Below are 57,671 nucleotides of genomic sequence, written 5' to 3'. Positions count from 1 at the left end.
ACCTATGCCATTTGGTCGGGCGTGGGCATTATCTTGACTGCCTTGATTGGCGTGTTTATCCTAAAACAGTCCTTAGACACGCCTGCCATCATCGGCATGGCTTTTATCGTGGCAGGTGTGGTGATTATGAATATTTTCTCGTCTGCCACCACCCATTAGCTTTCAAGATTATTCTTTAAATCATTTTAACCCCAAGAGATTCTTATGAATGACTTATTTGCCACCAACACCGCCATGCCCACACCTGATGATAAAACCCCCAAACGTAAAAACAACCCCGAGCTGTTACGCCATACCATTTTGGTCTGTACCAAAAATCTCATGCTAGACGTTGGCATTGGCAATCTGTCCATGCAAAAAGTGGCAGACATGGCAGGCACGAGCAAAGGCGGACTGTTTCATCATTTCAAATCCAAAGATGAACTCATCACCAGCGTGGTAGAGCTGTTTATCGCCCAAATTAACACCGCCATATTAGCCGACATGGACGCCCATTCTGATAAGATGGGGGCATTTACCAAAGCCTATGTTCGGGTGATGTTTGACAATCAAGAGATTGGACTAAAAAGCGACTGGGCAGGTCTTATTAGAGCCATGGTCACCAATGTGCAGATGTATGGGCTATGGAGAAATTGGCTTGCCCAAAAAATCAAAACTCATGCAGGCACCGACAGCAACCCACGTTTATCCGCCATACGCTGTGCCGTAGATGGTGCATGGCTCAATGGCATCCCCCATGATGAATTGCCTGCCATGCGGGCGTATTTGCTAAAATTGGCAGACGATGTGCATTAACATAACCATTTATTGTATAACATCCATCTACCAAAAAACCATTCACCGTTGGTAAATGATTTTTATTTTTACAGTATTGAAATTTAAATGGCATAGCCTAACGCATAGAATGCCACCAAAGAGATGGCAATGACAACCGTGCCGGTGTTCAGTTTTTTAAACTCACCAGAGATGATGCGACCTAGCACCAATGAACCAAAACCGAGCATGATGCCTGTAACGATATTTGCCGTCAAGACGATAAACACAGCACAGATAAGCCCACTCATCGCTCCCACAAAGTCATCAAAATCAAGTTTTGAGACATTGCTTAGCATGAGCAAACCCACATACATGAGTGCAGGAGCAGTGGCATAGTTTGGCACCAAAAATGCCAATGGCTCAAAAAACAGCATGAGCAAGAACAGACCACCCACGACCACCGCCGTAAGTCCCGTTTTGCCCCCCACCGCTGTACCTGTCGCCGACTCAATATAGACCGCCGCAGGGGCAGTACCGAATACCCCCGACATGATTGATGATACCGAGTCTGCTGTGAGTGCCTTGCCACCGCCTAAGATTTGTCCATTTTTGTCAATGAGACCTGCCTGTCCTGCCACCGCACGAATCGTTCCTGTGGCATCAAACACCGCCGTCATGACAAGGGCGAATACCGCAGGCAGTACGGCGGCATTTAATGCTCCCATGATGTCCATCGCCCCAAACAGCGATTCATTGCCAAAGGTGGGCAGTTTAAAAACAGAACCACCAAATTTGACATTTGGGTCAAAAATTAGCCCAATGATGGTGATGGCGATAATGACCCATAGAATACTGCCTTTGACTTGACGTTTTTCAAGACCAACAATCGCCGCCAAACCCAAGAGCGACATGATGACCCCAAAAGATGTAAACTCACCCATTTTGACAGGCAGTCCTGCATCATTTTTGATGACCAGTCCCACACCATTGGCAGCGATGAGCAGTAAAAACAGACCAATACCAATACCTGCCCCATGAGCGATGGCACTGGGCAGATTTTTTAAAATCCATGCCCGAATGCCTGTTACCGATATGAGCGTAAACAGTATGCCCATCAAAAAAATCGCCCCTAAGGCGACATTAATGCTGATTTGCTGTCCCAGTACCAAGCTAAATGCGGTAAATGCTGTCAAGCTGATGGCACAACCGATTGCCATTGGTACATTGGCAAACACGCCAATCAAAATAGAACCCAGTCCTGCCACCAAGCATGTGGCGATAAAAACTGACCCAGCAGGAAAACCTGCATTAGCGAGCATCCCTGGCACAACAATCACCGAGTACACCATCGCCAAAAATGTGGTCAAACCTGCAATGACTTCTTGGCGTACCGTTGAGCCACGCTCATTGATGTTAAAAAAAGAAAGCAAAGACATAAATCGCCTTATCTTAGATTGCCCAAAAATTAGCGGCTAATTTTACCGTATAATGACAATTTTTACAAATATTAACGAAAATTTTTTCATGATGTATGTCTTGTTTTAACGTTGGTAATTTATGTATTTTTTGGGTAAAATAGACACACTGTTTTTATCATATCAAATCATCATGAACAATTCCCAAGAAAGCATCGCTCTGCCTGATTTTGCCGTTCGTTTGGTTCATCGCTCTGATGAGGGCTTTATCAATGAAGAGATTGAGTTAAAAAAATACATCAGTAGCTGTGGTTTGGGCTTGATTTTATATTTTTATCCCAAAGACAACACCCAAGGATGTAGCGTGCAGGCGAGCGACTTTACCGCCTTGTCTGATGAGTTTGCCACGCTTGGCTATGTGGTACTTGGCGTGTCTTGTGATGGCGTACGTTCTCATCAAAATTTCATCACCAAAAAAGAACTTCTCATTGGGCTTGTCAGTGATGCCGATGAAAAACTGTGCCAGCATTTTGAGGTCATCAAAGAAAAAATGATGTATGGTAAAACTCATCTTGGTGTGGTACGCTCTACATTTGTGTTTGACAAAACAGGTAATATGCTCGCCAGTTTTCGTAACGTCAAAGCCAAAGAACACGCCAGAACGCTACTAAACTTTCTAAAAACGCTATGAAAGTCATGCACTTATTATCATCGTTAAAGCACGATGAATCTGAACGGGGCATTTTTGCCATCACGCACGCCCTATCTAAGGCAGGGCATGAATCTGTGGTGGTTGGCTCTGCTACGGCTGATGATGAGCTTGTGCTTCGTCTGCTTCGTGATGACACGAAGTATTATCGCATTCCCATGCTAAAAAAATCATGGTTGTCATTGGTGTATGTCCTAAAACTCAGACGGCTCATCAGTGAGTACGAACCTGATATTGTCCATGTCCATTCTCGCACGCCTGCATGGGTGCTACATTGGGCAATCCGCCCATTGCCTGATGACAAACAACCCAAAATCGTGGCGACCGTTTATGGTTTTTATCCATTAAACAATTACAGTAAAGCCTTGTTTTTCTCCGATGTCATCATCAGTGCATCTTATAGTATTGATAAATATTTCAAAGAAAAACTTGCCATCAAAAAAGAAGAATACAACATTCAAGAATTTCCCTTTAAAATCGTCTGCATTCGTCGTGGCGTAGATACTCGCAAATACCCCTATCGCCATCATGCATCCGTGCATTGGCTTCATGGCGTATTTGCCCAATATCCTGAACTTGAACACAAAAAATGGCTCGTGTTTCCCACACCTGTTGGACATGAATATGGTCAAGATTGGCTTGTGGACATTTTGGGCAACTTAAAAGACAAATTCCCAAACATCCACGCCATCGTCATGGATGATGATTTGGCAACTGCAACCGACCAAGACGTCGCTTACGAGGAATTTGTTCAACGCTTGCACGCTTTGGGGCTAAACAATCGTGTGACATTCATCGGACGGCGACCACCTGACATGAAAGAGTGGTTATCATCTGCCAATGTGGTACTTGCTCTTGCCGAACGACCTGAGAGCATTGGTATTACTGCCATTCAAGCGATACACCTTGGCACGCCCATCATTGGCTGGGCAAGGGGGGCATTTGCTGATATTTTACAAGCCACTTATCCCCAAGGGCTAATCAAAGAGGAGACCGCCCTTGCTCTGTGTAAAAACATCAAATTTCACCTACAAAATAAAACTCGCCCCCCAATGACTCACGAATACACCATTGAGCAGATGACCGCTGAAACCTTAGCCGTATATCAGTCGCTTGCCCCAGAGTGTCATTTGGTTCATAAAGACAGACATGATAATTTGGTCTGTGTCAAAGCCCAAAGTACCTAAAAATCATGGTCTTACAAGTTATTTTTGCACGGAGCGTTTACAGGCGTTTTAAAATTATTTATAATTGGTTTTGTAGATTATTTGGTTTTATAAAAATAATCTACCTTTTTATTGTTATTGGTTATATAAGGCTGTTTTATGAAAAAACTAAGCAAGCTTGGCAAAATCGCCCTAACATCTGTCCTATCAGCAACCTTGCTGTCAGGCTGTGCAACCAGTGCATTGTTAGAAAAGGACTCAGGCGGTACTTACACCACCACCCAAAAGAGGGTGCTAACCAATGACGTCGTTGTGGCATTTGGTAAGCCATCATTAAAGCTACCCAACATCCCATCGGATGCGGTCGTGATTGTCGGTCAGCGTAACAGCTATGTGTTGGTTGAAGGCGGGACTCGCTTTAACAATCTCATCACTCGCCTTGATCCACGCCATATCAGCCTTACCAAAGGCTTGGACTTTTATTCTGCCAATAATGACGGCAGTTTTACCGGTGAACTTGCCTTTAAATACACCAAGTTAAAAGCCGAAGTGACCAACGAAGAGCTAAACTTCTTTTTGCAAAATGGCGTCAAAGAATGCACCAATCACAGCGAATCGAATCTTGGGGCTCAAAGCTACTGCTTTGATATTCCCCTAAAAGGTCATACCTATCCTGCCGTGAGCAATCAGTCCAGCCTAAAAGCACTGAGTAAAGCCTACCCTGTCACCATCTACATCAACGAGCAAACCACGGCTTACCGTGAAGGGCAAAGCAGTTCTGTTGAAAAACTGGTGCTGTTTCCTTTTGCCGCCGCTTTTGATGTAGTCACCTTGCCACTGCAAATCATCGGGCAAATTTTTGACTGATATTAAAGTTTATGGTTGATAAATAGGACGTATTTGGGTGCGTCCTATTTTTGTGGATAATTGCTCTATGATGATTGCAATAGGAAAAACATAGAAGTCATGTTAAAATACGTCTTTTGTCATGACAATGAAACGACATCAAGGATAACTTGTGGATACCGAACTCATCAAAATCATTCTCGCTTTTGTGGTGCTGATAAACCCATTTAGCTCTTTGGGGCTTTTTTTGAACCTAACCAAAGGTCATACTGCCAAAGACCGTCAAAAAGTTGCCCAAATCACCTGTTTGACGGTGTTTATAGGCATTGCCTTTTTTACCATTTTAGGTGAGAGCTTGTTAAAAGTATTGGGCATCTCGGTGGGGTCGTTTCAGGTGGCAGGTGGGATATTGGTATTTTTGATTGCCATTAACATGATGAACGGTGGTGGCAATCCTGTCAAGCCTAACGAGGAGGATGTGGAGGTCGGTTCATCTTTGACGGCATCGGCGGTAGTACCTCTTGCCATTCCCATGATGATAGGCCCAGGAGGCATCTCAACGGTCATCATCTATTCTAGTCAGGTCAAGGGTGTGTTTCAGGTGGGAATGATTTTGGCGGCAGGGCTGTGTATCAGTGTGTTTTGTTATGTATCACTTATGGCAGCAGGAAAAATCAGTCGCTTTTTGGGTGATACAGGGCTAAACATCCTAAGTCGCATCATGGGCATGCTACTTGCAGCGGTAGCAATTGAGATTTTGATTAATGGACTGCGAGCATTATTTCCACAGCTGGCAAGCTGACTAATCTATAAGACCAATCTACCAAATAAGATTTGGGTGATATTTTCATCTTCTTATCTTTTGTTTTTTAACCTTACTATGCCAATATTTGACATGAAATCACCCAAAAAAGGCACGTTGTTTTATAAAATCTATGGCTTTTTGCAGGATAACATGAATCTTGTTATTTCGCTCATCGTCGCCATTTGTGTGTATTTTTCTTTGTCTGATGTGCGTTTTTTAAAGCGGTTTGTGCCAAGCATTAATATAGAAACGGTGTATTTGTTGGCGTGGGACAGCTTTTTGGTGGCGTATTTATTGTTGGCATTTAACATGTTTATCACAACCAACACCGAGGACATCAAAAAACGGGCTCATGAGCAGTATGAACGTAAACATACCATGCTTATTTTGATACTCATCACATCTTTTGTCAGTATGATTGCCATCATCAATGAGATGCGTATCAGTGCTTTGTATGAGGGCTGGCTTTCTACTTTGCATGTTTGTATCACCTTTGGTACATTGATTGTCTCATGGCTGTTCATCCATACCTTATTTGCATTATACTATGCCCATGGTTATTACGATGCCATGCCCGATGACAAGTATCCGCTTGATTTTCCTTATGAAAATAACCCTGATTATTGGGATTTTTTGTATTTTGCCTTGGGTATTGGTGCAACAGGAGGCGTGCCTGATGTCTCTTTTACCAGTAAAAAACTTCGTCGCATTGGGACGTTTCATAGTGTGTTATCCTTTTTCTTTAATACGGCGGTATTGTCGCTGGTGATGGAGATGATGGGGTCGCTGGTCTCACCATAAAATGATACGGCTCGGCAGGCGTGAAAAGTGGTAGAGAATTTTGGCAAAATGTTGTATCATAAAGAGTTTTTTGTGATTTTAATTTGTGATTTTAATAAGTGATGTATTATGGAGCAGATGCGTAATTTTATGCAAAGTTGGGCGGGTAAGGCAGTGCTTATCATCACGCTCATTCCTATGGCATTTTTGGGTGTGCAGTCATTTAGCGGTGGCGGACAGATTGCCCCCAATCAAATCGTCAAAGTGGGCGATACTGCCATTGACACCGCAACCTTTCAGTCGGAGGTGAATAACTATCGGACTCGCCTGCTTGAACAAGTGGACGGCAGTTTGATTGATGATAAAGCCTTAAATGATGAGGTGTTGGAGAGTTTGATTGACAGAGCATTGTTAGAAAATCAAACCCAGTTTTTGGGCATGAGTGTCTCTGATAACACCATTGCCCGTCTGCTTCGGGCTGACCCAACTTTTCATGACGCCAACGGCAAATTTTCAAACGACATTTTTGCTCAGTATTTACAAAATCGTGGCATGACCAAGGACATGCTCTTTGATGTATTTGGCACGCAGTTATCACTAAGACAGCTGACGGGCGGTATTTTGGGTACAGCAATCTACCCTGACAGACAAATCAGTCGCTTGATAGACCTACAAACACAAAGCCGTGAAGCGTGGGTGGTGCGTTACAACTGGCAGGATTTTGCCAATCAAGTAACCGTCAGCACTGATGAGATTGAGACCTATTATCATGCTAATAAACAAGACATGATTGCACCGCCAAGTGTGGATTTGGCTTATATAATCCTAAGTGATACTGACATCAAGGCAGATACTCCAAGCGAAGATGAAATTCGTGCACAATACCAAGCGACTTTACAAGCTCGAGGCGATGGCAGACAGTTGTCGCACATCTTATTAACAGGAGATGATGCCAAAAATCGTGCCAAAGATATTAAAGCAAAACTGGATGCAGGAGCGTCTTTTGAATCACTTGCCAAGACACATTCAGATGACCCCACAGGTCAAAGTGGTGGTGATATTGGAAGCTATAACCCCGCTTTTTTTGGTGACAGTAGCAGCGCTGTTGAGAATGCCATCAGTGGTCTGAAAGTTGGGGGTGTGAGTGAGCCTGTGCAGACAGGATTTGGTTATCATATTTTTAAAATTACTAAGATGGGAGATGCCCCAAGCCTTGATGGCATGCGTGATGTGCTGACCAAGCAAGTAGCTGAACATAAACGTATCAATGCCATGAATGAGATGATTGCCAAGATTAACACCATGGCAACTGACAGCATGGGTATTAGTGATATTGCCCAAGAGACAGGACTGACTGCCCATCATATCAAAGGCTACACCAAAGACAATAACACCAGTGAACTGTCTGCCCCTGTGGTGTTATCGGCAGCTTTTGATGATTTTGCCATCAGCGATCAATCGGTCAGCCCCAACATTACGCTCGCTGACAAAACGGTGTGGGTACAACCAACCAACTACCAAGATGCCAGAGAGCTGACATTGGCAGAGGCAAGCGAACAAATCAAGGCAACTTTAACCAAGCAAAAAGCCATTAAACTTGCCCTAGATACCGCCAATGCCCATGCCAAAAAAGACCCAGCGACTCTTATTAAGTCCGCCAAGCATTTGGGTGTGGTTACTCGTCAAAGTCCAGAACTGTCACCTGCTGAGCGTGCCAGTCTATTTATACACAACACAGATGGCATGAGTGTGTGGGTGGTACAGACAGATACAGGAGCGAGTGTCATGGCAGCTAATGTCTCTCAAAGCACACCAACCGCCCAAATTCACGATGCAGAACGTCAGTTAACATCACAAATTATCCGTGATAATGTCGGTCAAGACCAACTTCAAGACTATTTACATTATTTGCGTGATACCAAGAAAGTACAAATCAACGAACAAGCCATATCGCATTAAGACAGGCATACCACCAAAAGCCCATATTTTAGATATGGGTTTTTGCCAAATGAGTCATATGAATGATAAATATCAACACTCCCATCATCAAGCCCAATTTTCATACCCATTTTACTACCCAAAAGGATGCCAGTTTTGCCCTGTGGCTGTCTGTTCTTAGCACCCAAAATAAAGAGCATCTCACCTTAGTCATCTGCCCATCCCAAAGCAGTTTACAACGATTAAGTGATGAACTTGATTTTTTTGGCACATCTGCTCATGTGTTTGCTGATTATGAGACATTGGTTTATGACAGCCTGTCGGTACATCAAGACATCATCTCAGAGCGGATTGACCTATTGACACACATGCCAACAAGCGGTGTATTGTTGGTGAGTGTGCAGACACTCATGCAAAAAATAACGCCCCCAAGTCATCTTTTGGGACGGTTTTTTGATTTAAATGTAGGCGATACCTTTGATGTAGAGCGTGAACGTGAACGCCTTGCCAAAGCGGGCTACAAGGTGGTGGATAATGTCTATATGGCAGGTGAATTTGCTGTGCGTGGGAGCATTGTGGATATTTTTGCGGTGGGGCAGCCCTTACCGTTTCGTTTGGAATTATTTGATGATGAGATAGAGACGATTAAATTTTTCAATCCTGATAGCCAAAGAACCATCAGCGATGAAGAGCTTAACACGCTTAAAAAAGATGGCGTATTTGATGATAAAAATGCCCCAAAATCACCTAAGGTGTCAAGTTTTCGCCTGTTGCCTGCTTGTGAATTTGACTTAGATGACAAAGAGAGATTTCGCCAAAATTTTGCCAGTCTATTTCCAAATGTATCCGCTCGCAAGGTGGCATTTTACCATGACATCATGAATGGCATACAACCGCCCGGTGTGGAATATTATGCACCACTGTTTTGTGATTTACATGAATGGCAGACACATGGCACGCTGTTTGATTATTTGCCCAAAAAAACCCTCATCGTCTGTGATGACAACTTATCCGCTTATCATCATGATTTTTGGGAACAGATAAAAGCACGTCATCATTCTTTGGCATTTGATAAGGATGTGCCGATACTGCCACCTGATTATTTGTATTTGCCAAGCAATGAATTTTTCCAAGCATTAAAGGCATATCCAAGAGCGGTATTTGGTGATGACAGAGAAGATGCACTGACTTTATTTGACCATATTAGCACTCATGCCGTTCCTAATTTGCCAATCAATCATCAAAAAGATGAGCCATTGGATGAGTTTTTGGATTTTGTTAGGGTCTGTGATGAGCCGATTTTATTGGTGTGTGAGAGTGCAGGTCGCCGTGAGATTATTTTAGAGTTATTAAAGGGCAAACTTGATGGTAACACGGTGGCGGATTTTGATGAGTTTTTGGCGAATTTGGATGAATATAAAGTTACCCCAAACAATGCCACTTTACCCAAACCTTCCAAAGAAGCTGATTTGGATAAAATTGCCCTAACCATTGCCCCAATGGAACGTGGTCTTTGGCTAAAAAGTGAGAAGAATCAGGGCATTTGTATCATCAGTGAGACCCAAATTTTTGGGCGAGCCGTCGCTACCAATAGACACAAACGCCAAAACGCCCTATCTCAGGCTCTTTTGATAAAATCAGTCAGTGAGATGACCGAAGGGTCGCTTGTGGTGCATTTGTCCTATGGTATTGGACGCTATTTGGGGCTTGTTGTGCTTGATGTGGGCGATGGCGAGCAGGAATTTATCCACATTAAATATGCCGATGATGCCAATGTCTATGTACCAATCACCAACCTTGCTCTAATTGGGCGTTACAGTGGCAGTGACAGTGAGGCAGTACCGTTATCAAAAATTGGTTCGGGTAAGTGGGATAAGGCACGCCAAAAGAGCCTGACCGACATTTATGATGTGGCAGCAGAGCTGTTAAATGTGCAGGCTCGTCGTAATGCCAAACAAGGCATCAGTTTTGATATTGATATGGCAAGCTATGAGCTGTTTGCCAGTGGTTTTGCCTATGATGAAACCCCCGACCAACAAAGTGCCATAGAGGCGGTGATGTTTGACATGAAGCAGACCAAGCCCATGGATAGGCTAATTTGTGGTGATGTGGGTTTTGGCAAGACAGAGGTCGCCATGCGTGCAGCATTTATTGCGGTGCAGGCAGGTTATCAGGTGGCACTGCTTGTGCCAACCACACTACTGGCAGGGCAACACGAGGACAGTTTTAAGGACAGATTTGCCGATTGGGCGATTAAGATTGAAAGTTTGTCTCGTTTTTCGTCTAAAAAAGCCCAAGATAAGGTGCTTGCCAGCTTAGCCGATGGCAAGGTGGATATCATCATTGGCACGCACCGACTGTTACAAGATGATGTAACATTTAAGAACTTAGGGCTGATGATTATTGATGAAGAACACCGTTTTGGCGTGCGTCATAAAGAAAAAATCAAAGCCATGCAAGCAGAGGTGGACACGCTTACCATGACCGCAACCCCGATTCCTCGCACACTAAATATGGCATTATCTGGCATGCAGGACATTTCTATTATTGCCACACCACCAGCAAGACGGCTTGCCATTAAGACCTTTGTGGCCCAAAAAAGTGAACAGACAACCAAAGATGCCATTTTGCGTGAGATATTGCGTGGGGGGCAGGTGTATTATTTGCATAATGACCTGACAAGCATTGATACAGTGGCACAAAACTTATCCGACCTCATCTCTGAGGTGCGTGTGGGTGTGGCTCATGGACAAATGGCACACAAAGAACTACATGATGTCATGAGTGATTTTTATCACAAAAAAACCAATGTGCTTGTCGCCAGTACCATCATTGAGACGGGCATTGATGTGCCAAATGCCAATACGATCATCATCAACCGAGCGGATAAGTTTGGACTTGCCCAGCTTCATCAGCTGCGTGGACGTGTGGGGCGATCGCATCATCAAGCATATTGTTATTTATTTGTGCCATCTATCAAAGGTCTAAGCACTGATGCCAAAAAACGCCTTGATGCCATTAGCCGAGCCAATACTTTGGGAGCAGGTTTTATGCTGGCAAGTGAGGATTTGGAGATTCGTGGGGCAGGCGAGATTTTGGGTAAGCAGCAGTCTGGCAACATGCAGACCATTGGTTTTGGACTGTATATGGACATGTTAGAACGTGCCACAAAGGCGATAAAGTCGGGCAATACACCAAGCCTTGCCACACCACTTGATTTGGTCAGCGACATAAACATTCATGCGTCCGCCTTGATACCGAGCGATTATTTGGCAGATGTGCATGAGAGGCTTTTGTGTTACAAGCGTATTGCCAATGCCGAGACGGTGGATGAGCTTAATGAGTTGCGTGCTGAGATGATTGACCGCTTTGGAGCAATGCCAACCGCCCTTAGTAATTTATTTTTGGTACACAAAATGCGTGTGCAGAGCATGCCACTTGGTATTAGCAAAATTGATGTTACAGCTTTTGGGCTGAGTATGGAATTTAAAGCAGATACACCTGTGGATGGTTTGGCAATTGTTAAGCTCATTCAGTCTAATGATGGCTATCGCATGAATGGGGCAACAGGGTTAAAATATGCTTTTAAAGATGAAAAAGACGTAACAGGGCGAGTTAATGCGGTGTTTGAATTATTAAGATATTTGCATGGGCATGTGGCAAAAGAATCGGAGTAAGTGATGATTGGTATTGGCGTGTTTATTTTGGCAATACATTTGACCGAACATGGTTAGATGATGGCACTTCTATCAAATACCTCCCTTAATTCAAAACTGGTATGAAGCTGACTGACCCCATCAATTTTGCTTAGTCTATGAAGCAAAAACTCTTCATAATGACTCATGTCACGCACCACGACCTTTAATAGATAATCCTCTGAGCGTCCTGTGACAAGGCTACACGACACCACTTCATCAAAGGTCTTGATGTGATTTTCAAATTCACCAAAGCGTTCGGCGGTGTGCTTATCCATATTCACCGCCACAAAGACCGATAACGTATTACCCAGTGCATGAGTGGAGGTGTGGGCGTGATAGCCTGTGATAACACCCATCTCTTCAAGCCGTTTAATCCTGCGAATGATGGGTGTGGCGGACAGATTGACCTGCTCTGACATATCAGCAACGGTAAGGCGAGCGTTGTTTGTGAGCAATTTTAGGATTTTATGGTCAATGGAATCTAGGCTGATGGCATTCATGGTGAATAATGATTAAAATTTAGCAGATTTTACCATAAAATTATCATTTTTGTGGTAAAAACAACTAAAATTTGCCAAATATTTTTGTAAAATTGGTAAAAATTATTGCAAAATTTTGGTATGATGATATCATCTCAGTTTCTACCATCCAAATTTTATCATTAAGTGAGCCTATCATGCTAGCCCCCAAAATTACCCCAAAAAATCCAGCTTTTGACTTTACCAAATACCGCCCCTTTGAATTTGCCCCACGCTTACCTGACCGCACGTGGTGCGATAAACGCATTGAAAAAGCGCCGATTTGGGCGAGCGTGGATTTGCGAGATGGTAACCAGGCCTTGATTGACCCCATGACCATTGAGCAAAAATTACGCTTTTTTAAATTGCTTGTGGCAGTTGGTTTTAAAGAGATTGAGATTGGCTTTCCCTCTGCCGCTCAGGTGGAATTTGACTTTACACGCCTATTGATTGAAGGTGGCCATGTGCCTGATGATGTTACTTTGCAGGTATTAGTGCAGGCTCGTGAGCATTTGATTGAACGCACCTTTGAGAGCTTAAAGGGAGCAAAACGTGCCATCGTTCACGTTTATAACAGCACATCAAAAGTACAACGTGACAAAGTGTATCAGTTAGATAAAGATGGCATTAAAGCGATTGCGGTTAATGGGGCGAGGTTGCTTAGAGATATTGCCAAGCGTTATCCAAAGACACAGTGGATTTTTCAGTACAGTCCAGAGAGTTTTAGTCAGACAGAGACTGATTTTGCCATAGAAGTATGCCAAGCGGTGTGCGATGTGTGGCGACCCCAAGATGGGCAAAAAGTGATTTTAAACCTGCCTGCTACCGTAGAAGCATCCACACCAAATCTATATGCTGACCAGATTGAGTATTTTTGTCGCCATCTGCCAAGCCGTAAAGACGTGATAATCAGTCTGCATACTCATAACGACCGTGGCTGTGGCGTGGCAGCAAGCGAGTTTGGGGTTATGGCAGGGGCTGACCGTGTGGAGGGTACACTGCTTGGTAATGGCGAACGTACAGGCAACATGGACATACTGACCATGGCGATGAATCTGTATACACAAGGGGTAGACCCCGAGCTTGATTTGTCGCAGGTGAGTGAGATTGTGCAAGTGGCAACCGATTGCACCAATTTGCCAGTGCATCCACGCCATGCTTATGTTGGTGAACTTGTGTTTACTGCATTTTCAGGTTCGCACCAAGATGCCATTAAAAAATCACTGGATTATAATGAAAAACATCCCGAAACGGAGCAGTATTGGGATGTGGCATATCTGCCAATTGACCCTGTGCATATCGGTCGCAGTTATCAAGATGTGGTGCGTATCAATAGCCAGTCAGGTAAGGGTGGTGCGGCGTATATTTTACAGCGTCATTATGGTTTTAATTTGCCACGCTGGATGCAGATTGATTTTGCCAAAGTGGTACAAAACCACGCTGAGAGTTTGGCTCGTGAGCTAAAAATAGATGAACTGCTTGACATCTTTACCAAGACATATTTGACCCAAGAGACCTTTGAGCTTAATGATTATCAAATCCAAAATAAGGGTTTGGAGGTATCTTTTGATGGACAAATTAGCATGGGGGCGGATGTGCTAACAATCATCGGACAGGGTAATGGAGCGTTATCAGCATTTATTGATGGACTCATCAAGGCAACAGGTCGGGAGATTCACATAACCAATTATTCAGAACACGCCATTCATGTCAAGACAACCAAAGCAACGAAAAGCCTACCAAATGATGAGCCTAACAATAACCAAACCAATTCAGAGGCAGCAGCATATGTTCAGCTCAATATCAGTGGTCAAATGTACTCTGGCATCGGCGTGTGTAACAGCACCGTATCTGCCATGTTAAAAGGCGTGTTGTCGGCATTGTCGCAGGCGTGGTAATTGGGTGTGATAAAAGGGCGAAAAATATTCGCTCTTTTATTCTTACAAAATATTTAACATAATCTTAATTTTGAACATTAAACAGTAAAATGAGAATTTATCATTGATGAGCGTGTGGGAATAATATGAAGATGTGGAGATGTGGAGATGTGGAGATGTGGAGATGTAAGGATAAATTGCAGTTTACTCCATAGCAACGCATCCAAAGGCGTAGTTAATCAATAATGCCAAAATTATTATCAATGGTAGATATGCCCTAGTATTTATCCAGTTTTAGTGCTTGACTGATTAACTCATGGGCAATTGTTCCTTGCTTGGGGATGAGTGGTAGGTCATCTTTACCAAAGAACTGAGCATGAGAAAGTTCATTCTTATCAATGACGATTTCCCCTGATTTGTAAGTGGCACAAAAACCAAGCATGAGATTGGTTGGATATGGCCAAGCTTGACTTGTGATGTAGTGAATGTCGTCTACATAAATGCCTGTCTCTTCTAGCACTTCACGATGGATGCTCATCTTAACATTTTCGCCCGCTTCCATAAATCCTGCAATCAGTCCATACATGCCTGTTGTCTGATGACGATGATGTTGTGCCAATAGGATTTGGGGCTGACCTGTGATGGGGCAGGGGCGAGTGATGGCGATGATGACACAAGGCTGTATTTTAGGATAGAAATATTGATGACAGTTGGGGCATGCCATGGCATTTTCTTTGTGATGGCGTATCGTTTTGCTGCCACAATAGCCACAGAATTGATTGCTTTTTTGCCATAATAACAGCTGAATGCCTGCTGAGATTTCGTGGGAGGTATGACTGTCAGTTACTGCCACAGCATGACGATAAGCGATAAACTCACCATCAAAGTGGTGTGTCTCGTCCATTTTTTGAGCATCAATGGCAAATACTCGCCTGTCAGCACGCCCAAAATGAAGCAGTTCAATCACACCCAATATATCATCAACACCATGATTAACCAAGCCATCAATGTCTATTTGAGTGCGTTCAAAGGCGTGAGGCTTTTTATCACGACAAAAGACACTTTCACCATCAATTACCCATATCACATGGGCAACTGATGACTGCGTGTCTGTGCAAGAGATGTTCTGATGACTCATGCCACCAACAGATTTAGGCTGTTTTGGCTGATGAGAAGGATTTGTTCATTGGTTGGGCGATTCTCTTCAAAGTTTTCAAATTCAAAGTCTGCTGCCACCAAGACGTCCGCCCAAGCATTGCTGATGCGTGTCAGTTCACCATCAGGGGCGGTTTTGATTTTATCAAGCAATCCATTTTCTAAGCGACGAGCGAGCAGATACAGCTGAGCTGATGTGGCGGATAAGCGTAAAAAGGCTGCCGCTCCTGCTACTTGACGAATCATCTCGGGGGTGTTTTGTAGGTTCATGATGTTACGACTGTCATCATTTAGGTAATCGGTCAGTGCCAAAGTCGTAAGCGTCAGATTGCTACGTGCTTCTTTAACCAAAGTTTCATAAGAAGTATCTAGCTGGTATAGTGATATTTCACGGTTGTGTAGTGGCAATTTGACCGCCCCTGGGGTATGACTCTTAGCCAAAAAAATAACAGCATTTTCGGCGACCAATAATTTGTCTAAGAAAGTGTCTAAATCTTCTAGGGTGGGGTTTTGCCAGCTGGCAATTTGTGCTGACGCTGCATTTAGTGCTTGACTGGCATCGGTGAGTTCTAGTAATATCATAATTCTAGATAAGGTATCAAGTTCATCTTTGATATCATCAACGCTGACCATCTCACCAATCTCACCCAAGCCGTTAGATGCACGCACGAATTTATCCACTTTTTGTTTGATGGCTTCTAATTGTTCTTGAGTTAAGTCATTGAGTGTGTCGGTGATTTCACGGTTAGGGCCAAATAAGAAACGTTGCATTTCACCAAATTTGGCATCACTTACTCGGTTTAGGGCATATTTTTGGTTGGCAAATGTGGCAAAGTCTTTATTTTTGTTGCAAGCAAGGCTGACCATCTCAGCAAAACGACGGTCTTCGATTGGCAGATAGTCAGAAAACTGTTGTTCTAGATAGACTAAGATGCGTTTTTTGGCATGGCTTAGGGGCAAATCATTGGCGATGTTTTGGGTGATGGTCTTTGCTGACTGCCAAAATAGCGTATCAGAATGCTGGGCAATTAAAGCACAGGCTTTGACCATGCCATCTAATTTTTGATGCTCATCATCGCTAATTATGCCATCCTTATTTTCAAGGATGACGGAAAGACCCGCACGATAGGCCTGAGTTAAGGCTTTGGTATTGAGTTTAAGCGTGCTAAGAGAGGCATAGTTGGCTTGTGGGTCAGCGATGATGATGCTATTGATGTTTTGGTTTAGGGTGTCCGATTCAATGGCAGTATGCCCCAAATGTTCACCCAATTTATTGATGATGGGTAAAAGTAGGGCAGGTTGGGGTGTTTCTTTTAGTAGGACAAATTCAACATAGCGGTCTAGCAACATGATGGCCTCTGAGATGTCAGTCATCAAAATCTCGTTCTCATCTTCGTCGCCATCGGCGTTATTATGTAACAAAGTGTAACTGGCGGATAAATGGTCAGCAAGTAACCCTGCACCATTAAACACAATCAATTTAAAAATGGCGGACAGTTGAGATAGGTTGCTTGCTGAGTCTAACAATAAAGGGGCTTGGTCGGGGTCATCATAAAACTCACGCAAATGCATCTCAGCATCCTTTAATACGGCGTTGATTTCATTGCGTAAAATATGAAGTGATGATGGGTCAAAATTGGTGGCGGTTTTGGCTGATTGAGTCATAATAATCCTGTTTAATCCTGTTTTGACAGCATACAATAACTGCTACATTTAACCATGTTTCATAAAACTTGGCAAGTAAAATTATATAAACGGTGGGTAAATATCGGATGAATTTTTTATTTAAGTACGTTCTGACGCCATGCTTTATCAGCACAAAAATCATCTTTTGAGCGAATCAGTTGAGCAGATAGGGCACTTAAATCACTAAAACTGATCTCGCCTTTGGTATCATCTTGACCAACCCTTTCATCTTCGATACTCATGGCAATCTGTCCGCTGGTCATGGCAAGATAAACTTCCAGTAAAATCTGTGAGTCCTTTAATGCTCCATGATAAGAACGGTCAATGTCTTGACCAACATCCAAGCGTTTGGCAAGAGCATCTAAGTTGTTTTTTTGTCCTGCATACATTTTGCGAGCAAGTGCAAGTGAGTCGATGACTTCCACGACATCAGTAAAATCGGTCATGCCCACTTTGTCAAACTCATGCGACAAAAATTTCATATCAAACTGGGCGTTATGAGCGATGATTTGTGCCCCTTTCATGAACTCGTAGACATGGGGGGCGACATCGGCAAATCGGGGTTTATCTGCCAAAAATTCATTATGAATGCCATGCACGCCAATGACTTCATCATCCATCTGTTTGTCAGGATTTAGGTAGACATGCAACCAAACCCCAGTTGGCTTGCGTTTGACCATCTCAATGATGCCAATCTCAACGATACGGTCGCCTGTGGCAGGGTCTATGCCTGTCGTCTCTGTATCCATAATCAGTTGACGTTCTTGTGCCCCGCGATGAATGGGGTCGGGCAGTACTGCCCAAAAAGGTTCACGTATCTCATCGGTGCGTCCGTCGTAGTCAGGATTCTGGTGATTGTGGCGAACCACTTGCATGGGGGCAGGCTGGGTGTTTTTCTTGGGTTTTTTGGTGGGGCGGTTATGGTTGGTTTTGTTATTCGGTTCGTTGTTATTAACACTCTGTACGTCTGCTTCTATATTTAGTATTGGCGTGGTGGGGTCAAAGTTGTCATCCATAATCATATTTGCCATGTTGGCATAGTAATCCATCTCATCATCTAAGTTATTGCCTAAATTGCCTAAGCTGTCGTCATGTAAATGGTTGGTATTGGTGTTTTTATCTGTCAGGGCAGGCGTGGCGGTATGGCTGATAAATAACTCACCACTGCCTGTAACGCCATCATTGGCAAGTTTGTCCGCCATCTCATTGCCGACATGTCCTGCATGTCCCTTTATCCACTGCCAATCAATATTGCGACGTTGGCAAGCATTGTCTAGACGCATCCACAGATCCAGATTAAGTACCTCTTTTCCGTTTGCTTTTTTCCAGCCTTTGGCTCTCCATCCATCAATCCATCGGGTGATGCCGTTTTTGACATAACTTGAATCCGTCCAAATCTGTATGGGTGTGTCGGTAGGGGTACGTTCTAGGGCGGTGATTGCCCCCATGAGTTCCATGCGGTTGTTGGTGGTATCGCTCTCACCACCCCAAATGTTTAGTATGTCGCCTGTGGGGTAGATGATGTGTGTGCCAAATCCGCCAGCAGATGCCTCCCCTGTTTTGCCGTTGCCTTTACATGCTCCGTCAGTATAAGCGATGATGGTCATGATTGTACTCCATTGATTTTGTATATATTTTTTAAAAACCATGCCAATGCCATGTCATAGCCCATCTCGCCAAGACCACAAATCACCCCAACAGCCTTGTCCGAAAAATATGAATGATTGCGAAAGGGTTCACGAGCATGGATATTGGATAAATGCACCTCAATATAGGGTTTGGCACTGGCAAGTAAGGCATCACGAATGGCAACCGATGTATGGGTAAAAGCGGCTGGATTGATGATAATCCCATCAAATTTGTCGTGGTTGTCTGCCAATACGCCCAAATTGGCGATGATGTCCACGATGTCGCCTTCGTGGTTAGATTGAAAATGGTGAAGTTGGATGCCGTGCTGATGAGCAGTAGCAGATAAGCGGTGAATGATATCTTCTAAGGTCGTTGTGCCATAAATATGCACCTCACGCTTGCCTAACAAATGTAAATTGGCACCATTTAGCACTAATAATTTGTGGTTTAGAGATTTGTGGTTTGGGGGGGTGATTTGATTCATGAGTATCAATATCTAAGTTGTATGTTAAGTTATATGCCTATTATTTTAACAAATTTTTAAGGATGATGGGGTGTAAATTTTTTGTTAATGTTTGGTTGCATGCGTTTACAGCCATTTAAAAGTGTGCTATATTTAGGCATAGGTTTACAATTTGGTATTTTTTAAGGATGTGTTATGTCTGTTCGTGAACAAGGTCAAGTTAAATGGTTTAATAATGCCAAAGGTTTTGGCTTTATCCAGCGCGCTACTGGTGAAGATGTCTTTGTGCATTTTCGTTCTATCGTCGGTGATGGTTATCGCTCACTAAGAGATGGCGAGACGGTGGAATTTGTCGTTACCGAAGGCAACAAGGGATTGCAGGCTGAGGAAGTGACCAAATTGTGATGTTTAAGCGATGTAAAACCTGCCTTTGGGGTGGGTTTTGTACGTTTTGCTTGTGATGATAAGTTGTGGTAAAATACGGATGATTATCATAAAAACACATTAAAGGCATGATTATGCAACAGCCAAACAAATTTATCTGTACGCTTGGTGCTATGGTTTTATTGGGTGTTGGCGGTATAGCACATTCAGCAGTAACGTTGTCAGCCGATGAGTCGGTCAGACTTGAAGAGATAGCGGGTATTTGCATGATTATCAGTCATGGCATCCGTGATGTCGCCACTGACCATCAAAATGAGGTCAGCAAAGATAAGGCAAAGAAAAATCTTGGTAAAGCCATCAAAAAGGTTGAAAAAAACTTTTCTAAAAAAGACATGGTGTCATTCATTGGTGAGGCATGGCATCATGGCTTGAATGTCATTTATAAAATGCCTGTTTATGAGGATAAGTCTGATAAACAACTGTTTATTGAACAAGCCATGATGGGTTCATTAAACGCCTGTTTTGATGATTTGGACCGATGATTAACAAATGATATAAAATTGATATATGATATAAATAAGAATATAAGAATAACTGTTGCCAATTTTTGCCTTTTTGGTGTTAACAATGACATTGATTTAACAATCAAGTATCATCACCAAATAACACCCATTTCTCCATTTGTCTTAAAAGGATATGCCTTGACCGACCAATTTAGTAAATTTTGTGATCTGCCCTTAGCAGAGCCCATTCAAAAGGCGGTATCCGCTTTGGGGTTTGAAAAGCTTACACCCATTCAAGCCCAAATCTTGCCTCATACCCTAGCAGGTCAAGATGCCATTGGGCAGGCACAGACAGGCACAGGTAAGACCGCCACCTTTTTAATCACCATCATTCAAAACCTACTGTCTCGCCCGTTTGCCAGTGATGAGACACGCTATTTGGGTGAGCCACGGGCATTGATTTTGGCACCAACCCGAGAGTTGGCACAGCAGATTTATAGCGACTGCCAAGCGTTGGTCAAATACAGTGGACTGCATGCTCTGTGCATGACAGGTGGGGCAGATTATGATAAGCAGGCAAATGAGATGAACCGTCGCCTGATGGATATTTTGATTGGTACGCCTGGGCGGATTATTGATTGGGTGCAAAAAGGGGTGTTGTTTCTTGACCGTGTGGAGGTATTGGTACTAGATGAAGCTGACCGCATGTTGGACATGGGTTTTATTCCTGATGTGAAGCGTCTCATTAACAAAATGCCCGCCAATACGCACCGCCAAACACTACTGTTTTCAGCAACCTTTAACACCGACGTGATGAATTTGGCATATCGCTGGTTATATCAGCCGACTTTTGTGGAAATCGCCCCCCAAAGTCGCACTAATGAAAACATTGAACAGTATTTTTATCTGCTCACCAACCATCAAAAACTAACAGCGTTAAAGCATTTGCTTGGCGGTGATGATGTCAAAAAAACCATTATTTTTGCCAATCGCAAAGACCAGGTCAGACGCTTATATGATAACTTACGCAAATACATGAACATAACCATGCTCTCAGGTGATGTCGCCCAAAGTAAGCGAGAACGTTACCTAAAACGTTTTAAAGATGGCGAGGTTAATGTGTTGGTGGCAACTGATGTGGCAGGGCGTGGCATTCATGTGGATGATGTAAGCCATGTCATCAATTACACACTGCCTGATTTTCCAGATGATTATGTTCATCGTATCGGACGTACAGGACGAGCAGGGCAGTCGGGAGTGTCCGTCAGTTTGGTAGGTGAAGGTGATGCCTTTAATTTGCCTGCTTTGGAGAAACATTTGGGCATGAAGTTTAACTTGTTGCGATTTGATGATTTGGTGCAAGCATAAGAATAGATAAACATGAAGATGATAATAACAGACATGACAACAGACATGGCACGATTGAATGTACCACGTTAGACAAAACTGATGAACGAACACAACCTAATCCTTGACCCTACTAATATCCCATTGTCTTTGTATATTCACATTCCGTGGTGTGTTAAAAAATGCCCTTATTGTGATTTTAATTCGCATGCTTTGCCCAGCACCGCCCCATTTATTGACTATGTTAATGCACTCTTGACTGATGCTCGTTCACAGATTTCTCTGATGGGGGGGCGTAAGATACAAAGCATCTTTATCGGTGGGGGAACGCCATCGTTGTTGCCAATAGAACATTATCGTACGCTGTTTTTGAGGTTGCGTGAGATTGTTCCATTTGCCGATGACATTGAGATTACCTTAGAGGTCAATCCAGGTACGCTAGAACATGCTCCATTTGCCGATTATCTGACACTGGGCATCAATCGCTTATCGGTGGGCGTGCAGTCTTTTGATGATGAATCTTTGATGACATTGGGACGCATACATCGCCATGATGAAGCACTTAACGCCATAAAAAATGCCAAACAAGCAGGCTTTATCCGCATCAATGTTGACCTAATGTATGGCTTGCCCAATCAGACCGCCACGCTTGCTGTGCGTGATATTGACATGGCATTATCAGCAGGGGCAACTCACCTTTCATGGTATCAACTGACCATTGAACCAAATACCGCCTTTTATCGTGCCCCACCTGATTTACCTAATGATGATGAGCTAGAACGCATAGAAAATGCAGGGCGAGAGCGATTGATACAAGCAGGTTTTAGTAATTATGAAGTGTCAGCATGGGTCGGGCGTGATGATGAACCGTGTCGCCATAATATAAATTATTGGCAGTTTGGTGACTATCTTGCCATTGGTGCAGGTGGACATGGTAAAGTAACACTTCGTGGGCATGCAAGCCACCCAGATGGCATTTATCGTTATGCCAAATCTCGCCTGCCCAAAGATTACCTAAGTTATGATAATGCCCCAAAGATGATAGGATTTAAGCGGGTAGCAGATGAGCATTTGCCCTTTGAATTTATGATGAATGCCCTACGTTTGGCGGATGGAACAAGCACTCACACCTTTGAAGAGCGGACAGGGCTACTCATTAGCACCATTGATAATGAGCTTTTGCCCCTACAACATCAAGGTCTGATGGTATTTCATCCAGACATCATCGCTCCGACTAAGATGGGGTTTAAATATGTTAATCATCTGGTGCGTGCTTTTTTGTAGCAAATAACAATTTTCTAAGAAATAATTACCATGCAACAAATTCATATCGTTCTCTACACTCCCAAAATTCCCAATAATACCGGTAATGCCATTCGTTTGTGTGCCAATACAGGGGCAAAACTACACCTAATAAAACCCTTAGCTTTTGAACTTGATGATAAAAAACTAAGACGGGCAGGGCTTGATTATCATGAATATGCCAACATACAGGTACATGATGACTGGCAGGCGTGTCTTTACCATCTAAATCATGTGGGTGTGGATACGGTGGTGGCGATGACGACCAAATTTAGCCGACCTTTTTATGAGTATGATTTTAAGGCAAATAACAGCTCGGTGGCACTTGTGTTTGGTTCAGAAACCGACGGTCTGCCCTCCGATGTACGTGATGATATTGGCTTAGATAATTGGCTAAGGTTGCCCATGTTGCCTGATTCTCGCAGCCTAAATTTATCTAACAGCGTGGCGATTTGCCTGTATGAGGTGTGGCGACAGCTTGGCTTTGTCGGTGATGTTGGTCAAAGTGTGGGCTATTATCGTTTATCTAGTCGTCCTAATTGATGGTTTTTTGTGGTCTTGTTTTAAAGTTGGGTATAAAATTTAACCAAAAACCAACAGCTGATATAAGCAGTTGGTCTATTTAGCTTTTATTAAATCATATGTCTATCAAATCTAACCCTTTATTTGCCCCACTTCTTTTTATCCTTGCCTTAACTGCCTGCAACCAGTCAGCCCCAATTGATGATGTAGCACCTGATAAAGCAAATAGACAGGCAAAGACATTTGTTGGCTGTTATGGCGTTGAGAAAAACGGTCTGGCTCAGATAAAAATAAGTGAGCAGGCAGGTAATTTTGTCATGCAAATGAAAGAGCCTGATGGAGCAAAAACGCCATGGGACAGCCCTGAACCCTTAGATGAGATAAGCATAGATAAGGCGTGGGATTATTTTGGTATCAATGCCTTATCGCTTGAAAAATCTGACATTGAACGTGTATTGGCACGTCCTGACCAGATGATGATATTAGCAAAGCTCAAAGATGCCAGCCAAAACATCAATCCACTGCTAGATGCTCCATATGTGGTCTATATTTTTAAAGGGGCAAATACCATTTATCAAGTGTCATGCGACGATGAACCTGTGAATATCATCAAAGATGGCAAAAAACAAGCACAAGCGTTTTATCAATAATCTGTTCTGTTTGACCATGCTTTTGGTGATAAAAATGCCGTATTTGACTGATGGGTATAAGATGGGATTTTGGCAACTTATTCCAACATTGATTTTTACCATTTATTTAAAAAATATTTCAATGATAAACATTTACTAAAAAACATAACACATTTTAGGCAAAGTCTTTTATAATATGTGGTTAAAATGAGCTTTTATTAAAAGCAGGTCATGCCGTCTGCTTTTTAAAAAAGTGATACGGTTTTCTGTCAAGCCATTTGTGTTTGACATTCATCGCTAAGCTGGTCTTAGCATTCACAACAGTAGGAAAATTTTATGACGACCTATTACAATGATTCCGACCATGTAGAAACCCAAGAGTGGCTTGATGCATTTGAGTCGGTCATTAAAAATGCCAATAAAGAACGAGCCCAATTCTTATTAAAAGCCTTATATAACAAGGCAGTACAAGAAGGCTTGCCATTTAACCGCCTAGAAACCGCTTATATTAACACAATCTCCGCTGAGGATGAACCTACCTACCCTGGGGATTTGCATTTGGAGCGTAAAATCCGCTCTATCATGCGTTATAATGCTCTTGCCATGGTCATGCGTGCCAATCTCAATGATGATGATTTGGGTGGGCATTTGGCGACATTTGCATCATCAGCGACGCTTTATGAGACTGGTTTTAATCATTTTTGGCGGGCTCCTAGTGAGAACCACGGTGGCGACATGATTTATTATCAAGGTCATGGTGCCCCAGGAATGTATGCTCGCTCCTTTATGGAGGGTCGTCTGAGTGAAGAACAGCTCAAAAACTTCCGCCGTGAAGTGGATGGTAAGGGTTTGTCAAGCTATCCACACCCCTATCTCATGCCCGACTACTGGCAATTCCCCACCGTATCTATGGGTCTTGGACCTTTGATGAGCATTTATCAAGCTCGTGCCCAAAAGTACCTAACCAACCGTAGCCTTATCAAAGACGAAGACCGTAAAGTATGGGCGTTCTTGGGCGACGGTGAGACGGACGAGCCTGAGAGCTTGGGTGCCATTTCAATGGCAGGTCGTGAAAAACTTGATAACCTAATCTGGGTCATCAACTGTAATTTACAGCGTCTTGATGGCCCTGTCCGTGGTAATGGCAAAATCATTCAAGAGCTAGAATCGGTATTTCGTGGGGCAGGCTGGCGTGTCATTAAGGTAATTTGGGGCGACCATTGGGACAGCCTACTTGCCAAAGACACATCAGGTGCTTTAAAGCAACGCATGGAAGAGGTGGTAGATGGTGAATATCAACTCTATACCGCTCGTGATGGTGCTTTTGTCCGCAAAGAGTTCTTTGGTAAATATCCAGAGCTTGCGGATATGGCGTCTGCCCTGTCTGATGATGAGATCATGCGTCTAAACCGTGGTGGACATGACCCCAAAAAGGTCTACGCTGCTTATGCCGAGGCCATGAAAACCAAAGGACAGCCAACCGTTATCCTTGTCAAAACTGTCAAAGGCTATGGTTTATCCAAGCAAATCCAAGCGGTAAATAAAGCCCATCAGCTTAAAAAATTAGATGAAAATGGTCTAAAATACTTCCGTGATAGATTTGATTTGCCCATCAGCGATGAAGCCTTGCAAAACTTACCATTCTACCGCCCAAGCGAGGACAGCCCTGAATATAAATATTTGATGGGTCGCCGTGAATCCTTAGGTGGGCATTTGCCTGCTCGTCGCAGTGGTCATATTCCACTTACCATTCCAGAGTTGTCTGTATTTGATGGGGTACTCCAAGGCAGTAAGGGCAAAGAGCAGTCCACAACCATGGTATTTGTGCGTCTGTTGTCTGCCCTATTAAAAGATAAAGGGCTTAATAAATACGTAGTTCCGATAGTCCCTGATGAAGCTCGTACCTTTGGATTGGAGGGCATGTTCCGTCAGCTTGGCATCTATTCATCGGTCGGTCAAAACTATGTTGCCGAAGATGCTGAGGCCTTGATGGGTTACAAAGAAGCCAAAGATGGGCATATGCTAGAAGAAGGCATTAACGAAGCAGGTGCGATGAGTTCGTGGATTAGTCTTGCCACAAGCTATTCAACCAACGCATTGCCGATGATTCCAATGTACATTTATTACTCTATGTTTGGCTTTCAGCGTATTGGTGATTTGGCATGGGCAGCAGGCGACATGCAAGCCCAAGGTTTTTTATTTGGGGCAACCGCAGGACGTACCACACTAAACGGCGAAGGTTTACAACACCAAGATGGACATAGCCACATTCTCTTTGGTACTGTGCCAAATTGTGTCAGCTATGACCCATGCTTTGGTTATGAGCTTGCTGTTATCATGCACGACGGTCTACAACGCATGTATGGCAATGGCGAACGTGTGTACTATTACATCACGCTCATGAATGAAAACTATGAACATCCTGCCATCGGCGATGACAGACAAGCCATTGAAGAGGGCATTAAGCGTGGTATGTACCTATTAGAAGACAACGGTTCAACCCAAGTTCAACTGTTAGGTTCTGGCGTGATTCTAAGAGAAGTTCAAAAAGCGGCTCGTATTTTGGCAGAAGAATTTAACATCAAAGCTAACGTATGGAGTGTAACGAGCTTTAATGAGCTTACCCGTGATGGTATGGCGTGCGATGACTACAACCGCTTGCACCCAACGGACGAGCCAAAACTGCCTTGGGTTACCAAACAACTTGCCCCGCACAAAGGCATCGTGGTTGCCGCCACCGACTATATGCGTAACTTCCCAGAGCAGGTGCGTGGTTGGCTACCTGACAGCCGTCCTTATACCACGCTGGGTACAGACGGTTTTGGACGTTCGGACACTCGTGCCAACTTGCGTAGTTTCTTTAATGTGGATGCAGCCCACATCGTGGTTGCCACATTGAAAAAATTGGCGGACGAGGGCGAGATTGACGTGCGTTTGGTCAAAGATGCCATTTCAAGCTTTGATATTGACGTTGACCAAGCCCCTGCATGGCAACCACAGCCACACCACGACTACTACCCAGATGCCCCAGCTCCTGCACGCCCAACACCAAAAGAAGTGCCTGAGCTAAAAGATGAGCCAGACAGTGCCATCAGCACCGAAGGGCGTAGCGAGGACAAAGCAGATGCCAAACTGCTTAACGACAGCAACATTACCGAACCCAAATAAGGAGATGAATTATGCAAATTAAAGCCCCCGATTTGGGTGTAGACAGTGCCGAAGTGGCAGAAGTGCTTGTTAAAGTTGGAGATGTTATCTCTGAAAATGACAGCCTGATTTTAGCAGAGTCCGATAAAGCATCAGTAGAAGTGCCGTCTCCTGTGAGCGGTACTGTAACCGCTGTTTTGGTAAAGGTTGGCGATAGCATCTCTGAGGGTACAGCCCTTTTTGAGGTAGAAGCAGGTCAATCTGCTCCTAGCGAAGCCCCAAAAGATGAACATCAACAAACCAAACAAGAGCCAAAAGAAGAGCCAAGAGAAGAGCCACAAGCTCCAAAAGATGAAGAGTTAGAATCTAAGACAGCCCCCAGTGCGGTAGGTGGTGCAAGCCAAACCCACAACCTGCCTGATTTGGGTGTAGACAGTGCCGAAGTGGCAGAAGTGCTTGTTAAAGTTGGCGACAGTATTACCGAAGGTCAATCTTTGTTACTTGTCGAGTCTGACAAAGCATCTGTGGAAGTGCCAGCCCCACTTGATGGTGTGGTAGAGGCTATCTTGGTTCATGCTGGCGATACTGTAACTAACGGTCAAGCCTTTATTACCATCAAAGGTGGTTCTGCTCCTACCTCCGAGGTTGCAAGCGAAGCTGTAAAAGCAGAAGTTAAAACCGAAGCACCCAAGACACAATCACCAAAAACCCCTGCCCAAACATCTGCCCCTGTAAGCGATACTAAGCTGCCAGAGGCGGAGGTGAACGCTCGTGCCAAAGATGTTCACGCAGGGCCTGCTGTACGTAAACTGGCTCGTGAATTGGGTGTGGATATCAGCCTTGTCAAGGGTACTGCCTCACACGGTCGCATCCTAAAAGAGGACTTGTTTGAGTATGTCAAATCGGTCATCAGTACTGCCAGCACTAAGCCTACTGCCAGCACGGCAAGTGGTTTGGCGGTTGGCTTGCCACCATTGCCTGACATGACAAATAAAGAGATTTGGGGCGAGATTGAAATCCAAGAGCTGTCACGCCTACAAAAAGTCTCCATCCCACAGCTGAACCTAAATACGCTATTACCGCAGGTTACGCAATTTGATTTGGCGGACATTACCGACACCGAGGTCATGCGTAACGAGCTAAAAGCTGAATTTAAAGCACAAGGCGTGGGATTGACCATTTTGGCGTTTATCGTAAAGGCGGTGGCTTATGCGCTAACTCAGCATCCTAAGTTTAACAGCCACGTCTCAGACGACAACACTCAGATGATTATCCGTAAATCGGTGAATATGGGTATTGCTGTTGCCACCGATGACGGCTTGATTGTGCCTGTGATTCGTAACGCCCAAGACAAAGGCATAAGACAGCTTGCCATTGAGATTGGTGAGCTTGCCAAAAAAGCCCGTGACAAGAAACTGTCCGCCAAAGATTTGCAAGGTGCGTCATTTACCATTTCAAGTCAAGGCAATATGGGCGGTACTTACTTCACACCGCTTGTCAATCACCCACAAGTGGCGATTTTGGGCATCTCTGAATCTACTCATCAGCCACGTTGGAATGGTAAAGAGTTTGAGCCACGTCTTATGTTGCCATTGTCATTGTCGTATGACCATCGTACCATTAATGGAGCGGATGCGGCGGTGTTTACTCGTTACATTGCTAAGCTACTTGCCGACCCACGCAAAATTTTACTGTAATTTTAGTAAAATAAAAATCACAAAAAAGGCGGAATCATTCCGTCTTTTTTGTTATAATTTACAAAAATTTTACTAAAAATTATGCCAAATCGCCGTACATTTTTAAAATCATTCATCATCTTACCCATCGCCTTTGCCGTTGGTTGTCATGATGCACCGAAATTTAGCCCCCTACCAAATGGGGCGAAAGTTGTGGCATTAGGCGACAGTCTAACTTTTGGCTATGGCGTGGATAAATCTAAAAGCTACCCTGCTGTGCTTGCCAAAAAAACAGGTTGGAACATCATCAATATGGGGGTCAATGGCGACACAACCGCCGACGTATTGGCTCGCATGAATGAGGTATTTGCCCAAAATCCCAAATTAGTACTGTTGGGCATTGGTGGTAATGACGTACTAAGGCGAGTGAACGCAGGTCAAACCCGTACCAATTTAATCAATATCATCAAAGCACTACAAGATAAAAATATCCCCGTAGTTCTTATCGCCGAGCCACATTTGTCCACCAGTGCACTATTTGGCAAGGCAACTGATAATCCTGTATATAAAGACGTAGCAGATGAGTTGGATGTGCCTTTGTTTAAAAAGAGCTGGTCAAATATCTTATCAGATGATAAATTAAAATCTGACCAAATCCACGCCAATGAAGCAGGGTATGCCAAATTTGCCGATGAATTATATGAATTTTTAAAACAAATTGGTCATGTCTAGTCAATTTGTATACTGATGCTGTGAACAAAATTTGTTTAATTATATTCTTTATTCTGTGAATTTTTTTATTTAACCGCCAGCGACATACATTAATTTGGAGAGACCATGAGTTATATGCCCCCCAAAGTTTGGACACCTAATGACATGGGTACAAAATTTGACAGTATTAACCGACCGACCGCAGGAGCAAGGTATGAGAAAACCTTACCAAAAGGCGATAAACCTTATCAACTATATAGCCTAAATACCCCTAATGGCAAAAAGGTAAATATCATTTTAGAAGAGTTAAAGGCATTGGGACTGCTGGACTATGATGCTTTTAAAATCAATATCTTAGATGGTGAGCAGTTTGGTTCGGGCTTTGTGGCGATTAACCCCAACGCCAAAATCCCTGCATTGGTGGATAATACTGCCGACACACCCATATCGGTGTTTGAAAGCGGAGCGATACTGCTCTATCTTGCCCAAAAATATGGCAAATTTTTACCAAAAAATCCAACCGACCACGCCCAAATGCTCTCTTGGCTTATGTGGCAAATGGGGTCAGCCCCTTTTGTTGGTGGTGGTTTTGGGCATTTTTATGCCTATGCTCCTACACCCATTGAGTACGCCATTAACCGTTATGCCATGGAAACCAAACGCCAACTTGATGTGTTGGATAAGCATTTATCAGAACGTGAATATATGGTAGGTGAGTACAGTATTGCTGACATGGCAATTTATCCATGGTATGGGGCTTTGGTGTTGGGTGATTTGTATATTGGTGAAAATGATTATGCCAAATATGACGCATCAAAATTTTTGGGGGTACATGAGTATCAACATGTCATACGTTGGGCAACAACCATCAAAAATCGTAAGGCAGTGGCGTGGGGCGAAAAAGTGGCGTTATCTCCAATAGATTAAACCATAAAAAACAAATAACTCATTGTGAATGTTTGAATGAATGAGCAGATAAATGATATGGGTGGATTATGGGTTTTCTTGGTTATTTGATACTAGGCGGTGTGGTATATGTCATTGGATTTATGATTCATTTAAAAATTCTCACCCCCAAACGCAAAGCAGGCACACAATATACATTCATGCACCCAACCATGATACAGCTGTTATTGATGTGTTTTGTGATGATGTTGGTGATATCAGCACTGCTTGGGCGGTTCGTGCTGGGACATGAGAATTTGGATGTGGCATTTATCTTGGTAAATAGCATGGTGGCAACTTTTGTGTTTTATTTTGGGCTAAATCCTGACCAGTTGCAGATGAATCCACCAGACTGATTTGGGTCATTTCAGACCAAACCATTTTTTGTGACAAATCCCCATTGATTGTAAAATACCATTTGCATAAACTGCCTAACGATGGTAAATTATGACAATTTAAACGATTAACTAAATTTAATTTAGTTGCTTAACAAGCCATTTATTTAGGTTGCTTGGTTAAGTGATAAATTTGGAGCGAGTATGGCGAATAAATTACTTGATTTGATTGAATCATCAGAGGCCAAATGGGTGGATTTTCGTTTTACCGATACCCATGGTAAAGAGATGCATCTGACTTTTCCAGCTTATAGTGTAGATGAAGATACCTTAGAAGACGGTAAGATGTTTGATGCATCAAGCGTGGCAGGGTGGAAAGGTGTGGAAAGCTCGGACATGATATTATTGCCCGATGCCAATACCGCTTATCTTGACCCATTTTTTGAGGTGCCAACGGTAGTTGTAACCTGTGATATCATTGAGCCTGATACCATGCAAGGCTATGCCAAAGATCCACGCTCTATCGCCAAACGTGCCGAAGTGTACCTAAAATCCACAGGTTTGGGCGATAAAGTTTTGGTAGGGCCTGAACCTGAGTTTTTTGTCTTCGATGAGGTCAAGTGGGACATTGATATGTCAGGAGCAAGACACACCGTCATCAGTGAGGCGGCAGCATGGAGTACCAATAAAGACTATGCGTGGGGCAATAGCGGTCAACGCCCTGCTGTCAAAGGGGCGTATGCAGTTGTACCGCCCATTGACCATTATCATGACATGCGTGCCTTGATGTGTGAGCGTATTGATGAGGTTATGGGTGAGGGACGTATTGAGGTGCATCATCATGAGGTGGCAAGCGGTCAGCTTGAAATTGGCATCTCTTTTAATACGCTTGTTACAAAAGCGGATGAAGTACAGCAGTTTAAATACATTGTGCAAAATGTCGCTGGTCAATTTGGCAAAACCGCCACCTTTATGCCCAAACCCTTAGTGGGTGATAATGGTTCTGGCATGCATGTGAACATGTCCATTTCAAAGGACGGCGTGAACACTTTCTCTGGCGATGAGTACGCAGGATTGTCTAAGAATGCTTTATATTTTATCGGTGGCATCATCAAGCATGCACGTGCCTTGAACGCCATCACCAACCCCAGTACCAACAGTTACAAACGCTTAGTACCACATTATGAAGCACCGATTAAACTGGCATATTCAGCCTCTAACCGTTCAGCATCCATTCGCATTCCCCATGTCAATAGCCCAAAAGCGGTGCGTGTGGAGGTGCGTTTTCCTGACCCCTCTGCCAACCCTTATTTGTGTTTTTCGGCACTGCTCATGGCAGGACTTGATGGTATTGAGAACAAAATAGACCCCGGTGAGGCATCTGATAAAAACTTGTATGATTTGCCCCCAGAAGAAGAGATGCTTATCCCAACGGTTGCCCAAAATCTAGAAGTGGCATTAAACGCCCTACGTGATGATCATGACTTTTTACTAAAAGGCGGTGTCTTTACCAAAGAGATGATTGATGATTATATCGCCCTAAAAACAAAAGAAGTACAACGCATCAACGAAGCGGTGCATCCTTTGGAATTTGATATGTATTATCGTTGCTAAGCATTTAAAAAGATAAACGGCATAAATTTAGGTTTGTGTCGTTTATTTTTACGTGCATTTTTGGTAATTTTTGGGTAAAATAAGATCACTTTGTACAATTGGAAAAAAGATGAATCACCTTTTAAAATCAGCAATGTGTGTGGTATTGGTTGCTCTGCCAACATTCTGTTTTGCTTATGAAGTCCAAATCAGTGAGCCTGCCAAAGATCGTGCTTATCATCGTCCTGCCCAAAGTATTGATGTGCAGGCGACTGTTTTTCCAGCATTAGAGATGGGGCATACTACGGTCATTTTGTTAAATGGTCAGGTAATGGCTGATGGACTGACTGCCAGTGTGCCAACCATTGATTTGGCAGCAGGTGAATACACCTTAGAGGTTATCGTCATGGACAAAAACGCCCAAGCGATTGCCAGTGATGCCCGTAAGGTCTATGTCATTCAAAGTAACCAAATCCAACGCAAAAAGAAAGCTGCCATCGCCGAGCGAGAGAAGTATGATAATTCATCCATTTGGCATAAGATTGCTGTTGGTCTAAACCCCAAAGTCCAAGCTCCGCCAAAGGTATATGAATCCACACCGACATGGGAGCTTAGAGATTTGCCAAATAAATAAGTCGTTCATCCAATCCAAAAGCCTTGTTCATACAAGGTTTTGATTTTTGGTAAATATCGCATTTATCCATCTGCCAATATCCCCAATCTGCTCCATACATACCTGATGACCCATGCCATAGCGTTTAAATTCAGGTGATAGTCCCAAAGTGGTGAGTTTTTCATTTGCCCTAACTGCCAGCACCGATGGCACAATGTCATCATAGTCGCCATGGTCAATTTTGACAGGTAAAGACTGATTGATGTCAATCTTATTAATCTCATCTTCGGTGGCAAGATAAGTGGATAGGGCGAGCAGTCCTGCCAGTGGTCGGCTGTTGGTTAGGGCGTTGTGATAAGCAACAGCACCGCCTTGGGAAAAACCTGCGATGATGATGTTTTCACTGGGTATACCCAAGCGTATTTGTTCATCAATCAAGTCATTAATACGTTCGCTGGATGCCTTTATTTGGGTGATGTCCACCTTTCTGTCTAGACTCATCTCCAAGATGTCATACCATGCAGGCATGACATAACCTCCATTGACGGTTACAGCGATGGATGGGGCATGTGGAAAAATGAATCGTATGCCAATCTCATCAGACAGTCCAAGCTTAGGCACAATAGGCACAAAATCATGACCATTTGCCCCCAATCCATGAAGCCATATCACGGCGTATTTGATGGGTTTATCTTTGGGGTTGTGAATGACTGTTTCAAAAGGAAGTAACGACACCTTATTGGCTCCTAAAATTCTAATGTTTCATGCGTTCTAATTATACATAATTTTTAAAAATTCTTACAGATTTTTTGCAATGTTACCTCATAATTGCCTTATAATAAGTCAATATTTTATGATGACAGGTGAGTTATGCAGTGGCGTGGTCGCAGACAGAGTAATAACATTGAAGACCGACGTGGTAGCGGTATGAAAACAGGTGGGTTAAGTATTGGCAGTATCATCCTTGCTTTGGTTTTGTGGAGAGTATTTGGGATAAGTCCTGAGACCACGCTTGGAGTAGCTCAGCAAGTAGGGCAGGTGAACGAACAGTCCGCTCCCATCAACGAGACCGCCAATCAGGTTGAGAATCGTGAATTTGTGGCGACTGTACTTGCCGACACCGAAGATGTATGGACACCCATTTTTGCAAGTTTTGGTGACATATATCAACCCCCAACACTGGTCATGTTCAAAGGTTCGGTCAAATCAGCGTGTGGGATGGCAATGTCAGCCAGTGGCCCTTTTTATTGCCCCTCTGACCAAAAAGTATATTTGGATACACAGTTTTTTGTGGATATGAGACGACACATGAATGTCAGTGGTGAGCGTAATGGCAGTACTGAACTGTCTTTTAATGACCAGGTTGGTGACTTTGCCCAAGCCTATGTCATCGCCCATGAAGTGGGGCATCATGTCCAGACATTGCTGGGCATCTCCCAAGAGGTACGAAGAGCCCAAATGCAGGCAACTAAGCGACAAGCCAATGAATTATCAGTGCGTCAAGAGTTACAAGCCGACTGTTTTGCAGGCATGTGGGCAAAGAAGAATCACGAACGTACTGGATTTTTGCAACAGGGTGATATAGAAGAAGCCTTAGACGCTGCCAAGAAAATCGGTGATGACTATCTACAACACAAATCACACGGACATGTCATCCCTGACAGCTTCACACATGGCACAAGCGTCCAACGTCAGTATTGGTTTTATCGGGGTTTTAAAACAGGCGATATCCAAGCCTGCGACACCTTTGGTGTCAATCAACTCTAAATGGTTGATGAATAAAATGTATGAAAGGTGATTGGTGCTGTCCTTTTTATGGATGGACTTTATGGATGTTTTGAGTTTATGCAGGTGTGTGATTTGAATAAATGCTAATCAAAATCTTGTCTATTTATAAAAAAATGCTATAATCTTACGATTTTCACATTTCACATTTAAAGAGCCACTGACTCCCCATCTGCCATGCAAGGTATCATCACCCTCCTACTTGTCTTAACTCCGATGTTTGTTGGTTTTGCTCTGCCAAACAATAAAAAAAGCACGCATCTGGCACAGCGTGGGCTAGACTATTTGGTATTTATGATTTTGATGGTCATTGGTATGGAATTGGGGTTGATTGATGATTTACAGCACAAACTTGCCAATATCGCCTTATATCTGTCAGTGCTTATCATGCTTACTGTTGGTTCAGGATTGATTGCTTTGATGTGTTTTGATTATTTATCGCCTTGTCAGTATCGCTTACAACAAAGTCGGATTACCAAGCCCAATGTCAACATTCATGGCAGTCTTATCCAAATTTTATGTTTGGCGATGGGATTTTTTGTTGTTAAGTTTCTGCCTGCCAACTGGCGACCGCCAGAGAACATTACAACGGTGCTACTCATGCTACTGTTATTTTTGGTGGGCATTTCACTCAAAGGTTTGGGCGTGAGTCTCAAACAAGCACTGTTAAACAAACGAGGCATGCAAATCAGCTTAATTTTTGTGGGGGCAACCCTGTTATCAGGGGCAATTTTTGCTTTGCTTTTTGATGAGGTTTCTGTATCCCAAGCTCTGGCATTGTCATCAGGTTTTGGGTGGTATACGCTATCAGGTACGATAATGACAGATGCTTATGGGGCGATGTGGGGCAGTGTGGCATTGCTTAATGACTTAGGGCGAGAGGTGTTGGCACTGCTCTTTATTCCGTGGGTTATGCGTTATTCTTCATCGGCAGCGATAGGGTTTGGCGGTGTAACCAGTCTTGATTTTACCCTGCCAACACTGACACAGGCAGGAGGCACCCCCATCATTTCGTTGGCTGTCAGCTTTGGATTTATCACCAATCTCATCTCTCCTGTGCTAATGGTGTTTTTTGCCAGTCTTTAATCCAATGAACTTAATGCCATCAAAAATATCATAAAAATATGAAAGTTATTTTATGGAAGATATTGATTTATAAAAAGTTTCTTGTTATAATGCTTGCCAGCTTGCCAGCTTATTATTTTGCTTTTGAAAAGTTAAATATAAAAAGGTGCTTGCAAAGGTTGCTAATGGGTCTGATGAAACATTAGGCTTTGCCCTTGTTTTACAGGTTTGTCAGACGAATAATAATGTGAATATAATCTGAGCAAATCGGTGAATGGGGGCCAGATATGATACTAGATAATTTGCGAGCGATGGCGGTTTTTGTAGCAGTGGTCAGACACGGTTCATTTAGCGGTGCTGCCAAAGAACTTGGCATCACCACAAGTGCGGTCAGCCAGCAGATTCGCTCATTGGAAAATGAACTCGGAGCGGTACTATTACAACGCTCAACACGTAAAGTCAGTCTGACCGAGGTGGGTGAGTTGTTTCATCAATCAGCCATGCAAATGGTGGCAGCAGCCCAGATGGGTTGGCATCAGGTGAGCTGTTTTCGTGATGAAATCATGGGTAACCTAAACATAAAAACCACACCACAGCTGGCTTATTCTCATCTCGTGCCTGCCTTGTCAGATTGGTTGGCACAACATCAATCGCTGTCGCTTAACTTTATATTGGGTGGTGAACAGCTTGATTTGACTTATGACCGTGTGGATATCTGTGTGGATTTTGTTGATGTTGGGCAGGTGGGGGAACATGGTAAGAGTGATATTTTGTTGGCTCATGTGCCACAGCTGTTATTGGCATCGGATGGTTACTTAGACAGACATACGCCCATTCAAAACATTGCTGATTTGTCCAAGCACGATTTTATTTTGTTAGATGACAATCATGCGATAACCTTTACCACAGGTGAGACGATTGCCATACGTAGCCGTCTTTCTACCAACAGTGCTAAAATCGCCTTAGACCTTGCCATGTCGCACCATGGCATCATTCGGATTAATGCCTTGGATGCTAAGCCATTTATCCAAAGTGGTAAACTTTCTTGTGTACTGATGGGGCATGAATTACCGCCTTTGGCACTGATGGCAAGGCTGCCGAACAAAGAATTTTATCCCATCAAAGTGCAACGTTGTTTGGATGTTTTGGTGAAGTATTTTGCCAGTGTTGTATGACCTGTATTACATAAAAGGATAAACACAAAAACGCTCATCATTGGGTGTTTTTTATTGGGCGGTTTTTGCGATATAAGGTTTGACCAGCTCATTAGAATCTGTGCGACTGTCCAGTGCCGAGAGCAGGGCATATGCCCCAATAAATTTGCGACTGATGAACATCAGCTCTTTGGGCGGTAGGCTAAATTCTAGCGACTGCATGCCTGATTTGGCAGTGTTCATGACACGTTGATATAAGTTACTTTTTGCCCATATGTATTTATCATCATCCAAATACTTGCCATCTACTTTATCGCTTTTGGCAAATGGTTCGCACGCCATGAGCAGTACATCTGCCACGTCATCTTGGGGTTTGCCTGTTAATTTATCAAAAAAATCATAGCCTGTCATGGCGTGTTTCATCATCATTTTGTCTTGATGATGACCTGCGATGAGCAGATTTTTGGCAATGGTGAGTAACTTATCATCAAATTGTTTGATTGCTCCAAAATCTAATAAGACCAATTTGTCCTTTTGGGTCTTGTCATCAATTCTGACCAAATAATTACCAAAATTGGGATCGGTTTGCATCTCGCCCCATTCAAAAATTTCTCGTATGACAATATCAATGGCAGCTTGTCCCAAATGATTGCGGCGTGTTTGGTTTAATGAGTCTAAGGCAGGGTTGTTTAAATGAACACCTGATTCATAACTCATACAAATAAGGCTCGGTGTGGAATAGTTGTCATAAATGGTTGGCACGACATAACGGTCATCGTCATTTAGATAACTGGCAAATCGTTTGGTGGTGTTGGCTTCCATGACATAATCTACCTCCCGATATAACAATTCACGAATCTCGCCAAACCAATCATCCAGGGCTTTGGTTTGTGGGACGGCATTGGTGACTTTTAATAAATGCTTAAATAATGACAAATCCGAATCAATGGCTTGGGCGACATTGGGGTATTGAACTTTTAGGACAACCTCTTGTCCTGAATGTTTGTGTGTGGCTTTATGAACCTGTGCAAGGCTTGCTGTGCCAATGGGTGTCCGTTCAATGTTAAAGTCATCAATACGCTCGCCAAGCTCTGCTCGTATCGTCTGATGGATGATGTGCCATGCCAGTGGAGAGGTTTGGGCATCTAGGGTGTGCAAGGCATTGACAACTTCACGAGGGAGCATATGTTCGCCGTACAGAGCCAGCATTTGCCCAACTTTGACAACCGACCCCTTTAATTTACCAAGCTCTGCAACCAAATAATCCGCCTGTTCTTGCATGAGCGTGTGCTTTTGGATTTCTCGTTGTTCTTTGGATAAAAAAAGCCCCACAACGCCACTTTTTGCCCAGTTTTTACCGATATTTAGGGAAGTTTTGGCAATGCTTAGTTGGCGAGAGAGTGTGGAGGTTTTTACGGTATCTAGGGGTTTTTTGTCGGTCATTGCGATGCTTTGGGATGTTGGGTGATTAAAGTGATGGCGATTATAGCAGAAAATGCCAATTTTTGCCATGTTCTTTATGATTTGCTAAATACATGTTGGTCAGTTATCAAATCAAAATCAGCCAATTATCATTTAGCCAATTTGCACCACTTACCAATAATTCATCATCTAATTCATCAAATCCGATGACCTCGTTATTGGTAAAACGATGAATGAGTGCCAACTCTTTGTTATTAAAGCAAATACACTCGCCATTGATATACCAGTTGCCATTTTGTTGGACAAATCGGCAGGCGGGGTTTATCATCAAGCATTCACCATGTTGCAAGCGTTTACTTAACTCATTGGGGCTAAGCTCATCATCAAAGGCAATCAGGTCATATTGGCGTTTACTGACCAACTCACTGACCGCTTGGGTTAATATGGCATTGCCTTTATCAGAGTTAATCAGGCTGATAAGTTCATTTTTTATGGCATGGATGCTGTCATCTGTCAGCTGATAAGCATTATTTTGCAAGGTTTGGGGTAGAACAAGCGGAGAGAATAGAGTGTGTTCACCTGTGGCAACGTCTGCCATCTCATCTAAAATTTGCACCATATTAGGGCGGCGAAAACCAAATGAAAATGTCAAGCAATCATCTTGGGCAACCCCATGATGGCTAAGGCGTGGCGGTACATACAGCACATCCCCAGCTTCTAGGATTTCATCAAAAATAATCTGCCCCATATCATCAAGCAAGCGGATGGGCTGAGCTTTGATAAATGGCGTGTCATCATGACACATTTTACCAAGCGACCAGCGACGTGTGCCATAGCCCTGTGCTAAAAACACATCATATTCATCATAATGTGCTCCAACCGAACCGCCCGCCGAAGCGACCGATACCATGATATCATCTTGTTGCCATTTTGGAATAAAATCAAAGGCCTGCCACATCTCACCCAGTTCAGGCGACCATTGTTCTAGGTTTTGTACCAATATCGTCCACAGTTGTGGGGTATTTTGTAAATCATCTTCGCTCAGAGGTGAATTTTTGAGTGTCCATTGGTTAGGGTTGTCATCTTTTTGGGTAATCAGACGAGCCAAAACACCATCTTCTGTTGCCAAATCAAGCACATCTGTTGGTTCAAACATGCCCACCAAAGCAGGCAAGCCATTTTTGATGAGCAGAGGTTTTTTCTGCCAATATTCTGCCAAAAAAATCTCAGGGGTCATATTGGCAGGCAGGCAAAAGGGTAATTTGTTGGTCATGGTTGGCTCTTTTGTATGAATCATCAAGATAAATTTTAACTATTTTATCAATTTTTCCCCAAAAAAACCATTTTTTAACACAAAATTTGATGAGTGTTTTTAAAAAATGGTTTAAAAATTGACGATTTTTCTTTATAATGGCGTTTTTATTAATTAAGAATTAAGAGAGTGTCATGCCAAATACCCAGTTTAGTGATGAGCAAGAATTTGACAATTTGGATGATTTAGAAGATGGTAAATTAAGCCCTACCCAAATTCATGAATTACAAATTAAGCTTGATGAAGCAGAGCGTAATTTACGTACCATTCGTGATTTTATCCGTTTTTGTGTGAGCAAACTGCGTGAATATGATGTGGTTGTGGCACAGGGGACGACTGATGAATTTGCCGAAAGTGCTGCCATTGTTCTGCACACGCTAAACCTAGACTGGGGGGCAAATCCTGAGATTTTGGATTGTCGTTTGACTGACAGTGAAAAACAGGCGGTACTTGACCTGCTGTCTGAACGTATTGTTCAGCGTAAACCCTTGTCATACCTTATTAACTTAGCATATTTTTGTAATTTGCCATTTTATGTGGATGAGCGTGTACTAATTCCACGTTCGTCCATTGCCGAGCTCATCAACCAAAAATTTTATCCATATTTTGACGTCGATGATGCCAATAAAGCCGACTTTTTTGCCCATGGTTTACAAGAGTTGCAACTTGCCCCGCCTGAGAGAATTTTAGACCTTTGTACAGGGTCAGGCTGTATCGCCATTGCTTTGGCAGTGGCATTTACTGATGCCAATGTGGACGGAGCGGACATTGATAAAGATGCCCTAGAAGTGGCGTGGACAAATCTGGAACATCATGGATTAACCCATCAGGTTAATTTGATTGAAAGCGACCTATTTGCTAAAATCCCTGCCCAAAATCAGTATGAGCTTATCGTAACCAATCCGCCTTATGTGGATGCAGCAGTCATGGCAGAGCTGTCGCCAGAGTTCTTGTATGAGCCAGAGCATGCCTTGGCGGCAGGGCAAGATGGTTTGGATTTGGTGCACCAAATTTTGTATCACGCCCCTGATTATCTGACAAAAGATGGGCTTTTGGTGTGTGAAGTGGGGGGCAGTGAATGGGCATTGCGTCAATCCTATCCTGAAATTCAGTTTGATTGGCTCACCTTTGAAAAAGGCGACAGCGGTATTTTTGCCATCACCTCTGATGAGCTTTTAGAATATCGTGATGAGTTTAAAAAATACGTGGATAAGGTAAAGACTTAAAAAGCCATGACCACCACTCAATGGGTTTAGTCAATGGGTTTAAATGGCTGTACCACATCAGCATTTTGCCCACGATGACGCAGATAATGGTCAAGCAGAACAATGGCAAGCATGGCCTCAGCAATTGGGGTTGCTCGCACGCCCACACAAGGGTCATGGCGACCTTTGGTCATCACGTCCGTGGCTTGCCTGTCCAAATTGATGCTTTTGCCTGAGGTGGTGATGCTGGCAGTTGGTTTTAGAGCGATGGCAACACGAATGGTCTGCCCACTGCTAATCCCACCCAAAATACCTCCTGCATGATTGGCACAAAAGCCGTTGGGGGTCAGTTCATCTTGACTGTCGTGTCCAAATTGTTCAGCAACAGCAAAGCCATCGCCAATTTCCACACCTTTGACTGCATTGATGGACATCATCGCATGGGCAATATCAGCATCCAGACGGTCAAAAATGGGCTCACCCAAGCCCACAGGGACATTCTCGGCAAAAATCTCTAATCTTGCCCCACAGCTGGTTCCTTGTTCACGCAAGGAGTTGACCAAGGCTTCAAAGCGTGGCACAGCGTCAATGTCTCCACAAAAAAACGGATTTTTATTCACAATGTCCCAATCCAACTTTTCTGCTTTTTCAGTGCCAATTTGGGTAACATGTCCACGAATGATAATGCCTAAGCGTTCTTTGAGATATTTTTTGGCAATCGCTCCTGCCGCCACACGCATGGCGGTTTCACGAGCGGAGGAACGCCCACCACCACGATAATCCCGAAAGCCGTATTTCATCGTGTAGGTGTAGTCAGCATGATTGGGGCGAAAGGTTGTGGCGATATTGCCATAGTCTTTGGATTTTTGGTCAGTGTTGTAAATGAGTAACCCAATGGGCGTGCCTGTGGTACGCCCCTCAAACACCCCAGAGATAATCTCCACCACATCATCTTCTTTACGCTGAGTGGTAAATTTGGACGTCCCAGGTTTACGGCGGTCAAGCTCGGCTTGCAAATCCGCCTTGCAAAGTGGTAAATTGGGCGGTACACCATCTACAATCGCCATGAGTCCAACACCATGCGACTCGCCACAGGTAGTTACGCTAAAAAGTTGTCCTATTGTATTGCCTGACATGGGTTGCTCCACTAAAATTATGATGTAGTCATGATATCACAAATCCTATCACAACATGGCATTTGCTATCCTATCTATATAGGGATTTGAGGTGTTGATATATCTAAGTTTATGTATGTTGCTTTTGCCTAAAATATCTTGATAAACCATTTCATCAAAAGGCTGGTTGATATTTGCAATCAATAAATGTGGCAAGGTGTCATCGATAATTTGGCAATTTAATGATGAATATTCATGCTTGATTAATGTATCAAATAATATCTGAAAAAAGAAGTAATGGGTAATATGACTTTGGTTTTTCCAAAAATTTAATAATAAATCCAAGCATATGCCGATCAGTTCATGGTTTTTTTTGGCAACGATAAAACTATTTAGTACATTAACAAGATGTCCATCATCCCAACCAAAATAATCAATGTTAAAGTTTTGCCAAAATTGTTTATTTAAAGCGTTTGGGCATCTTTGGAACATAAAGAAATCTTGATGTTTGATATTGTCATTAATTTCATTAGTTAATAAAATTGTGGCATCAATCCAAATGCCACCATAAGCATATAATAATGCCAAACGGATTAAATCAGCAAAAAAGGCGTGTTTAAATTCTGGATTTTGGCGTTTTTGCCAAATAAAATCTGGTAAATCTAAATATTCATGGATATTATCATCATCAAGGCGAATGACAGTACTATCGCCTTTATATTTATCAATAGAAGCAAAGCATAACTTGACAATATTGGGTAAATTATCATCAATCCCTTGCCCCCAATATTGCCAAATAATTTTTTGGTGAGGTAGGTGCTTTTTTGGTTTGATTTTAAGATGCCCCAATTCACCTGATTGATAGTATTCAATGAGTCTAGTAAAACAATGAGCCAAATGTGCTTGATGCTCTAAACTGGCGTTTTTTTTATGTTGTATTCTTGTGGATTTTGGTACAAAAGTACGATAAAAAGCCTTATAGGGTTTTTGTTCCCATTTTTTTATATTCATCATTTTTGGTGTGGGTGTATCAATTTGATGAATGAGTTTTTGTAATGTCATGTCCATGTATCATCTCATTAATAAGTCAGTAAATGCTAATCAAGTGTTAAATAAATGGTTTCTCTTTTTTTATCTATACTGATGATTTTTTTCATCCACCGATAAAATTGTAAGAATGGTCTTTTTATTTCTCTCCAAATTTTTTTATAAGGGTTGATTTTATAAGTATCAACTCTGAGTGGTTTATCAAGCCTTTTTCGGCGATCTTGTTCTAGTTGGCTTAAAATAACAGTTTGACTGGTCTGCCTGTCACTTTGTATGCACAGACAGGGATTTAATTGATAGGAATGATATTCGCCACACTGTACGTAATGTTCAAACATAAGGTGATCCACGGCAATCATACCGTTATGCTTAGCATAATGCTGATGAAATTTTAGAAGACTGATGGCACCATCTTTGGATAATATATATCCTGCCGTTCCAAGATGAATGTCAGCAAGAGGAACCAAGCGTCTATCTTTGATAGGAATTTGAGGGCCTTTTGATAAAATGCTTTTTTCAAACAGCTCTACTTTAATGATATGGCAATCTTTGGGAATCCAGTCGGTATTATTTAGAAATGACTGGCTTGAATTGGCTAAGTATACATCATCCTCAAAGATTCCAATATACTCCAAATCATCATCAATGGCTTTTTGCCATAGGCTAATGTGGCTAAATAAGCATGCCAATTCTCCTTTTGTTAGATTAGCACTGGTAATATCTAACCCAAATTTAATCGCCAAATCATCAATTTTCTCTGGCGTGATGGCATCAAAAAACTCAAAAGTAATATTTTTTTGTCTAAATTCTTGCGTGATATGCATACGTCTTTGGTGTGCATTGGTAAGGCTGATGACATAATTTTTAAGCATGGCATTGGCAAATGGTTAAATTTGCGGTATATTGCCTAATTTTAATCATTTTGTCAAGCTGTGGATATTAAATACCTAAAAATATGGCAATAAATATTCTTGATACCTAATATTCTTGATACCTAAGACATTCATCATCTAAACTCCACCAAAGTACGACTAAATTTCCCAAATGTTTTTTTCCAAACATTGCCCAATTCGCCTTTAATCTTTTGTGGTAAGGGACGTTTAGGTTTATTTTTAATTCGCTCATCACGAGACGATTTGATGTCGCTTGGCATGGTATTTTGAGTGGGGTGTAAAATAAACTCTTGGGCGACCACAGCAGGCAATAACTGATAAATGGGCAGAGCATCATGATGATTCATATAGTTATCAAACATCAGTTGGTCTATGGGTAGATAATCATTGATGGTTAAGCTCTTAATATACGTTAATAATGATAACGCACCTTTTTGGCTTAACATGTAACCTGCTGTACCCAGATGATATTCATCTAATGCTTGGGCGGTTCTATCATCTGGTAGATTGATAACGGTTTGGGATAATTTACGCTCTTGTAAAAAAGTTTCGGTTTTTAAATAGTCAATGCCAGTATTTTTTAACCAACTTCTGTCACTAAAAAATACATGAGCATTATTACCCAAATAAACATCGTCTTCAAAAACAAAGATATGATCCAAACCATCATCTATCATTTTTTGCCATAAAAAAACATGACTTAAAAAACACGCTTTTTCTGCATCAGAGAGTTTATTGGTTTTATTAATTGTCAAATCAAACTTTATGCAATACTCATCAATCTGATTGGGTGTTATTGCATCAAAAAATTCAAAATCGATGTTTTGCTTGTCAAATTCGTTTTGAATGTGTTCTCGTCTATCACTGGCAGTGGTTAGGCTAATGACGTAATTTTTTGATTTCATGGGCATTCCTTGTTATCAAATTTCGTTGGTCAACATTTTTGATAAAATACACTTATCAGCAATGGCATCTAAATCTATGCCTCTTAATGTTTCGTTGTATAAATGCACGCACATACTTTTTTGACTAATAATATCAGAAATTTTTAATTTTTCATCCAACAGTTTTTGTTTTACTTCATGATGTTGTATGGGATATAATACATCAATTTCTTGTACAAGATGAGTTAATTGTAGTTGTTTGGTGTAATAGGTAACCGCACTAGGGCCTGTAACTCCCCATCCCATTTTCCCTAAGGTATTTGCACGACCAAACAAGCGTTTTATTTTTAAGCGAATTTTATCATAGGTAGAATACCATTCGGGTGTAAAATAAGGCTGATTGGTCAGATGAATTAATATGTCTAGGAGTTCACTTTCTTGGGGTAGGGCTAGAATGGCATTGCTTATGATGCTGGGATTTTCATAGCCTAATAAATGCCCATGTTCGGGAATGTTCATGGGTTTTAAACAATATACATCACAATCAACATAAATGCCATTATCAATGACTTTTAACATATTGTAGCGAAACACATCTGAAAATGGAGCATAACTGCCACGTTTATGATGACGAAATATTTTTGATTCATCAATTATATCATTTGCATCAAGAATGTTTATGCCTTTTGGAATGTCCGTGATATTTTGATAAGTATATAAATTAACAACATGACCATGTTTTATAAAAGATTTTAGGCAAGCACTTGCCATTAATCCCAATTTAGAACCTATCCATAAAGTATTAATGGTTGGTAAGTTGTTATTTGTCATTTTTAGCTTCCTTTGGTATAAATTTATCTCTATTGACCATAATTTGTCTTTTTTGACCTTTTGATAGTGCAATTAAAGTTTTAATACCAAGTTTTAATTGTGTCAAAATTCTATTTTTCTTAAATAAAATTTTATGGTATAAATTTGGTTGGAATTGAACCGTATTATTAACAGTACCAATAATAGATTGTGGAGGTGGCCCAAAAGGTATATTATATGCTGGACAAATCACATCCTGCAAGAGTATGGCAGGTTCTATTTGGGTTTTTTTTAGATTTGGGCAACCATAAATAAAAGCATCTGCTAACCCTAATTTGTTTTGAGCATAATTTAGTAACTTTTTAGCACCATTTGGATAAATAATATAACCGCCAGTGCCATTTTTTTCAAGAAATAATTCATAGAGATGATATTCTTGATTTAAAAATGAATAAATAGGAGAATGACTCACCACTTTATTTCTGGGTTGAACTTCTAAATTAATAAAATCAACTTGATTATCAATGTTTTTACTTTCTATGTCTTTTAATAAATCTGTAAAATCATGAGTTAATAAAGCATCATCTTCCAAAATAACACAAGGTTCGTTTTTTTTTAATACCAATGACCATGCTTTTTTATGACTTAAAAAACATGCCATCTCGCTTTGCTTCATTAATCGTTGGCCATATTTAATATGGGATAAATAAAACTTTTCTGAAATATCATTGATACAAACAGCAGGTAATCTCTCAAAATTTAAACCCAATCTTTCAAATTGTTTGATTTGGTATTCTAATCTGTCAGTTGATTGTTCTAAATTAATAATATATATTTTCATTATTTTTTATCCTTTGGTTATATTGCCATAAAAATAAATATTTATTAAAGGTATACTGTGTAAAAATCAATGAATAAATCAAACCATATCTTCCTTGTAAAAAACGCCCATCAATCCAATATTGACGAATAAATTGCCATAATGGATTGCTGATTATTTTTAGCAGGCTGGATTTTTTGCCTTTTTTGTGTCTATCTTCTGCCCATATCTTAGCATATTCTAGGCGTTTATTTAACAAAAACTCTAAATTAGGGGCGGTATGATGATTTAAAAATCCTGATAAACTTTGTGTGTTGGCATTTTGTGTGCCTAAGGATTCATGCACTAGTAAATTATTAAAATTAAATCTTTTTGGATAGAGTCGCCAATAAGATTTTACTCCCCAATACGGATTATCAATCTGATGACCTAAGATAAAATCCAAGCGTTTTAGACCATAAACGGTATTATTAGGTTTGGTTTTGGTAACTGCCAAAATGCTATTTTTTAGCTCTTCACTAATTTCTTCATCGGCGTCTAGGGCAAGTATCCACTCGCCTGTGGCATAGGATTGGGCGAGCTGTCTTTGTCTGCCAAAACCTTGCCAGTCGGTATTGACGTGCCATTTTGCCCCATATTGCTCAGCAATTTGTCTGCTATTATCGGTGCTACCGCTATCTAAGATGATAATCTCGTCCGCCAATCCGTCTAAGGCAGGCAGGCTGATTGCCAAATTTTTGGCTTCATTTTTGACAATCATGACGACCGATAGGGGGTATTGCTTTGAGTGTTGGTTCATTGCCAAGCATCCTTAATCCAATCACTTGGCAAAACATGACGATACCATTTACCGCCCCCACCTGTGATGGCATCTGGTGGATTAATCTCACCATGAAAGATGATGATTTTTGCCCCATGCGGTTTTTTGGGTGGCACAAAATACGCCATGGGGAGTTTTTGTAGGCAGTGATATTTAAAACTGACGCACCATGAACTGTCCCAATATTCTAAATGATGATGTTCTCGCAGGTAGTTGGATAAAAATGCCTGTTCGTGGCGGAATTGTTGTCTGATTTGTTCAAAATTTTGTTCAAAATGATAAAGTAAGTTCGGATAAGTATTTTGCCCCACTTTAAAGCGATACACCGAGCTGTTACCTACCATTCGCCATGGTTTTTTCCAGTCTCTAATAATCATCACGCTGTCGTCATGTGTAGCCTTATGCGTAAAAAAACAGTCTATATTATCCACGATGACAATGTCAATGTCCAAAAACAACGCCACACCTTTTAAATCATACAATTCTGGCTTAAAGGTGGTGAGCTTTTTCCAGCCACGTTCGGGCAGATTTGCAGGCAGGTTTAGCTCTGGAATGGGGTAGCATTTGATGTCTTTGTGAATGCCTGTGCTGTCATCGGTTAAGCATACCATCTGAAAATCAAGGGTTAAATGGCGTTTTACCATATGATACAGACGATTGACATACTGTGCATCATATTTGCTTCCCCATTTCATGCAAATCACATAGCGGTTGTTGGTCATGGATTTTCCTTGTTTTTTGTTTTATAAGATTTTATTTTTGCGTGCAAATCATCAAAAGGCAACAGATAGGGGTTATCACCAAAAGGTGTATTTTTAAAGCGTCGATAACCCCACATATAATGGCTAAAATGTTCATTTATCATCATCTCCATGCTTTTGTTTAGGGCAGTGGTGGCGATGATATCGCTTTTATTGTATAAATTTGGGCAGGTTAAATCATAACAAAAAACCTCAAATCCCGCCTTACCCTTGATACAGACCAAACCAACCAACGCACAACCTGTTTTTTGGGCAAGTTTTGTGGTGAGCGTGCCTGTTATGGTGGGAATGCCAAAAAATGGCACAATCTCTCCACCATTTTTATCAGTCACATGGTCAGGCAAAATCACGGTAAATCCGCCTGATTTTAGCGTTTTAAAAATTGCTTTAACGCCTGTGCTGTCAGTGGGGACGAGTGTGGCGGACAGCCTTTGGCGACCATTTAGGATGAATTGGTCAAGATAAGGATTGTCAGATGGCTTGTACATAATCATCAAATCACCAAAACCACACAGCCATGCGTTCATCATCTCCCAGGTGCCGATGTGTGGCACAACCAAAATCAGCCCCTTGGAATTGGCAAAGCCACGCTCCAAAATCTCACGGTGATGCACCGTTTTGATTTGAGCGATTGACCATTTGGGGGGCATTACCCAGCTTTTGGCACTGTCTAGGGTGCTGATAAGTTGATTTTGTAGGATGATAAAAGCAAGCCCATCTCGCTCCTTGTCATTCATAAAAGGATGAATAAGCATCAGATTGGTGCAGATACTGCGGTAAATACTGGCATTTGACCATCTGACAAGATAAGACACAAAACGAGCCAACACCTCCAATAAGGGCATTGGCACGAATTTGATAAGATTAAGCATAAATCATTAAATCCATCAATTTATCATGAATGGGTCTTATTGCATCCTTTGGCAAATTTGCTTTGACAAATTTAGGACGGATAAAACTCTCATTTGGTCATGGGTTTTATGATTGTTGTACCTTTTCTTTTTCACGCACACGAATGCCAAGTTCACGCAGTTGCTTAGCATCCACACCAGCAGGCGCTTCGGTAAGTGGGCATTCTGCCGTTTTGGTCTTAGGAAAGGCGATGACATCACGAATAGAGCTTGCTTTTGTCATGAGCATGACTAGACGATCAAGACCAAATGCCAAGCCACCATGTGGCGGTGCTCCGTATTTTAGAGCATTTAGTAGGAAGCTAAATTTCTCTTCGGCTTCGGCTTCACTAATGCCCAACGCCTCAAAGACCGCTTTTTGCATCTCTAAGGTATTAATACGCAGTGAGCCACCGCCAATTTCTGTACCGTTTAGTACCATGTCATAGGCAACCGATAGGGCACTCTCTGGATTGTTTTTCATCTCATCTACCGTACCTTTTGGTTTGGTAAAAGGATGATGAACAGATGTCCACTTTCCATCATCGGTCTCTTCAAACATGGGAAAATCTACAACCCATAGCGGTGCCCATTCTTTTGTTAGTAGATTTAAATCATGACCGATTTTAACGCGTAATGCTCCCATGGCGTCGTTGACCACTTTGGCTTTGTCAGCACCAAAGAAAATGATATCACCATCTTCGGCACCTGTACGTTTGATGAGTTCGGCAAGCACATCATCGCTCATGTTTTTGATGATTGGTGATTGTAATCCGCTTTCTTTGTCCACGCCGTTGTTGATATTAGATGCGTCATTGACTTTAATGTATGCCAAACCTTTTGCCCCATAAATACCAACAAATTTGGTGTAGTCGTCAATCTGTTTGCGGCTAATCTTAGCACCTTGGGGAATGCGTAGGGCGACCACACGACCTTTGGGGTCTGTTGCAGGTTCAGAGAATACTTTAAATGCCACATTTTGCATGATGTCCGCCACGTCCACAAGTTTTAGGGCAATACGCAAATCAGGCTTATCAGAGGCATAATCACGCATGGCCTCGCTATATGGCATACGCTGGAATTTGTCAAATTTGACGCCCAACAGTTCATCAAAGAGCTTGACCGTCATACCCTCCATCAAGTCCATGATGTCATTGTCATCAAGAAATGATGTTTCAATGTCAATTTGGGTGAATTCTGGTTGGCGGTCAGCACGCAAATCTTCATCACGAAAACATTTGGCAATTTGATAATAACGGTCAATGCCACCGACCATCAGCAGTTGTTTGAACAGTTGGGGAGACTGTGGCAGGGCATAAAATTCGCCATGAGACACACGGCTTGGCACAAGGTAATCCCTAGCTCCCTCTGGTGTGGCACGGGTCAAAATGGGTGTCTCTACATCCAAAAAGCCATGTTCATCCAAATAGTTGCGGATTAGGCTTGTTACTTTTGAGCGAAAACGCAAGCGGTCAAGCATTTCAGGACGACGAATGTCAAGAAAGCGGTATTTTAGACGCAACTCTTCTGAGACGTTGCTAAAATCGTCGTTGAGTGGAAATGGTGGCGTCTCGCTTGTGGCAAGGGTCTCAATTTCTTTGGCAAGCAGTTCAATTTGACCGCTTTTCATGTTGGGGTTTGTAGTGCCTTCATAACGGCGACGCACACGCCCTGTGATTTTTAGGATGAATTCAGAACGTGCCTTATCAGCGGTAGCAAAGGCCTCTGGTGTGTCAGGGTCAATGACGACTTGCAAGAGTCCATCTCTGTCTCTCATGTCCAAAAAAATCACTCCGCCGTGATCTCGTCTTCTGTGTACCCAACCGACAACGGTGATGCTTTGGTCAATGTAGCTTTCGGTAACACTGCCACAATATTGTGTGCGAATTGCCATAAATCTGCCTTTTTAAAGTTGCTTTAATTTTGAAAAATTTTGAAAAAGTTTAAACCTGTTATTATGCCTTTAAAATGCAATTTGGGCAAGTTTTTTTGTAAAAATTTGTCAAGGCATTGTGTGTGGCATTCACCAGATAAGTTGCACCTTTATTATTTATTTTTGGTTAAAAATTAGCACGTTGGGGGTGATTTTGTGTTACAATTAACCTTTTTGATTGACTTTTGATGATTGATTATTGTTAAGTTTTTGATGATTGATTTTATCAGGTAAGTTTTTTATCGCATCAGATTTTGCCTACAATACTGCCCAACTTACCCAACTTACCCAATTTACCCAACCCAAAAAGGAGTGTGATGGATACCCTAAATATTTTGTACCTTGTCTCGGCGGTGCTAATTTTTGTCAGTATTATGACCAGCCAGTTATCGGCTCGTTTGGGCGTACCTTTGCTGTTATTTTTTTTGGGCGTAGGCGTTTTGGCAGGTGAAGAGGGGATTTTGGGGATTGAGTTTGAGCAGTATGCCCTTGCCAATTTTATCGGGCAAGCTGCCCTTGCTTGTATTTTGCTTGATGGCGGACTTAGAACGTCTCTAAATTCGTTTCGGGTGGGGCTAAAACCTGCTGTTACCCTTGCAACATGGGGTGTTATCGCAACTGTCTTGACACTTGGGATTTTTATTGCTTATCTTTTGGGAGTGGATTGGCGGCTGGGGCTTTTGATTGCTGCCATTGTTGGTAGTACCGATGCTGCCGCTGTTTTTAGCCTGCTTAGAAATGGTGGGGTCAAACTCAATGACCGAGTGCAAGCGACGCTTGAATTAGAATCGGGGGCGAACGACCCCTTGGCGATTTTGCTGGTTACGGTCATGATTGCTCTAAATCTTGACCCTGAAAGCCAGACAATCTGGACGATTTTGTCGCTACTTGCCACCCAAATTGGCGTGGGGCTTGTCATGGGCATGATGTCAGGTTTTGTATTGTCTAAATTATTGCCCAAGGTGCATCTGGCAGATGGCATGTATGCCATTTTGATAATGTCAGCAGGTATGGCAGTGTTTGGGGCAACCAACCTTTTGGGCGGTTCGGGATTTTTGGCGGTGTATTTGGCGGGTGTGGCAATTGGCAATACCAAAGTGCGTGCTACCGAACACGTCCTTAGGGTCATGGACAGTTTTGCATGGCTGTCGCAAGCGGTGTTATTTGTGGTGTTGGGGCTACTGGTTACACCATCTAGCCTTTTGCAGGTTTGGCATTATTCTTTGATTGTGTTTTTGTTTTTGTTGTTTGTCGCTCGCCCCTTTGCGGTCATGACAAGTCTTTTGCCTTTTGGGTTTAATTGGCGTGAGATTGGTTTTATCTCGTGGGTAGGACTGCGTGGGGCAGTGCCAATTACCCTTGCCATCATTCCGATTATGATGGCAGTTCCCCAAGCAACTTTGGCATTTAACATTGCCTTTGGGCTTGTGATTTTATCCTTGCTTGCCCAAGGGGCGACCATTCCTTTTATGTCCCGAGCCTTTGGGGTGTGGGTGCCAACTGACAGCGAGCCTAAGGCGGAGCATGAAATTTGGGTGGGCGATCACGCCAATATTACCTTGTATGAATTTGAGGTGGGTAAGGGGGCGTTTGCTGTTGGGCGACACCCCATCAATATTTCAAGTCGTTTTAATGCCAAAGATGTCAATCTGTTTGCGGTGGTAAGAAATGAGCATTTGCTTGCTGTTAATGATGACACCGCCTTACGAGCGGGGGATGTGGTATGGTACGCCATGAGCGGAGACAATGCCAGCTCTGTGGCAAAGATTTTTAATAATTCTGCCACCCAATACCAAAAAACAAGTGAGTTTTATGGTGATTGGTTGTTATCGCCCCATATTAAGATTGCTGACTTACCGTTTTTTGGTGGCAGACAGTCATTTGTCAAAACCGACCACTCTGGCACATCTAAGAATACCAAAAAAACCCCTTTTGATTTTTTTGAGGTATTTACCCCACCCAAATCAACCCTTAGCGGCATGGATGATGAACTTATTGAAATATTTAATAAACACAAAAATGAGACCATTGAAGAGTATATGCTAAACCATTTTCATGCTGAGCCTGTCAATGGGGATAAAGTGCGACTAAATGAGCATTGGAGTTTGATTGTTCGTGATGTGGATCATCAGGGCAGACTGCGTGGTGTGGGTCTTAAAAATACAGCAAAAAAAGAATGACGAGTAAAGAATGATAAGTTATGTGATTCACCTTTTAAAATACCAAACAGACCCCATTATTTAACACACTTAAATTTAAAAAGGCAAAGGTCAAATCATGCTGTTTCATTCATCTAAAAAACCCACCGAATTGTCCATTATTCATCTTAATAAGCTCCAAGACAAACGCCAAGGGCAACTAAAAGACGCTCTAAAAAACAGCCAAAAAGACGACAAAAAATGCGGTCTGTTTGGCAAACTGTGCAAAAAAGCCAAAAATAAGGTTAAAGACAAAACAGACCCTAAAACAGATGACAATAAGAGTGTCTTTGTGCTGGATTTTGATGGGGACATTAAAGCATCTGCGGTGGCTCATCTGCGTGAAGAGATTAGCGTAATTGTCAGTTCAGCAAAAGCAGGCGATGAGGTGGTGATACGCTTGGAAAGTGGTGGCGGTCAAGTGAATGCCTATGGTCTGGCGGCAGCCCAACTGGTTCGCATTAAAGATGCAGGGCTTATCCTTACTGTCTGTGTGGATAAAATCTCAGCAAGTGGCGGCTATATGATGGCATGTGTGGCGGACAAAATCATCGCAAGCGACTTCGCTGTTATCGGTTCGGTGGGCGTGGTCAGCCAACTTCCCAACTTTCATGAACTTCTAAAAAAGCATAACATTGGTTATGAGATGTTCACAGCAGGCGAGTACAAACGTACTGTAACCATATTTGGTGAAAATGATGATGAAGACCGTGCCAAACACCAAGCAGATATTGAACGCATTCATGAACTGTTTAAAACTTTTGTCAAAAAACACCGTCCAAAACTGGATGTGGAGAAGATTGCCACAGGTGAGATTTGGTTTGGACAAGATGCGCTTGATTTGGGGCTGATTGATGCGATTGGTACATCTGATGGCTATGTGCTTGAACTTATCAAAGAGCATGAGGTTTTGGTGTTACACACTCGCACCAAACCAACTTTGGTAGAAAAATTGGGGCTATCTGAGCAAGTAGGCATCAAAGCAGGTGAGATGGTTGGTCATATGGTGTCATCGTTGGGGGAGCAACTGACCAAATATCAACGCCCCTAAACGATATTACAAGTGATTGAATGTACACATTATTTTACTTAAAATTTTGATAAAAATGATGTAAAATATACACCATTCAACTTTTTGCAGATAATTAAAAGCGGACAATGGTTGTTCGCTTTTTCATTGATTTTAACATATGATTTGGGTTATTTATGAAAAAACTGGAAGAAGCCTTTGCCAAAGCTGATAGACTTGGACGAGTTATTGCTAATAAATTTAGCAAAATCAAAGATTTAGATGACATTCGTGGCATCGGTCAGGGTAAAACTGTGCTGATTACAGGGGCAAGCTCTGGACTTGGAGCGATGATGGCTCGCAAGTTTGCTTTTTTGGGTTATGATTTGGCGATTTGTGCCAGACGGCTTGATCGCTTAAATATCCTAAAAGCAGAATTGGAAAAAGAGTTTGGTATTAAAGTCTATGTGCGTACGCTTGATGTTACGGTATATGACGATATCTTTACTGTATTTGAAGATTTTGTTACAAATGTGCAACATGATGGCGGTAAACTTGATAAAATTATTGTAAACGCAGGTGTGGGCGACAGTCGTGTCATTGGTCATGGACGATTTGCCATCAACCGTGCGACCGCTGAGATTAATTTTATCTCTGCTCTTGCCCAGTGTGAAGCTGCTATGGGGGTTTTTCGCCGTCAAAATAGCGGACATTTGGTGGTCATATCCAGCATGTCAGCGGTACGTGGTTTGCCACGCCACTTGACCACGTATGCCGCTGCCAAAGCAGGATTGGCAAGGCTTGCCGAGGGGATAAGAGCCGACACCATCAGAGAAAAATTGCCGATTACCGTGTCTACCATCTATCCTGGTTATGTGCGTACTGACCTAAATATTGGGGTAAAATACTTGCCTTTTGAAGTTGAAGAAGATGAAGGGGCGGATGTGATTGTCAAAGCCATTGAAGCTAAGGTTGATGAAGCCTATGTTCCTGCATGGCCATGGCTACCGATTGGATTGGGCATGAAATATTTGCCATTGAGACTCATGACAAAATTCTTGTGATTAAAATTTTGTGATTGAAAGCATTGCAATTTATCTCAAAGCAGGGTAATATGATGGGGTTCTTATTCATCAACAGACCAAACAGGAGTATTTATGAGCAGTCAAATTAGCTTAGATGGTGATGCCGTTGAAGTGGCAGGCGATTTTGCCAAAGTGGGTGAGATAATTGCTGATTTTGCCTTAGTTGGCAATGATTTGGCACAGGTTAAACTGTCTGATTTTGCAGGCAAACGCAAGATTTTGAACATTTTTCCAAGCATTGATACGGGCGTTTGTGCCACATCTGTGCGTGTGTTCAACCAAAAAGCAAGTGAGCTTGATAATACTGTTGTGTTGTGTATCTCAGCAGATTTGCCCTTTGCCCAAGCTCGTTTTTGTGGGGCAGAAGGTATTGAAGGAGTTAAAATGCTCTCTGCGTTTAGAGATGATGACATTGCCGAAAATCTCGGAGTTGCCATGACAACAGGACCATTGGCAGGACTAACCGCTCGTGCGGTCATTGTGCTAGATGAAGATAATAAAGTCTTGCACAGTGAACTTGTGCCAGAGATTAAAAATGAGCCCAATTATGAGGCAGCATTGGCGGTACTTGCTTGATTTAATCAAAAACAGCCCAAATGTGGGCTGTTTTTTTATGCTTTCAAAAATTATTTAACATAATCATGGTTAAATATTTACTTATATTACTCCATAAGGTTTAATAAGTAAATCTATTTTATATCATAAATGACTGTCATCATCAGATAAAAACGCCCCGAGTGGAGCGTTTTGTCATGCCAAAGATATGATGGGTAGTCATGAGATGGTTTGTACTGCTTTTAGAAGTTCATCAGCATGGTTTATGAGAGCTTGTGGCATACGTTCGCCAAGTTTGTCAAATAACTCTTTGTGGCTTCGGATTTCTCTGAGCCACTCATCTTTGCTTTGGTGGGTAACGGTTTTAAAATCCTCTTTGGTAAAGTTGGATTCAGTCCAATTTAGGTCTTCATAAGTAGGTACCAGACCAATGGGGGTAGCAACGGCATTGGCATTGCCTTCGCAGCGGTTGATAATCCATTCTAGCACACGCATATTTTGCCCAAAACCTGGCCATACAAATTCACCATTTTCATCACGGCGAAACCAGTTCACCTTAAATATTTTTGGCATTTGCGTGCCATGCTCTTTGGCGAGTTTTTCTAGTTTTTCACCCATTTCTAGCCAGTTGGTGAAATAGTCTGCCATGTTGTAGCCTGCAAAAGGAAGCATGGCAAAAGGATCACGGCGAACAACACCTTGTTGACCGACGGCAGCGGCAGTTGTCTCAGAACCCATGGTAGCAGCTTTATACACCCCATCAATCCAATCAGGGGATTCAGAGACCAAAGGCACGGTATCGGCACGGCGACCACCAAAGATAAAGGCAGAAATTGGCACACCTTCTGGATTTTCCCAGTTTGGGTCAATTGATGGGCATTGGCTTGCTGATACGGTAAAGCGGGCATTGGGGTGCGATGCCTTTTCTGTGCCATCATGCTTTTTACCTTTCCAGTTGATGAGATTATTGGGTACTTCTTTGGTTTTGCCCTCCCACCATACTTCACCATCTTCGGTCATGGCAACATTGGTATAGATGACATCAGATGATAAGGATGCCATGCAGTTGGAATTGGTTTTGGTATTGGTACCAGGGGCGACACCAAAGAAACCTGCTTCTGGGTTGATGGCGTATAGTCTGCCATCTGCTGATGGTTTTATCCAAGCAATATCATCGCCTACGGTTTCAACTTTCCACCCTTCATAACCTGCTGGTGGAATGAGCATGGCAAAGTTGGTTTTGCCACATGCTGATGGAAATGCTGCTGCCACATAGTGTTTTTTACCTTGTGGGTTAGTTACGCCCAAAATGAGCATATGCTCAGCAAGCCAACCTTGTTCACGACCCATGACAGATGCAATGCGTAGGGCTAGGCATTTTTTACCAAGCAGGGCATTACCACCATAGCCTGAACCAAATGACCATATTTCACGAGTTTCTGGGTAGTGAACAATATACTTATCATCGTTGCATGGCCATGCCACATCTTTTTCATCATCTGCCAATGGCTTGCCAACAGAATGCACACACGGAACAAATTCACCATCTGTGCCCAGCACCTCGTAAACTGCCTTGCCCATGCGAGCCATTTTACGCATACTGACAACCACATAAGGACTGTCGGTCAGCTCTATACCAATGTGGGCAATATGGCTGCCCAAAGGGCCCATACTAAATGGCACAACATACATGGTACGCCCCGCCATGCAACCGTCAAATTTGTCATTTAAGATGGCACGCATCTCATTTGGGTCTTTCC

The 57,671-nt window shown here is 42.4% G+C and carries 50 protein-coding genes and 1 pseudogene (2 of these 51 only partly in view); 31 read left to right on the top strand and 20 right to left on the bottom strand.

Going from position 1 to position 57,671, the window contains the following annotated elements; translation table 11 throughout:
• Together A7456_RS08595 and A7456_RS08590 are read left to right on the top strand one after the other, a co-directional pair.
• Positions 1-159: the end of a DMT family transporter gene (locus A7456_RS08595; RefSeq protein WP_062498640.1), read on the top strand. 183 nt of this gene lie to the left of the window's left edge; only the last 159 of its 342 coding nucleotides appear in the window; its start codon lies beyond the left edge, outside the window; it ends in the stop codon at positions 157-159.
• A gap of 45 nt (positions 160-204) precedes the next feature.
• The gene (locus tag A7456_RS08590; protein WP_067009581.1) at positions 205-795 is read left to right on the top strand and encodes a TetR/AcrR family transcriptional regulator; all 591 of its coding nucleotides are present in this window, start codon (positions 205-207) and stop codon (positions 793-795) included.
• An 83-nt stretch (positions 796-878) separates the two neighbouring features.
• Here A7456_RS08590 and A7456_RS08585 read toward each other — a convergent pair whose 3' ends face one another.
• A complete protein-coding gene (locus tag A7456_RS08585) occupies positions 879-2,192 on the bottom strand; it encodes an NCS2 family permease (protein ID WP_062498642.1) in 1,314 nt (437 codons plus the stop codon).
• 172 nt (positions 2,193-2,364) lie between these two features.
• On the opposite strand from A7456_RS08585, the gene A7456_RS08580 reads away from it, so the two are divergent.
• The 7 genes from A7456_RS08580 to mfd all read left to right on the top strand — a co-directional run bounded on the left by A7456_RS08580 (position 2,365) and on the right by mfd (position 12,092).
• The gene (locus tag A7456_RS08580) at positions 2,365-2,862 is read left to right on the top strand and encodes a peroxiredoxin (protein ID WP_455239939.1); all 498 of its coding nucleotides are present in this window, start codon (positions 2,365-2,367) and stop codon (positions 2,860-2,862) included.
• 5 nt (positions 2,863-2,867) lie between these two features.
• Positions 2,868-4,067, top strand: coding sequence for a glycosyltransferase (locus A7456_RS08575; RefSeq protein ID WP_066887775.1), 1,200 nt, complete (start codon positions 2,868-2,870; stop codon positions 4,065-4,067).
• Between the two features lie 138 nt (positions 4,068-4,205).
• Positions 4,206-4,913: a YidX family protein gene (locus tag A7456_RS08570; protein ID WP_067009579.1), complete on the top strand. Its 708-nt coding sequence runs from the start codon at positions 4,206-4,208 to the stop codon at positions 4,911-4,913.
• A gap of 151 nt (positions 4,914-5,064) precedes the next feature.
• Entirely contained in the window at positions 5,065-5,694 is a 630-nt protein-coding gene (locus tag A7456_RS08565) for a MarC family protein (RefSeq protein WP_066887772.1), read from the top strand.
• Between the two features lie 93 nt (positions 5,695-5,787).
• Positions 5,788-6,498 (top strand): DUF1345 domain-containing protein, encoded by a 711-nt coding sequence (locus A7456_RS08560; protein ID WP_062498645.1) that lies wholly within the window; start codon positions 5,788-5,790, stop codon positions 6,496-6,498.
• 117 nt (positions 6,499-6,615) lie between these two features.
• On the top strand, positions 6,616-8,436 hold the full coding sequence (locus A7456_RS08555) for a SurA N-terminal domain-containing protein (RefSeq protein ID WP_227713234.1): 1,821 nt from the start codon (positions 6,616-6,618) through the stop codon (positions 8,434-8,436).
• Between the two features lie 62 nt (positions 8,437-8,498).
• The gene (gene mfd, locus A7456_RS08550) at positions 8,499-12,092 is read left to right on the top strand and encodes a transcription-repair coupling factor (protein WP_067009574.1); all 3,594 of its coding nucleotides are present in this window, start codon (positions 8,499-8,501) and stop codon (positions 12,090-12,092) included.
• Between the two features lie 53 nt (positions 12,093-12,145).
• On the opposite strand, the gene A7456_RS08545 is transcribed toward mfd, so the two are convergent.
• Positions 12,146-12,613: an Lrp/AsnC family transcriptional regulator gene (locus A7456_RS08545; RefSeq protein ID WP_067009571.1), complete on the bottom strand. Its 468-nt coding sequence runs from the start codon at positions 12,611-12,613 to the stop codon at positions 12,146-12,148.
• 176 nt (positions 12,614-12,789) lie between these two features.
• On the opposite strand from A7456_RS08545, the gene leuA reads away from it, so the two are divergent.
• The gene (gene leuA, locus A7456_RS08540) at positions 12,790-14,529 is read left to right on the top strand and encodes a 2-isopropylmalate synthase (protein ID WP_067009987.1); all 1,740 of its coding nucleotides are present in this window, start codon (positions 12,790-12,792) and stop codon (positions 14,527-14,529) included.
• Positions 14,530-14,785: 256 nt separating this feature from the next.
• Here the strand turns inward: leuA and nudC are convergent, their stop codons facing one another.
• The 4 genes from nudC to aroQ form a co-directional block, all read right to left on the bottom strand.
• The gene (nudC, locus tag A7456_RS08535) at positions 14,786-15,646 is read right to left on the bottom strand and encodes an NAD(+) diphosphatase (RefSeq protein WP_082995514.1); all 861 of its coding nucleotides are present in this window, start codon (positions 15,644-15,646) and stop codon (positions 14,786-14,788) included.
• Positions 15,643-17,328, bottom strand: coding sequence for a hypothetical protein (locus A7456_RS08530; protein ID WP_067009568.1), 1,686 nt, complete (start codon positions 17,326-17,328; stop codon positions 15,643-15,645). Before A7456_RS08530 ends, nudC begins: the two co-directional genes overlap by 4 nt.
• 116 nt (positions 17,329-17,444) lie before the next feature.
• Positions 17,445-18,956 (bottom strand): DNA polymerase III subunit epsilon, encoded by a 1,512-nt coding sequence (dnaQ, locus tag A7456_RS08525; RefSeq protein ID WP_067009565.1) that lies wholly within the window; start codon positions 18,954-18,956, stop codon positions 17,445-17,447.
• Positions 18,953-19,462 (bottom strand): type II 3-dehydroquinate dehydratase, encoded by a 510-nt coding sequence (gene aroQ, locus A7456_RS08520; protein WP_067009562.1) that lies wholly within the window; start codon positions 19,460-19,462, stop codon positions 18,953-18,955. Before aroQ ends, dnaQ begins: the two co-directional genes overlap by 4 nt.
• A gap of 174 nt (positions 19,463-19,636) precedes the next feature.
• On the opposite strand from aroQ, the gene A7456_RS08515 reads away from it, so the two are divergent.
• The 13 genes from A7456_RS08515 to A7456_RS08455 all read left to right on the top strand — a co-directional run bounded on the left by A7456_RS08515 (position 19,637) and on the right by A7456_RS08455 (position 33,169).
• Positions 19,637-19,846 carry a cold-shock protein gene (locus tag A7456_RS08515; RefSeq protein ID WP_067009559.1) on the top strand — a complete coding sequence of 70 codons (210 nt, stop codon included), beginning with the start codon at positions 19,637-19,639 and terminating at the stop codon, positions 19,844-19,846.
• 113 nt (positions 19,847-19,959) lie between these two features.
• A complete protein-coding gene (locus A7456_RS08510; RefSeq protein WP_067009556.1) occupies positions 19,960-20,367 on the top strand; it encodes a hypothetical protein in 408 nt (135 codons plus the stop codon).
• A 159-nt stretch (positions 20,368-20,526) separates the two neighbouring features.
• The gene (locus tag A7456_RS08505) at positions 20,527-21,696 is read left to right on the top strand and encodes a DEAD/DEAH box helicase (protein WP_067009982.1); all 1,170 of its coding nucleotides are present in this window, start codon (positions 20,527-20,529) and stop codon (positions 21,694-21,696) included.
• A gap of 81 nt (positions 21,697-21,777) precedes the next feature.
• On the top strand, positions 21,778-22,959 hold the full coding sequence (gene hemW / locus A7456_RS08500; RefSeq protein ID WP_067009553.1) for a radical SAM family heme chaperone HemW: 1,182 nt from the start codon (positions 21,778-21,780) through the stop codon (positions 22,957-22,959).
• 30 nt (positions 22,960-22,989) lie between these two features.
• Positions 22,990-23,520: a tRNA (cytidine(34)-2'-O)-methyltransferase gene (locus A7456_RS08495; RefSeq protein WP_067009550.1), complete on the top strand. Its 531-nt coding sequence runs from the start codon at positions 22,990-22,992 to the stop codon at positions 23,518-23,520.
• Between the two features lie 98 nt (positions 23,521-23,618).
• A complete protein-coding gene (locus A7456_RS08490) occupies positions 23,619-24,149 on the top strand; it encodes a hypothetical protein (RefSeq protein ID WP_067009548.1) in 531 nt (176 codons plus the stop codon).
• A gap of 315 nt (positions 24,150-24,464) precedes the next feature.
• Complete coding sequence (aceE, locus tag A7456_RS08485) at positions 24,465-27,296, top strand: pyruvate dehydrogenase (acetyl-transferring), homodimeric type (protein ID WP_067009545.1); 2,832 nt, start codon at positions 24,465-24,467, stop codon at positions 27,294-27,296.
• A gap of 11 nt (positions 27,297-27,307) precedes the next feature.
• Positions 27,308-28,972 carry a dihydrolipoyllysine-residue acetyltransferase gene (locus A7456_RS08480; protein ID WP_067009542.1) on the top strand — a complete coding sequence of 555 codons (1,665 nt, stop codon included), beginning with the start codon at positions 27,308-27,310 and terminating at the stop codon, positions 28,970-28,972.
• Positions 28,973-29,053: 81 nt separating this feature from the next.
• Positions 29,054-29,683, top strand: coding sequence for a GDSL-type esterase/lipase family protein (locus tag A7456_RS08475; RefSeq protein ID WP_066890991.1), 630 nt, complete (start codon positions 29,054-29,056; stop codon positions 29,681-29,683).
• A 105-nt stretch (positions 29,684-29,788) separates the two neighbouring features.
• Entirely contained in the window at positions 29,789-30,589 is an 801-nt protein-coding gene (gene yghU / locus A7456_RS08470) for a glutathione-dependent disulfide-bond oxidoreductase (RefSeq protein WP_067009539.1), read from the top strand.
• 68 nt (positions 30,590-30,657) lie between these two features.
• Positions 30,658-30,963 (top strand): hypothetical protein, encoded by a 306-nt coding sequence (locus A7456_RS08465; protein WP_066887737.1) that lies wholly within the window; start codon positions 30,658-30,660, stop codon positions 30,961-30,963.
• Positions 30,964-31,146: 183 nt separating this feature from the next.
• On the top strand, positions 31,147-32,556 hold the full coding sequence (gene glnA / locus A7456_RS08460) for a type I glutamate--ammonia ligase (protein WP_066887735.1): 1,410 nt from the start codon (positions 31,147-31,149) through the stop codon (positions 32,554-32,556).
• 109 nt (positions 32,557-32,665) lie between these two features.
• Positions 32,666-33,169 (top strand): hypothetical protein, encoded by a 504-nt coding sequence (locus A7456_RS08455; RefSeq protein ID WP_067009536.1) that lies wholly within the window; start codon positions 32,666-32,668, stop codon positions 33,167-33,169.
• Between the two features lie 27 nt (positions 33,170-33,196).
• Here the strand turns inward: A7456_RS08455 and A7456_RS08450 are convergent, their stop codons facing one another.
• Complete coding sequence (locus A7456_RS08450; RefSeq protein WP_067009533.1) at positions 33,197-33,883, bottom strand: alpha/beta hydrolase; 687 nt, start codon at positions 33,881-33,883, stop codon at positions 33,197-33,199.
• A gap of 135 nt (positions 33,884-34,018) precedes the next feature.
• Here A7456_RS08450 and ypfJ point away from each other — a divergent pair, with 135 nt between their 5' ends.
• The 3 genes from ypfJ to A7456_RS08435 all read left to right on the top strand — a co-directional run bounded on the left by ypfJ (position 34,019) and on the right by A7456_RS08435 (position 37,173).
• Positions 34,019-34,915: a KPN_02809 family neutral zinc metallopeptidase gene (gene ypfJ / locus A7456_RS08445; RefSeq protein ID WP_067009530.1), complete on the top strand. Its 897-nt coding sequence runs from the start codon at positions 34,019-34,021 to the stop codon at positions 34,913-34,915.
• A gap of 195 nt (positions 34,916-35,110) precedes the next feature.
• Positions 35,111-36,019 carry a LysO family transporter gene (locus tag A7456_RS08440; RefSeq protein WP_066890976.1) on the top strand — a complete coding sequence of 303 codons (909 nt, stop codon included), beginning with the start codon at positions 35,111-35,113 and terminating at the stop codon, positions 36,017-36,019.
• Between the two features lie 266 nt (positions 36,020-36,285).
• Positions 36,286-37,173, top strand: a complete 888-nt coding sequence (locus A7456_RS08435) for a LysR family transcriptional regulator (RefSeq protein WP_227713233.1) — start codon at positions 36,286-36,288, stop codon at positions 37,171-37,173.
• A gap of 51 nt (positions 37,174-37,224) precedes the next feature.
• Here A7456_RS08435 and A7456_RS08430 read toward each other — a convergent pair whose 3' ends face one another.
• Both A7456_RS08430 and A7456_RS08425 read right to left on the bottom strand, forming a co-directional pair.
• The gene (locus A7456_RS08430) at positions 37,225-38,595 is read right to left on the bottom strand and encodes an ABC1 kinase family protein (protein WP_067009977.1); all 1,371 of its coding nucleotides are present in this window, start codon (positions 38,593-38,595) and stop codon (positions 37,225-37,227) included.
• A gap of 106 nt (positions 38,596-38,701) precedes the next feature.
• Complete coding sequence (locus A7456_RS08425) at positions 38,702-39,847, bottom strand: cupin domain-containing protein (RefSeq protein WP_067009974.1); 1,146 nt, start codon at positions 39,845-39,847, stop codon at positions 38,702-38,704.
• A 173-nt stretch (positions 39,848-40,020) separates the two neighbouring features.
• On the opposite strand from A7456_RS08425, the gene prmB reads away from it, so the two are divergent.
• Positions 40,021-41,112, top strand: coding sequence for a 50S ribosomal protein L3 N(5)-glutamine methyltransferase (gene prmB, locus A7456_RS08420; protein ID WP_066890973.1), 1,092 nt, complete (start codon positions 40,021-40,023; stop codon positions 41,110-41,112).
• A 26-nt stretch (positions 41,113-41,138) separates the two neighbouring features.
• Here the strand turns inward: prmB and aroC are convergent, their stop codons facing one another.
• The 10 genes and pseudogenes from aroC to aspS all read right to left on the bottom strand — a co-directional run bounded on the left by aroC (position 41,139) and on the right by aspS (position 51,025).
• Positions 41,139-42,227, bottom strand: a complete 1,089-nt coding sequence (gene aroC / locus A7456_RS08415) for a chorismate synthase (protein WP_067009527.1) — start codon at positions 42,225-42,227, stop codon at positions 41,139-41,141.
• Between the two features lie 48 nt (positions 42,228-42,275).
• A complete protein-coding gene (locus tag A7456_RS08410; protein WP_227713232.1) occupies positions 42,276-43,274 on the bottom strand; it encodes a capsular polysaccharide synthesis protein in 999 nt (332 codons plus the stop codon).
• 29 nt (positions 43,275-43,303) lie between these two features.
• On the bottom strand, positions 43,304-44,125 hold the full coding sequence (locus tag A7456_RS08405; RefSeq protein WP_067009524.1) for a glycosyltransferase family 25 protein: 822 nt from the start codon (positions 44,123-44,125) through the stop codon (positions 43,304-43,306).
• Between the two features lie 134 nt (positions 44,126-44,259).
• On the bottom strand, positions 44,260-45,051 hold the full coding sequence (locus A7456_RS08400; RefSeq protein ID WP_067009521.1) for a glycosyltransferase family 25 protein: 792 nt from the start codon (positions 45,049-45,051) through the stop codon (positions 44,260-44,262).
• A gap of 15 nt (positions 45,052-45,066) precedes the next feature.
• The gene (locus tag A7456_RS08395; RefSeq protein WP_067009518.1) at positions 45,067-45,861 is read right to left on the bottom strand and encodes a glycosyltransferase; all 795 of its coding nucleotides are present in this window, start codon (positions 45,859-45,861) and stop codon (positions 45,067-45,069) included.
• Entirely contained in the window at positions 45,851-46,681 is an 831-nt protein-coding gene (locus tag A7456_RS08390) for a glycosyltransferase family 25 protein (RefSeq protein ID WP_067009515.1), read from the bottom strand. Before A7456_RS08390 ends, A7456_RS08395 begins: the two co-directional genes overlap by 11 nt.
• Before the next feature lie 25 nt (positions 46,682-46,706).
• Positions 46,707-47,420 (bottom strand): annotated as a pseudogene (locus tag A7456_RS08385) (glycosyltransferase family 2 protein); the annotation flags it as partial.
• Positions 47,421-47,455: 35 nt separating this feature from the next.
• Positions 47,456-48,202, bottom strand: coding sequence for a glycosyltransferase (locus A7456_RS08380; protein ID WP_067009512.1), 747 nt, complete (start codon positions 48,200-48,202; stop codon positions 47,456-47,458).
• Positions 48,199-49,113: a lysophospholipid acyltransferase family protein gene (locus tag A7456_RS08375; RefSeq protein ID WP_067009509.1), complete on the bottom strand. Its 915-nt coding sequence runs from the start codon at positions 49,111-49,113 to the stop codon at positions 48,199-48,201. The genes A7456_RS08380 and A7456_RS08375 overlap by 4 nt, the downstream gene beginning before the upstream one ends.
• Positions 49,114-49,219: 106 nt before the next feature.
• Positions 49,220-51,025 (bottom strand): aspartate--tRNA ligase, encoded by a 1,806-nt coding sequence (gene aspS / locus A7456_RS08370; RefSeq protein WP_067009506.1) that lies wholly within the window; start codon positions 51,023-51,025, stop codon positions 49,220-49,222.
• Positions 51,026-51,381: 356 nt separating this feature from the next.
• Here aspS and A7456_RS08365 point away from each other — a divergent pair, with 356 nt between their 5' ends.
• The 4 genes from A7456_RS08365 (at position 51,382) to tpx (ending at position 55,932) form a co-directional block, all read left to right on the top strand.
• Positions 51,382-53,244, top strand: a complete 1,863-nt coding sequence (locus tag A7456_RS08365; protein ID WP_066887706.1) for a potassium/proton antiporter — start codon at positions 51,382-51,384, stop codon at positions 53,242-53,244.
• A 97-nt stretch (positions 53,245-53,341) separates the two neighbouring features.
• Positions 53,342-54,313 carry a protease SohB gene (gene sohB / locus A7456_RS08360; protein WP_067009501.1) on the top strand — a complete coding sequence of 324 codons (972 nt, stop codon included), beginning with the start codon at positions 53,342-53,344 and terminating at the stop codon, positions 54,311-54,313.
• A 155-nt stretch (positions 54,314-54,468) separates the two neighbouring features.
• Positions 54,469-55,335, top strand: a complete 867-nt coding sequence (locus A7456_RS08355; protein ID WP_067009498.1) for an SDR family oxidoreductase — start codon at positions 54,469-54,471, stop codon at positions 55,333-55,335.
• 93 nt (positions 55,336-55,428) lie between these two features.
• Positions 55,429-55,932, top strand: a complete 504-nt coding sequence (tpx, locus tag A7456_RS08350) for a thiol peroxidase (protein ID WP_067009495.1) — start codon at positions 55,429-55,431, stop codon at positions 55,930-55,932.
• 198 nt (positions 55,933-56,130) lie between these two features.
• Here tpx and A7456_RS08345 read toward each other — a convergent pair whose 3' ends face one another.
• Positions 56,131-57,671, bottom strand: partial view of a phosphoenolpyruvate carboxykinase (GTP) gene (locus A7456_RS08345; RefSeq protein WP_067009492.1) — the 3' portion only. Its footprint extends 298 nt past the window's final position; only the last 1,541 of its 1,839 coding nucleotides appear in the window; its start codon lies off the right edge, out of view; the stop codon is at positions 56,131-56,133.

It is taken from the genome of Moraxella nonliquefaciens (assembly GCF_001679005.1).
Classification (GTDB): domain Bacteria; phylum Pseudomonadota; class Gammaproteobacteria; order Pseudomonadales; family Moraxellaceae; genus Moraxella; species Moraxella nonliquefaciens.
Note: the sequence above shows the minus strand (reverse complement) of the source record. Positions and strands in the feature narration are given on the sequence as shown.

What these genes read in the sequence shown, in the direction of transcription:
- A7456_RS08590 (WP_067009581.1), top strand. Translation starts at nt 205, where the DNA reads ATGAATGACTTATTTGCCACCAACACCGCCATGCCCACACCTGATGAT.
- A7456_RS08585 (WP_062498642.1), bottom strand. Translation starts at nt 2,192, where the DNA reads ATGTCTTTGCTTTCTTTTTTTAACATCAATGAGCGTGGCTCAACGGTA.
- A7456_RS08580 (WP_455239939.1), top strand. Translation starts at nt 2,365, where the DNA reads ATGAACAATTCCCAAGAAAGCATCGCTCTGCCTGATTTTGCCGTTCGT.
- A7456_RS08575 (WP_066887775.1), top strand. Translation starts at nt 2,868, where the DNA reads ATGCACTTATTATCATCGTTAAAGCACGATGAATCTGAACGGGGCATT.
- A7456_RS08570 (WP_067009579.1), top strand. Translation starts at nt 4,206, where the DNA reads ATGAAAAAACTAAGCAAGCTTGGCAAAATCGCCCTAACATCTGTCCTA.
- A7456_RS08560 (WP_062498645.1), top strand. Translation starts at nt 5,788, where the DNA reads ATGAAATCACCCAAAAAAGGCACGTTGTTTTATAAAATCTATGGCTTT.
- A7456_RS08555 (WP_227713234.1), top strand. Translation starts at nt 6,616, where the DNA reads ATGCGTAATTTTATGCAAAGTTGGGCGGGTAAGGCAGTGCTTATCATC.
- mfd (WP_067009574.1), top strand. Translation starts at nt 8,499, where the DNA reads ATGATAAATATCAACACTCCCATCATCAAGCCCAATTTTCATACCCAT.
- A7456_RS08545 (WP_067009571.1), bottom strand. Translation starts at nt 12,613, where the DNA reads ATGAATGCCATCAGCCTAGATTCCATTGACCATAAAATCCTAAAATTG.
- leuA (WP_067009987.1), top strand. Translation starts at nt 12,790, where the DNA reads ATGCTAGCCCCCAAAATTACCCCAAAAAATCCAGCTTTTGACTTTACC.
- nudC (WP_082995514.1), bottom strand. Translation starts at nt 15,646, where the DNA reads ATGAGTCATCAGAACATCTCTTGCACAGACACGCAGTCATCAGTTGCC.
- A7456_RS08530 (WP_067009568.1), bottom strand. Translation starts at nt 17,328, where the DNA reads ATGACTCAATCAGCCAAAACCGCCACCAATTTTGACCCATCATCACTT.
- dnaQ (WP_067009565.1), bottom strand. Translation starts at nt 18,956, where the DNA reads ATGACCATCATCGCTTATACTGACGGAGCATGTAAAGGCAACGGCAAA.
- aroQ (WP_067009562.1), bottom strand. Translation starts at nt 19,462, where the DNA reads ATGAATCAAATCACCCCCCCAAACCACAAATCTCTAAACCACAAATTA.
- A7456_RS08515 (WP_067009559.1), top strand. Translation starts at nt 19,637, where the DNA reads ATGTCTGTTCGTGAACAAGGTCAAGTTAAATGGTTTAATAATGCCAAA.
- A7456_RS08510 (WP_067009556.1), top strand. Translation starts at nt 19,960, where the DNA reads ATGCAACAGCCAAACAAATTTATCTGTACGCTTGGTGCTATGGTTTTA.
- hemW (WP_067009553.1), top strand. Translation starts at nt 21,778, where the DNA reads ATGAACGAACACAACCTAATCCTTGACCCTACTAATATCCCATTGTCT.
- A7456_RS08495 (WP_067009550.1), top strand. Translation starts at nt 22,990, where the DNA reads ATGCAACAAATTCATATCGTTCTCTACACTCCCAAAATTCCCAATAAT.
- A7456_RS08490 (WP_067009548.1), top strand. Translation starts at nt 23,619, where the DNA reads ATGTCTATCAAATCTAACCCTTTATTTGCCCCACTTCTTTTTATCCTT.
- aceE (WP_067009545.1), top strand. Translation starts at nt 24,465, where the DNA reads ATGACGACCTATTACAATGATTCCGACCATGTAGAAACCCAAGAGTGG.
- A7456_RS08480 (WP_067009542.1), top strand. Translation starts at nt 27,308, where the DNA reads ATGCAAATTAAAGCCCCCGATTTGGGTGTAGACAGTGCCGAAGTGGCA.
- A7456_RS08475 (WP_066890991.1), top strand. Translation starts at nt 29,054, where the DNA reads ATGCCAAATCGCCGTACATTTTTAAAATCATTCATCATCTTACCCATC.
- yghU (WP_067009539.1), top strand. Translation starts at nt 29,789, where the DNA reads ATGAGTTATATGCCCCCCAAAGTTTGGACACCTAATGACATGGGTACA.
- A7456_RS08465 (WP_066887737.1), top strand. Translation starts at nt 30,658, where the DNA reads ATGGGTTTTCTTGGTTATTTGATACTAGGCGGTGTGGTATATGTCATT.
- glnA (WP_066887735.1), top strand. Translation starts at nt 31,147, where the DNA reads ATGGCGAATAAATTACTTGATTTGATTGAATCATCAGAGGCCAAATGG.
- A7456_RS08455 (WP_067009536.1), top strand. Translation starts at nt 32,666, where the DNA reads ATGAATCACCTTTTAAAATCAGCAATGTGTGTGGTATTGGTTGCTCTG.
- ypfJ (WP_067009530.1), top strand. Translation starts at nt 34,019, where the DNA reads ATGCAGTGGCGTGGTCGCAGACAGAGTAATAACATTGAAGACCGACGT.
- A7456_RS08440 (WP_066890976.1), top strand. Translation starts at nt 35,111, where the DNA reads ATGCAAGGTATCATCACCCTCCTACTTGTCTTAACTCCGATGTTTGTT.
- A7456_RS08435 (WP_227713233.1), top strand. Translation starts at nt 36,286, where the DNA reads ATGATACTAGATAATTTGCGAGCGATGGCGGTTTTTGTAGCAGTGGTC.
- A7456_RS08430 (WP_067009977.1), bottom strand. Translation starts at nt 38,595, where the DNA reads ATGACCGACAAAAAACCCCTAGATACCGTAAAAACCTCCACACTCTCT.
- A7456_RS08425 (WP_067009974.1), bottom strand. Translation starts at nt 39,847, where the DNA reads ATGACCAACAAATTACCCTTTTGCCTGCCTGCCAATATGACCCCTGAG.
- prmB (WP_066890973.1), top strand. Translation starts at nt 40,021, where the DNA reads ATGCCAAATACCCAGTTTAGTGATGAGCAAGAATTTGACAATTTGGAT.
- aroC (WP_067009527.1), bottom strand. Translation starts at nt 42,227, where the DNA reads ATGTCAGGCAATACAATAGGACAACTTTTTAGCGTAACTACCTGTGGC.
- A7456_RS08410 (WP_227713232.1), bottom strand. Translation starts at nt 43,274, where the DNA reads ATGGACATGACATTACAAAAACTCATTCATCAAATTGATACACCCACA.
- A7456_RS08405 (WP_067009524.1), bottom strand. Translation starts at nt 44,125, where the DNA reads ATGCTTAAAAATTATGTCATCAGCCTTACCAATGCACACCAAAGACGT.
- A7456_RS08400 (WP_067009521.1), bottom strand. Translation starts at nt 45,051, where the DNA reads ATGAAATCAAAAAATTACGTCATTAGCCTAACCACTGCCAGTGATAGA.
- A7456_RS08395 (WP_067009518.1), bottom strand. Translation starts at nt 45,861, where the DNA reads ATGACAAATAACAACTTACCAACCATTAATACTTTATGGATAGGTTCT.
- A7456_RS08390 (WP_067009515.1), bottom strand. Translation starts at nt 46,681, where the DNA reads ATGAAAATATATATTATTAATTTAGAACAATCAACTGACAGATTAGAA.
- A7456_RS08380 (WP_067009512.1), bottom strand. Translation starts at nt 48,202, where the DNA reads ATGACCAACAACCGCTATGTGATTTGCATGAAATGGGGAAGCAAATAT.
- A7456_RS08375 (WP_067009509.1), bottom strand. Translation starts at nt 49,113, where the DNA reads ATGCTTAATCTTATCAAATTCGTGCCAATGCCCTTATTGGAGGTGTTG.
- aspS (WP_067009506.1), bottom strand. Translation starts at nt 51,025, where the DNA reads ATGGCAATTCGCACACAATATTGTGGCAGTGTTACCGAAAGCTACATT.
- A7456_RS08365 (WP_066887706.1), top strand. Translation starts at nt 51,382, where the DNA reads ATGGATACCCTAAATATTTTGTACCTTGTCTCGGCGGTGCTAATTTTT.
- sohB (WP_067009501.1), top strand. Translation starts at nt 53,342, where the DNA reads ATGCTGTTTCATTCATCTAAAAAACCCACCGAATTGTCCATTATTCAT.
- A7456_RS08355 (WP_067009498.1), top strand. Translation starts at nt 54,469, where the DNA reads ATGAAAAAACTGGAAGAAGCCTTTGCCAAAGCTGATAGACTTGGACGA.
- tpx (WP_067009495.1), top strand. Translation starts at nt 55,429, where the DNA reads ATGAGCAGTCAAATTAGCTTAGATGGTGATGCCGTTGAAGTGGCAGGC.